General features: G+C 65.5%; 43 protein-coding genes, 3 tRNA genes and 2 pseudogenes. 36 read left to right on the top strand and 12 right to left on the bottom strand.

The features are described 5' to 3' along the window. Nucleotides 1-273: pseudogene (locus NFW30_RS18640) on the bottom strand (MarR family transcriptional regulator); the annotation flags it as partial. A gap of 259 nt (nucleotides 274-532) precedes the next feature. Here NFW30_RS18640 and NFW30_RS18635 point away from each other — a divergent pair. Then, a pseudogene (locus tag NFW30_RS18635) lies at nucleotides 533-1,336 on the top strand (reverse transcriptase domain-containing protein); the annotation flags it as partial. Nucleotides 1,337-1,397: 61 nt separating this feature from the next. Here NFW30_RS18635 and NFW30_RS18630 read toward each other — a convergent pair. Both NFW30_RS18630 and NFW30_RS18625 read right to left on the bottom strand, forming a co-directional pair. Beyond that, entirely contained in the window at nucleotides 1,398-2,300 is a 903-nt protein-coding gene (locus NFW30_RS18630) for a polysaccharide deacetylase family protein (RefSeq protein ID WP_295349575.1), read from the bottom strand. A 53-nt stretch (nucleotides 2,301-2,353) separates the two neighbouring features. Continuing rightward, nucleotides 2,354-2,725 carry an Mth938-like domain-containing protein gene (locus tag NFW30_RS18625; protein ID WP_295349576.1) on the bottom strand — a complete coding sequence of 124 codons (372 nt, stop codon included), beginning with the start codon at nucleotides 2,723-2,725 and terminating at the stop codon, nucleotides 2,354-2,356. Between the two features lie 147 nt (nucleotides 2,726-2,872). On the opposite strand from NFW30_RS18625, the gene alaC reads away from it, so the two are divergent. From alaC to tpiA, 9 genes are all read left to right on the top strand, one after another. Next, nucleotides 2,873-4,057 carry an alanine transaminase gene (gene alaC, locus NFW30_RS18620; protein ID WP_295349577.1) on the top strand — a complete coding sequence of 395 codons (1,185 nt, stop codon included), beginning with the start codon at nucleotides 2,873-2,875 and terminating at the stop codon, nucleotides 4,055-4,057. A 10-nt stretch (nucleotides 4,058-4,067) separates the two neighbouring features. Next, nucleotides 4,068-5,300 (top strand): pyridoxal phosphate-dependent aminotransferase, encoded by a 1,233-nt coding sequence (locus NFW30_RS18615; protein WP_295349578.1) that lies wholly within the window; start codon nucleotides 4,068-4,070, stop codon nucleotides 5,298-5,300. A 68-nt stretch (nucleotides 5,301-5,368) separates the two neighbouring features. After that, nucleotides 5,369-6,679 carry a homoserine dehydrogenase gene (locus NFW30_RS18610; RefSeq protein WP_295349579.1) on the top strand — a complete coding sequence of 437 codons (1,311 nt, stop codon included), beginning with the start codon at nucleotides 5,369-5,371 and terminating at the stop codon, nucleotides 6,677-6,679. A 102-nt stretch (nucleotides 6,680-6,781) separates the two neighbouring features. Next, nucleotides 6,782-7,654 carry a lipid A biosynthesis acyltransferase gene (locus tag NFW30_RS18605; protein ID WP_295349617.1) on the top strand — a complete coding sequence of 291 codons (873 nt, stop codon included), beginning with the start codon at nucleotides 6,782-6,784 and terminating at the stop codon, nucleotides 7,652-7,654. A 148-nt stretch (nucleotides 7,655-7,802) separates the two neighbouring features. Then, nucleotides 7,803-9,569 carry a carbamoyltransferase gene (locus tag NFW30_RS18600; protein WP_295349580.1) on the top strand — a complete coding sequence of 589 codons (1,767 nt, stop codon included), beginning with the start codon at nucleotides 7,803-7,805 and terminating at the stop codon, nucleotides 9,567-9,569. After that, complete coding sequence (locus tag NFW30_RS18595; protein ID WP_295349581.1) at nucleotides 9,566-11,068, top strand: endonuclease/exonuclease/phosphatase family protein; 1,503 nt, start codon at nucleotides 9,566-9,568, stop codon at nucleotides 11,066-11,068. Before NFW30_RS18600 ends, NFW30_RS18595 begins: the two co-directional genes overlap by 4 nt. A 77-nt stretch (nucleotides 11,069-11,145) precedes the next feature. After that, nucleotides 11,146-12,741 (top strand): phospholipase D-like domain-containing protein, encoded by a 1,596-nt coding sequence (locus NFW30_RS18590; protein ID WP_295349582.1) that lies wholly within the window; start codon nucleotides 11,146-11,148, stop codon nucleotides 12,739-12,741. A gap of 223 nt (nucleotides 12,742-12,964) precedes the next feature. Beyond that, the gene (gene pgk / locus NFW30_RS18585) at nucleotides 12,965-14,221 is read left to right on the top strand and encodes a phosphoglycerate kinase (RefSeq protein ID WP_295349583.1); all 1,257 of its coding nucleotides are present in this window, start codon (nucleotides 12,965-12,967) and stop codon (nucleotides 14,219-14,221) included. Between the two features lie 74 nt (nucleotides 14,222-14,295). Beyond that, a complete protein-coding gene (gene tpiA / locus NFW30_RS18580) occupies nucleotides 14,296-15,063 on the top strand; it encodes a triose-phosphate isomerase (RefSeq protein WP_295349584.1) in 768 nt (255 codons plus the stop codon). Between the two features lie 282 nt (nucleotides 15,064-15,345). On the opposite strand, the gene gpmI is transcribed toward tpiA, so the two are convergent. Continuing rightward, the gene (gene gpmI, locus NFW30_RS18575) at nucleotides 15,346-16,992 is read right to left on the bottom strand and encodes a 2,3-bisphosphoglycerate-independent phosphoglycerate mutase (protein WP_295349586.1); all 1,647 of its coding nucleotides are present in this window, start codon (nucleotides 16,990-16,992) and stop codon (nucleotides 15,346-15,348) included. A gap of 192 nt (nucleotides 16,993-17,184) precedes the next feature. Then, the gene (locus NFW30_RS18570; RefSeq protein ID WP_295349587.1) at nucleotides 17,185-18,051 is read right to left on the bottom strand and encodes a hypothetical protein; all 867 of its coding nucleotides are present in this window, start codon (nucleotides 18,049-18,051) and stop codon (nucleotides 17,185-17,187) included. A gap of 225 nt (nucleotides 18,052-18,276) precedes the next feature. On the opposite strand from NFW30_RS18570, the gene NFW30_RS18565 reads away from it, so the two are divergent. The 11 genes from NFW30_RS18565 (at nucleotide 18,277) to NFW30_RS18515 (ending at nucleotide 29,124) form a co-directional block, all read left to right on the top strand. Beyond that, nucleotides 18,277-20,949, top strand: a complete 2,673-nt coding sequence (locus tag NFW30_RS18565; protein WP_295349588.1) for an HAD-IC family P-type ATPase — start codon at nucleotides 18,277-18,279, stop codon at nucleotides 20,947-20,949. Nucleotides 20,950-21,069: 120 nt separating this feature from the next. Then, entirely contained in the window at nucleotides 21,070-21,573 is a 504-nt protein-coding gene (tpx, locus tag NFW30_RS18560; protein ID WP_295349589.1) for a thiol peroxidase, read from the top strand. A 1-nt stretch (nucleotide 21,574) separates the two neighbouring features. Beyond that, complete coding sequence (locus NFW30_RS18555; RefSeq protein WP_295349590.1) at nucleotides 21,575-22,465, top strand: IclR family transcriptional regulator; 891 nt, start codon at nucleotides 21,575-21,577, stop codon at nucleotides 22,463-22,465. Then, entirely contained in the window at nucleotides 22,446-22,715 is a 270-nt protein-coding gene (locus tag NFW30_RS18550; RefSeq protein WP_295349591.1) for a YkgJ family cysteine cluster protein, read from the top strand. The genes NFW30_RS18555 and NFW30_RS18550 overlap by 20 nt, the downstream gene beginning before the upstream one ends. Before the next feature lie 32 nt (nucleotides 22,716-22,747). Further along, nucleotides 22,748-23,572, top strand: coding sequence for an undecaprenyl-diphosphate phosphatase (locus NFW30_RS18545; RefSeq protein WP_295349593.1), 825 nt, complete (start codon nucleotides 22,748-22,750; stop codon nucleotides 23,570-23,572). 1 nt (nucleotide 23,573) lies between these two features. Then, the gene (locus tag NFW30_RS18540) at nucleotides 23,574-24,149 is read left to right on the top strand and encodes a YqiA/YcfP family alpha/beta fold hydrolase (RefSeq protein WP_295349594.1); all 576 of its coding nucleotides are present in this window, start codon (nucleotides 23,574-23,576) and stop codon (nucleotides 24,147-24,149) included. Nucleotides 24,150-24,157: 8 nt separating this feature from the next. Next, nucleotides 24,158-26,065: an RNB domain-containing ribonuclease gene (locus NFW30_RS18535; RefSeq protein ID WP_295349595.1), complete on the top strand. Its 1,908-nt coding sequence runs from the start codon at nucleotides 24,158-24,160 to the stop codon at nucleotides 26,063-26,065. A gap of 16 nt (nucleotides 26,066-26,081) precedes the next feature. Next, on the top strand, nucleotides 26,082-26,957 hold the full coding sequence (locus NFW30_RS18530; protein WP_295349596.1) for a TonB family protein: 876 nt from the start codon (nucleotides 26,082-26,084) through the stop codon (nucleotides 26,955-26,957). Beyond that, the gene (gene aroE, locus NFW30_RS18525; RefSeq protein WP_295349597.1) at nucleotides 26,954-27,790 is read left to right on the top strand and encodes a shikimate dehydrogenase; all 837 of its coding nucleotides are present in this window, start codon (nucleotides 26,954-26,956) and stop codon (nucleotides 27,788-27,790) included. Before NFW30_RS18530 ends, aroE begins: the two co-directional genes overlap by 4 nt. Continuing rightward, a complete protein-coding gene (gene mtgA / locus NFW30_RS18520) occupies nucleotides 27,787-28,479 on the top strand; it encodes a monofunctional biosynthetic peptidoglycan transglycosylase (RefSeq protein WP_295349598.1) in 693 nt (230 codons plus the stop codon). The genes aroE and mtgA overlap by 4 nt, the downstream gene beginning before the upstream one ends. A 129-nt stretch (nucleotides 28,480-28,608) precedes the next feature. Continuing rightward, entirely contained in the window at nucleotides 28,609-29,124 is a 516-nt protein-coding gene (locus NFW30_RS18515) for a LapA family protein (RefSeq protein WP_295349599.1), read from the top strand. 153 nt (nucleotides 29,125-29,277) lie between these two features. Here the strand turns inward: NFW30_RS18515 and NFW30_RS18510 are convergent, their stop codons facing one another. Further along, nucleotides 29,278-30,708, bottom strand: a complete 1,431-nt coding sequence (locus tag NFW30_RS18510) for a DEAD/DEAH box helicase (RefSeq protein ID WP_295349600.1) — start codon at nucleotides 30,706-30,708, stop codon at nucleotides 29,278-29,280. A gap of 651 nt (nucleotides 30,709-31,359) precedes the next feature. On the opposite strand from NFW30_RS18510, the gene NFW30_RS18505 reads away from it, so the two are divergent. The 4 genes from NFW30_RS18505 (at nucleotide 31,360) to NFW30_RS18490 (ending at nucleotide 34,554) form a co-directional block, all read left to right on the top strand. Continuing rightward, entirely contained in the window at nucleotides 31,360-32,778 is a 1,419-nt protein-coding gene (locus NFW30_RS18505; RefSeq protein ID WP_295349601.1) for a circularly permuted type 2 ATP-grasp protein, read from the top strand. An 18-nt stretch (nucleotides 32,779-32,796) separates the two neighbouring features. Next, nucleotides 32,797-33,732, top strand: coding sequence for an alpha-E domain-containing protein (locus NFW30_RS18500; RefSeq protein WP_295349602.1), 936 nt, complete (start codon nucleotides 32,797-32,799; stop codon nucleotides 33,730-33,732). 241 nt (nucleotides 33,733-33,973) lie between these two features. After that, nucleotides 33,974-34,048 (top strand) — tRNA-Val (locus NFW30_RS18495). A gap of 206 nt (nucleotides 34,049-34,254) precedes the next feature. Beyond that, on the top strand, nucleotides 34,255-34,554 hold the full coding sequence (locus NFW30_RS18490) for a DUF3579 domain-containing protein (protein ID WP_295349603.1): 300 nt from the start codon (nucleotides 34,255-34,257) through the stop codon (nucleotides 34,552-34,554). A gap of 137 nt (nucleotides 34,555-34,691) precedes the next feature. Here the strand turns inward: NFW30_RS18490 and ybiB are convergent, their stop codons facing one another. Continuing rightward, nucleotides 34,692-35,675, bottom strand: a complete 984-nt coding sequence (gene ybiB, locus NFW30_RS18485; RefSeq protein WP_295349604.1) for a DNA-binding protein YbiB — start codon at nucleotides 35,673-35,675, stop codon at nucleotides 34,692-34,694. A gap of 413 nt (nucleotides 35,676-36,088) precedes the next feature. Between ybiB and NFW30_RS18480 the strand changes: the two genes are divergently transcribed. The 3 genes from NFW30_RS18480 (at nucleotide 36,089) to NFW30_RS18470 (ending at nucleotide 39,421) form a co-directional block, all read left to right on the top strand. Beyond that, on the top strand, nucleotides 36,089-37,111 hold the full coding sequence (locus tag NFW30_RS18480) for a L,D-transpeptidase (RefSeq protein WP_295349605.1): 1,023 nt from the start codon (nucleotides 36,089-36,091) through the stop codon (nucleotides 37,109-37,111). 341 nt (nucleotides 37,112-37,452) lie between these two features. Next, nucleotides 37,453-38,844: a hypothetical protein gene (locus tag NFW30_RS18475; protein ID WP_295349606.1), complete on the top strand. Its 1,392-nt coding sequence runs from the start codon at nucleotides 37,453-37,455 to the stop codon at nucleotides 38,842-38,844. Between the two features lie 94 nt (nucleotides 38,845-38,938). After that, on the top strand, nucleotides 38,939-39,421 hold the full coding sequence (locus NFW30_RS18470; RefSeq protein ID WP_295349607.1) for a phasin family protein: 483 nt from the start codon (nucleotides 38,939-38,941) through the stop codon (nucleotides 39,419-39,421). A 120-nt stretch (nucleotides 39,422-39,541) separates the two neighbouring features. Here the strand turns inward: NFW30_RS18470 and NFW30_RS18465 are convergent, their stop codons facing one another. Further along, a complete protein-coding gene (locus NFW30_RS18465) occupies nucleotides 39,542-41,116 on the bottom strand; it encodes a gamma-glutamyltransferase (protein ID WP_295349608.1) in 1,575 nt (524 codons plus the stop codon). Between the two features lie 188 nt (nucleotides 41,117-41,304). Between NFW30_RS18465 and gltX the strand changes: the two genes are divergently transcribed. After that, on the top strand, nucleotides 41,305-42,726 hold the full coding sequence (gene gltX / locus NFW30_RS18460) for a glutamate--tRNA ligase (protein WP_295349609.1): 1,422 nt from the start codon (nucleotides 41,305-41,307) through the stop codon (nucleotides 42,724-42,726). A gap of 100 nt (nucleotides 42,727-42,826) precedes the next feature. Here the strand turns inward: gltX and NFW30_RS20135 are convergent, their stop codons facing one another. Continuing rightward, nucleotides 42,827-43,132, bottom strand: a complete 306-nt coding sequence (locus NFW30_RS20135; RefSeq protein ID WP_363322128.1) for an adenylyl-sulfate kinase — start codon at nucleotides 43,130-43,132, stop codon at nucleotides 42,827-42,829. A 221-nt stretch (nucleotides 43,133-43,353) separates the two neighbouring features. Between NFW30_RS20135 and NFW30_RS18450 the strand changes: the two genes are divergently transcribed. The 7 genes from NFW30_RS18450 (at nucleotide 43,354) to NFW30_RS18420 (ending at nucleotide 51,077) form a co-directional block, all read left to right on the top strand. Beyond that, nucleotides 43,354-43,429 (top strand) — tRNA-Ala (locus tag NFW30_RS18450). A 20-nt stretch (nucleotides 43,430-43,449) separates the two neighbouring features. Beyond that, a tRNA-Glu gene (locus NFW30_RS18445) sits at nucleotides 43,450-43,525 on the top strand. Nucleotides 43,526-44,429: 904 nt separating this feature from the next. Then, nucleotides 44,430-44,636 (top strand): helix-turn-helix domain-containing protein, encoded by a 207-nt coding sequence (locus NFW30_RS18440; RefSeq protein WP_363322127.1) that lies wholly within the window; start codon nucleotides 44,430-44,432, stop codon nucleotides 44,634-44,636. After that, a complete protein-coding gene (locus NFW30_RS18435; RefSeq protein ID WP_295349612.1) occupies nucleotides 44,636-48,133 on the top strand; it encodes a DUF3883 domain-containing protein in 3,498 nt (1,165 codons plus the stop codon). The genes NFW30_RS18440 and NFW30_RS18435 overlap by 1 nt, the downstream gene beginning before the upstream one ends. Before the next feature lies 1 nt (nucleotide 48,134). After that, nucleotides 48,135-49,448, top strand: coding sequence for an AAA family ATPase (locus NFW30_RS18430; protein WP_295372462.1), 1,314 nt, complete (start codon nucleotides 48,135-48,137; stop codon nucleotides 49,446-49,448). After that, nucleotides 49,441-50,028, top strand: coding sequence for a DUF4276 family protein (locus NFW30_RS18425; RefSeq protein ID WP_295349615.1), 588 nt, complete (start codon nucleotides 49,441-49,443; stop codon nucleotides 50,026-50,028). Before NFW30_RS18430 ends, NFW30_RS18425 begins: the two co-directional genes overlap by 8 nt. Beyond that, entirely contained in the window at nucleotides 50,025-51,077 is a 1,053-nt protein-coding gene (locus NFW30_RS18420; protein WP_363322126.1) for a DUF1156 domain-containing protein, read from the top strand. The genes NFW30_RS18425 and NFW30_RS18420 overlap by 4 nt, the downstream gene beginning before the upstream one ends. A gap of 14 nt (nucleotides 51,078-51,091) precedes the next feature. On the opposite strand, the gene NFW30_RS18415 is transcribed toward NFW30_RS18420, so the two are convergent. The 3 genes from NFW30_RS18415 to istA all read right to left on the bottom strand — a co-directional run. Then, nucleotides 51,092-51,334, bottom strand: a complete 243-nt coding sequence (locus NFW30_RS18415; protein WP_295372459.1) for a hypothetical protein — start codon at nucleotides 51,332-51,334, stop codon at nucleotides 51,092-51,094. After that, complete coding sequence (gene istB / locus NFW30_RS18410) at nucleotides 51,331-52,092, bottom strand: IS21-like element helper ATPase IstB (protein WP_295372456.1); 762 nt, start codon at nucleotides 52,090-52,092, stop codon at nucleotides 51,331-51,333. The genes NFW30_RS18415 and istB overlap by 4 nt, the downstream gene beginning before the upstream one ends. Next, nucleotides 52,079-53,292: IS21 family transposase (gene istA / locus NFW30_RS18405; protein ID WP_295372453.1), on the bottom strand; the 1,214-nt coding region annotated here is incomplete at its 5' end. The genes istB and istA, both read right to left, overlap by 14 nt.

Here is a 53,292-nt window from a genome sequence, read left to right as displayed (position 1 = left end):
ACCCCGGAATAGCTCGGGACGGAGAGGCTTGAATAGGGCGGGACGTAACACCTGCGCGGTCGCCAGAGCCTGTGCGGCTTCACGAATGCGATCGCGCAGCGGTTCGGCAAAGCGCGGGTAGTCAAAAATTCGAAGGTGTCGGGCATTGAGAAAACTCGTCATCCCCGCCGCGTAGCACGCGCCGGGCAACGTGCCCGTAATCACGATCCGGTCGTAGCAGGAGAGCGTTCCGGCAAGCCGCTCGTGATAGCGATCGGTCAGCATCTGTGTCATGGTCGCCTCCGCTTATCCCGTTTTGGCTATGACAGAAACCTCATCCTGTTTGGTTCCGGCTTCGCCGGCTTAGGGAGGCCAAGCGAGTCCCGTCACGGTCGGGTGTCTTGCCGGGAGTCTGGTCAGTGCCCCCCCAATCGGTCCCTTCTGCTGGAATGAGTGACCGGCTCTGGTCCGGCAGGATCAGCAGGAGATACGGGCCACTGGTTCGGCGCGTATAACTCAAAACCCGCAGGGCGCGACCCGCGAAAGGGTGGCCCGGGTCAACCACGACATTCTGATGGACAGGCTATCGAGGCGAATCGACGACAAGGCCGTGCTGCGGCTGATTCGCCGTTACCTTGTGGCCGGCATCATGGATGGCGGGGTGGTCATGCAGCGGTATGAGGGGACGCCGCAAGGCGGTCCGTTATCGCCGCTCCTGGCCAATGTGCTGCTCGACGAGGTGGACCGGGCCCTGGAAACGCGTGGGCATCGTTTCGTTCGCTATGCCGACGACTGCAATGTCTATGTGCGCAGTCGCCAGGCGGGCGAGCGGGTTCTCGATGGTCTGCGCCGCCTCTATGACCGACTTCACCTGAAGGTGAATGAAGCCAAAACGGCGGTTGCGTCGGCGATCGGTCGCAAGTTTCTGGGCTACGCGTTGTGGCGCAGTGCGGGCGACCGGATCAAATGCGCCGTGGCCAGAAAGGCTTTGGACACCTACAAGCAACGCATCCGACTATTGACGCGTCGCTCGGGCGGGCGCAGCCTGCCTGAGGTAGTAAAACGGCTCCGGACTTACCTGCCGGGCTGGAAGGGGTACTTTCAGCTTGCGCAGACGCCGAAAGTGTTTCGCGAACTCGACGAGTGGTTGCGTCACCGGTTGCGTGCTCTGCAACTCAAACACTGGCGTCGGGGTACGACGATGTATCGGGAATTACTGGCGTTGGGTGCCTCTGAGCAGGATGCCCAGCGGATCGCCGCAAACAGCCGTCGCTGGTGGCATAACAGCCGCTTCGCGCTGAATCGTGTGATGCCGATCGCCTACTTCGACCGACTCGGCGTGCCGCGTCTCTCATAACCTCAACCACTCGAACCGCCCGGTGCGGACCCGCATGCCGGGTGGTGTGGCAGGGGGACGGTCAGGTAATCTGGCCGCCCCTATGCCGATCCGCCGGCAGGAAAGCCTTTCCCTGCAGCATGCGCGGGCCGATGCGCCCCGGGATGCTGGCGAAGACCACTTCATGCCGCGGCAAGGTGACGATGTTGCGCGAACCGATCAGCTCGCGCAGCGTCGATGACTCATGCCCGCGAGCTTGCCACTCGCGGAGCAGGTGCTCGAACGCCGGGATGAAACACATTCCCTCGAGTTCGGCGCGCAGCGTGAAGACGTGGTCGCCGGCGACGCGCGATGGTTCTTCGACCAGCCGCTCGATCGCCTGCTCGAGCGACGTCGAGCCGGTCGCCAGCAGCTCGTCGATCGTCGGCAGTGTCGTCGGCAACTGTGGACAGAGGACGATTTCGCCGTCGATGACCGGTATGAACGGCGATGTCCCGCGGCAGTCGCTGGCGTATCCCATGCCAAGGCGCTGTGTCAGGCGCAGGGCATGGCGGTTCGTCCGCCAGCCGGGCGCTGCGCAGGCATGCGGCGGCTCACCGAAGATGTCACTGAAACGCCGGCAGGCCCGCGTCATCTCCGCTTCGATCCAGGTGTTTTCGGCGGCTGGCGAGCGGGCTTCCCAGCGCACACGGTCCCAGGCATGCACGGCGACCTCGAAGCCGGCATCGCGTGCCCGAAGCATACCGTCGACGCAGCGGACGCCGATTCGAGGGGCCGGCAGCAGCAGGCCATAGAGGCGTGTGAGGCGATCGTGGTACCTTGCCGGCGACAGCCGCCGCGACTCGCGTCCGCCGTGGTCGGGGCCGAACGTGAAGAAGAAGCTGGCAGCCGCCCGGTGCCGCTGCAACAGGTCGATCAGCGCCGGGACGCCGTGCAGCGTGCCGCGGCAGCTGCCGACGTCAATCTTGAAGGCGATGCGTGTCAAGGCTGGCGAAGGCTGGACCTGGCGGTGTGCAGCGAGCGGGGCGCGGCTTGCGCTCAGGCGAGGAGCAGGCCGGCGGCGACTCGACGCCCCTCGCCGACGAGGACGTTGTAAGTGCGGCAGGCGGCCGCCAGATCCATCACCTCGAGCCCCCGCTGCGCGCGTACCAGCGGTAGCAGCAGTTCGGGCCTGGGGAAGCGCAGCCGCTTGCCGGTACCGAGGAGGACGATGTCGGCGTCGAGCCCGGCGAGCAGCTCGAAGTCGGCGATGCTCAGCGTCTCGAAGCTGGCCAGCGTCCACTCGGGCAGCAGGCGGTCGGGCAGCACGGCGAGGTTGCAGGAGTGGCGGATGCCGTTCACGACGACATGGTCGTCGCCGTAGGCGGTGAAGGTGTTGAGGTTTTCAGTCCGGGTGTTCTGAAGCTTCATCGAAATTGCGGCACGGCAGTCGTTGAAGTAGGATTATAGCTTTTTTGCCTTCCCAGTCCGGCTTTGCCGTTTGCGGCCGATGTCGTCGGCGGTCCGTCGAACGAGCGGCACGCGCCGTTGGCGCCGATCACTTCCCGAGTCTCGACCATGAGAGAGTTCTCCCGCATCAACCGCCTGCCACCCTATGTCTTCAGTATCACCAGCGAGCTGAAGATGGCCGCCCGCCGGCGTGGCGAGGACATCATCGACATGAGCATGGGCAATCCCGACGGGCCGACGCCGCAGCACATCACGGACAAGCTGGTCGAAGCGGCGCTGCGCGAGAACACGCACGGCTACTCGGTTTCGAAGGGAATCCCGCGCCTGCGTCGGGCGATCTGTGACTGGTACCAGCGGCGCTACGCCGTCAGCCTGGATCCGGAGACCGAGGCGGTGGTGACGATCGGCTCGAAGGAAGGGCTGGCACACCTGATGCTGGCGACGCTCGATCGCGGCGACACCGTCCTCGTCCCCAATCCGTCGTACCCGATCCATATTTACGGCGCGATCATCGCCGGCGCGGATATCCGCTCGGTGCGGATGACGCCGGATGTCGATTTCATCGAAGAAGTGCAGCGGGCGATCCGCGAGTCGATCCCGAAGCCAAGAATGATGATCCTCGGCTTTCCGAGCAACCCGACGGCGCGCTGTGTCGACCTCGAGTTCTTCCAGCGCATCATCGCCCTCGCCAGGCAGCACGACATCCTGGTGGTGCATGACCTGGCGTACGCGGACATCGTCTTCGACGGTTACCAGGCGCCGTCGATCATGCAGGTCGACGGCGCGCGTGAGGTCGCGGTCGAGTTCTTCACCATGTCGAAGAGCTACAACATGGCCGGCTGGCGGGTCGGCTACATGGTGGGCAACCAGGAACTGTGTCACGCGCTGGTGCGGATCAAGAGTTATCATGACTACGGTACTTTCACGCCGATCCAGGTGGCGTCGGTGATTGCCCTCGATGGTCCGCAGCAATGTGTCGAGGAAGCACGCCAGCTCTACCAGGGGCGTCGCAACGTGCTCGCCAGGGGCCTGCACGAAGCCGGCTGGATGGTCGAAATACCGCGCGCCTCGATGTACATCTGGGCGCGCATCCCGGAAGCCTATCGCCAGATGGGGTCGCTGGAGTTTTCCAAGAAGCTGCTCGCCGAGGCGCGCGTCGCGGTGTCGCCGGGCGTCGGTTTCGGCGAGTACGGCGATGACCACGTGCGCTTCGCGCTGATCGAGAACGAGGAGCGGACGCGGCAGGCGGTGCGCGGCATCAAGGACATGTTCAGGAAGGATGGCCTGCTCTGAGGCCTGCACGATGAAACCGGTACTGAAATCGAACAAGCTTGACAACGTCTGCTACGACATCCGCGGCGCCGTGCTGCAGCGCGCGAAGCAGATGGAGGAAGACGGGCATCACATCATCAAGCTGAACATCGGCAACCTCGCCGCATTCGGCTTCGACGCGCCGGAGGAAATCCAGCTCGACATGATCCGCAACCTGCCGGGCGCCGCCGGCTACGCTGATTCGAAGGGGATCTTCTCGGCGCGCAAGGCGGTGATGCACTACACGCAGCAGAAGCACATCAAGGGTGTGACGCTCGAAGACATCTACATCGGCAATGGCGTCTCCGAACTGATCGTGATGGCGATGAACGCGCTGCTCAACATCGGCGACGAAGTCCTCGTGCCGGCGCCGGATTACCCGTTGTGGACGGCGGCGGTGAGCCTGTCGAGCGGCACGCCGCGACACTACCTCTGCGACGAGGCAAATGGCTGGTTGCCGGATCTCGATGATCTGCGGGCGAAGATCACGCCGCGGACGCGGGCGCTGGTGGTGATCAACCCGAACAACCCGACCGGCGCCCTCTACCCGGAGGAAGTCTTGCGCGAGTTGGTCGAGATTGCCCGGGTACACGGCCTGATCATCTACGCCGACGAGGTGTACGACAAGGTGCTGTACGACGGCGCGACGCATACGGCGATCGCGTCGCTGTCCGAGGACGTGCTGACCGTGAGCTTCAACGGTCTCTCCAAGAACTACCGCTCCTGCGGCTATCGGGCTGGCTGGATGGTCGTTTCCGGCGATCTGCGCGGCGCCCGCGACTACATCGAGGGGCTCGACATGCTCGCGTCGATGCGCCTGTGCGCCAACGTGCCGGCGCAGCACGCGATCCAGACCGCACTGGGCGGCTACCAGAGCATCGACGACCTGGTCGCTCCGGGAGGACGCATGTGCCGTCAGCGCGATCTCGCGCATGCTCTGATCACCGCCATTCCGGGCGTCAGTTGCGTCAAGCCGCAGGCGGCGCTGTACATGTTTCCCCGCCTCGACCCGGCGATCTATCCGATTGCCAACGACCAGGACTTCATCGCCGAGCTGCTCACCGAGGAGCGTGTCCTGCTCGTGCAGGGCAGCGGTTTCAACTGGCCGGCGCCCGACCACTTTCGCCTCGTCTTCCTGCCCTACGAAGACGATCTGCGCGACGCCATCGCCCGCATCGCCCGCTTTCTCGCCCACTATAGCAAGCGCGCAGCAACGGCGGCGTGACAGGCACCGCGGACGGTCGCCAAGGCGGCTGCCGCGTCTCCTCGACAACCCTCACTCCTGACTGCTCCATGAAAGCTATCAACGTTGGACTACTTGGCATCGGCACCGTCGGCGGCGGGACGTTCTCGGTCCTCAGCCGCAATGGCGAGGAGATCGCCCGCCGTGCTGGCCGACCGATTCGCATCAGCGTCGTCGCCGACCGCAACCCGGCGCGGGCGCAGGAGCTGACGGCTGGCGCCTGCCGCGTGACCGACGACGCCTTTGCCGTCGTCCGCGATCCGGAGGTGGATATCGTCGTCGAACTCATCGGCGGCTGCGATGTGGCCAGGGAACTCGTGCTGCAGGCCATCGACAACGGCAAGCATGTGGTGACGGCCAACAAGGCGCTGCTCGCCAAGCATGGCAACGAGATCTTCGCTGCCGCTCGTGAGAAGGGGGTGATGGTGGCCTTCGAGGCGGCGGTCGCCGGTGGCATCCCGATCATCAAGGCGCTGCGCGAAGGACTGACGGCGAACCGCATCGAATGGATCGCCGGCATCATCAACGGTACGACCAACTTCATCCTTTCCGAGATGCGCGACAAGGGGCTGCCGTTCGCCACGGTGCTCGCGGAGGCGCAGCGCCTCGGTTACGCCGAGGCTGATCCGACCTTCGATGTCGAGGGGGTGGATGCGGCGCACAAGCTCAGCATCATGTCGGCAATCGCCTTCGGCACCGCGATGAACTTCGACAAGGCACACATCGAGGGCATCAGCCGGCTCGATGCGGCCGACATCCGCTACGCCGAGCAACTCGGTTACCGCATCAAGCTGCTCGGCATCACCAAGCGGACCGCTGCGGGTGTCGAGCTGCGCGTGCATCCGACGCTGATCCCGTCGAAGCGACTGATCGCCAACGTCGAGGGGGCGATGAACGCGGTCCTGGTCAAGGGCGATGCGGTCGGTGCGACGCTCTACTACGGCAAGGGCGCCGGTGCCGAACCCACCGCTTCGGCAGTCATCGCCGATCTTGTAGACGTCACCCGCATGCACACCGCCGACCCCGAACATCGCGTGCCCCACCTGGCGTTCCAGCCCGACGCGATGGTCGACCTGGCGATCCTGCCGATCTCCGCCGTGGTGAGCAGCTACTACCTGCGCCTGCGGGTCGAGGACCGGCCGGGTGTGCTGGCGGACGTGACGCGGATTCTCGCCGACAACGGCATCTCGATCGTCGCCATGATCCAGCGCGAACCGGGCGAGGGCGAGGAGCAGACGGACATCATCATGCTGACCCACAAGACGCGCGAACGGGAGGTCGATATGGCGATTGCCGCCATCGAGTCGCTGGCGGCGGTGCGCGGGCGCATCATCCGGCTGCGCCTGGAGGAACTGCTCTAGCACCGTGACACACCGCAGTCCAGCCCGGGTCTGGCAGGGCAGTTGTCTCTTGACAGCAGGCCTGCAGGACCGTTGTCTGCAGGGTGTTGGCAAACCGGCATGCTGAGTCGGCTGGCGGTCGGGCTGCTCTGGCTGCTGCACTGGCTGCCGCTGCCCGTGCTGGCGCGTTGCGGCAGCGCGCTTGGCAGCCTTTCCTTCCACCTCGGCCGGCGGCGACGCCACATCGTCCTGGTGAACCTCCGCCTGTGTTTCCCGGATCTCTCCGACGAGCAGCGGTGGCAGCTGGCGCGGGACCATTTCCGGGTGCTCGGCCGCAGCATGCTCGAGCGCAGCCTGCTCTGGTGGGCGAGCACGGAGCGGCTGTCGCGCCTGCTCACCGTTGTCGGCGACGAGCACCTGCGGACCCTGGTCGCAGCGGGGCGGCCGGTGCTGATGCTGACGCCGCACTTCGTCGGACTCGATGCCGGTGGCGCGGCGATCGCCATGCGCTTCGATTGTGCGAGCATCTACGCCGTGCAGTCGAATCGCGTCTTCGATGACCTGTTGCTCCGTGGTCGTCAGCGTTTTGGCGACCAGTTGCTGCTGTCGCGCCAGGAGCCGGTGCGGACCAGCGTCCGGGCGATGAAGTCGGGACGCCCGCTGTACTACCTGCCTGACATGGACTTCGGGCGGCGGGATTCGATCTTCGTGCCCTTCTTCGGCGTTCCGGCGGCGACCGTTCCCGGTCTGTCACGACTGGCGCGACTGGCGGGCGCCACGGTCGTGCCCTGCCTGACGCGCATCCTGCCCGACGCCACAGGTTACCTGGTGACGGTCGGCGAGCCGTGGCAGGATTTTCCGAGTCGCGATGTCGTGGCGGACACGGCGCGAATGAATGCCTGGATCGAGCAGGCGATCCGCACCATGCCGGAGCAGTACTACTGGGTGCACCGCCGCTTCAAGACGCGGCCGGAAGGCGAACCGCGACCCTACTGAGGGTCTTTGCCGGCGCTTTTTGCGCCACGGCTGCGCGTCGGCGAACAGAACTGCGGCCGCGGCGGGTATACTGTCGCCGTATGCTGCGCCGCGCCGCAAGTCGCCTGGCTGCCGGGCGGAAAACCTGATCCTCTGAGAATTCCCTACCTTGGCACTGACCCTACTCGGATTGTCCGGCGCGCTGACGCACGACCCCTCGGCAGCTCTCTACTGCAATGGCAGGCTCGTCGCTGCCGCGGAGGAGGAGCGCTTCGTGCGTGACAAGCATGCCAAGAACCGGATGCCCTACGAGGCGGCGAAGTTCTGCCTCGATTTCGCCGGCATGCGGCCGTCCGATGTCGATGCGGTGGCCATTCCCTTTGCCCCGATCAGCCTGTTCGGACCGGCGCGCTGGCACTATGCGCGGCGCTACTGGTACGCTCCGGATCGTGCGCTGGACGCCATCCTGACCGGCAACCGCCGCTTCCATCGCTATCGCAGGCGGATCGAGTGGTGTCTGCAACAACTGGGTTTCGATCTGCGGAAGACCGAGATCGTACCCGTCGAGCACCACCTCGCGCATGCCGCGAGCGCCTACCACTGCGCCGGCTTCGAGGAAAAGACGGCGATTCTCGGCATCGACGGCAAGGGCGAGTATGCGACGACCTTCTTCGGCTACGGTGAGAACGGCCGGATCCACAAGATCAAGGAGTTCTACGATCCGGATTCGCTGGGTGGGTTGTACGGTGCGCTGACCGAGTACCTCGGCTTCGAGATGCTCGACGGCGAATACAAGGTGATGGGAATGGCGCCCTACGGCGATGCGGGACGCTACGACTTCGCCCGCCTCGCCCGCTTCGCGAACGGTGAGCTGACGGTCAATACGGGCTACGCGAACGTCATCGGCTTCCGCCGTTACAAGGAAGCGGGCAAGGGGTACTACTTCTCGCCGAAGCTGGTGGATTGGCTGGGTCCGAAGCGTGCGGGGGACGTTGCCGACGACCCCTACATCCATTACGCCGCGAGCATGCAGAAGCTGTTCGAGGATCTGTCGCTGCAGATGCTCGACCACTATCTGGGGGACATCCTGCGGGAGACTGGCCGCCTTGCCTTCTCCGGCGGCGGGGCACTCAACGTCAAGCTCAACCAGAAGATCATTGCCCGCCCGGATGTACGCGAACTCTTCGTCCAGCCGGCTTCCGGTGACGCTGGCACGGCGGTTGGTGCAGCTGCCTACGTCTCGGTGCAGCGTGGCGTGCCGGTCGAGAAGATGGAGCACGTCTATCTCGGCCCGGCATACAGCAACGAGGACATCATCGCCGCCTGCACCCGTCATCCGGCCCGGCCGGCGTGGCAACGGCTGACCGCCGTCCCGTTGCGCGTCGCCCGCCTGCTCGCAGCCGGCCATCCGGTGGCTTGGTTCCAGGGCAGGATGGAGTTCGGACCGCGCGCGCTCGGCGGGCGGTCGATCCTCGGCTGCCCGAGCGTTGCCGGGGTCGCCGACCGGATCAACGCGCAGATCAAGTTTCGCGAGCGCTGGCGGCCGTTCTGCCCGAGCATGCTCGATACAGTCGCACCGCAGATGCTCGGCAGCGCGCATCCGGCGCCGTTCATGACCTTCACTTTCGAGGTTGCCAACGGCTGGAAGGAACGGGTGCCCGAAGTCGTGCACGAAGATGGCACCTCGCGTGCGCAGGTTCTGCGGCGCGAGTTCAATCCGCGCTACTACGACCTGATGCGGGAACTCGAGAGACTCACCGGCAACGGTGTCGTGCTGAACACTTCCCTGAACCGCCGCGGCGAGCCGATGATCTGCTCGCCGACCGATGCACTCAACATGTTCTTCGGCTCCGACCTGCAGTACCTGGTGATGGAGGATGTCCTGGTGGTCAAGGACGGAGCCGAACGACAGCTGATCGACGCCCAGGACGAATGAACAAGATCAAACTGCTCTACGCAAGGAACATCATCAGCAGGAAATCGGCACAACAGGAGCTGTCGTTCATGCTGCTGGTGCACAACCTGGCTTTCGAGAAGACCGTCGAAGTGCACTGGGCGGGCGAGGACGGCATCTGGCACAGCTTGCCGGCGGCCTACCACGCAGCCGTCGACGCGGAGAAGGAGTACTGGCTGGCGACAATGGCGGTTGCCCTGGCCGAGGATCGACGACTGCCCGGCAACGTCGAGTTCGCCGTTCGCTACCGCGCCGGCGGCAGCGAGTACTGGGACAACAACGGCGGCGCGAACCACCGCATCCAGGCCGACTCGGGGATCATGCCGGGTGCCGGCTGCGCGCTGCTGAACGTCGGCTTCGAGCCCCGCCTGGCCGACCAGCAGCGACTGCTGCCGGTGGTCGTGGCGGTCGACAGCGGCCTCGACGTGCGCCGCGTCAGCATCGAATGGACCACCGACGACTGGCGAAGCACGCAGCAGTCGAACGCCCGCTGCCGGCGCAACTACTGGGACAGCGAGTTCCTCAGCAACGCACGCAACCCCAACCACTACGGCTGTCAGATCTGGCAGGCCGGGCTGCGGGTCGGTGACGCCTTCCGCGTGCGCTACCGCATCAGCTGTGAGACCAGGCAGCGGGGCGTGCTCCGTGACGATGCGTACGGTCACGAGTACGTCGTCGAGCGGCGGCCGCTGACGCTGATGATCCTCAACCTGCACTGTTGTCAGGAGGAGCAGCAGGATCGCAAGCTGTCACAGATCGCGCGGGCGATCGAAGAACTCGGGGTGGACATCGTCTGCCTGCAGGAGGTCGCCGAACTCTGGAATGAAGGCCGCGGCGACTGGCAGACGAACACGGCGAGGATCATCAACGAGCGGCTCGCAGCGCCATATCAACTGGTCACCGACTGGTCGCATCTCGGTTTCGACCGCTACCGGGAGGGGGTGGCGGTACTCAGCCGCTACCCGGTCGAGAGCCACCGGGCGCGCTACGTCTCGCGCAGCACGGACCCCTACAGCATCCATTCGCGCAAGGTCGTCATGGCGCGGGTGCGCGTGCCGCGCTTTGGACTGCTCAACGTCTTCTCGTCGCACCTGAGCTGGTGGGAGGACGGCTTTGCCGAGCAGTTCGGCAATCTCCGCCGCTGGGCAGCTGAGGAGGCGGGCGACGGGATCGCGGCCAGCATGCTCTGCGGCGACTTCAACATCAAGGCCGGCTCATTGGGCTACCAGTTGGTCGTCGAGTCGCGCGAGTATCGCGACCAGTACCTTGCCGCGACCTCCCCGCTGGTGTTCGGCAAGATTTTCGAAGCCGCGGAGTCCGGCTGGCCGCAGGACCTCGACGACGATCAGCGGATCGATTACGTGTTCCTGCGCCAGGGCAGCCGGTTGCGCATCACGTCAGCCCGCAGCGTTTTCACCGACCGCGATTACGGCAGGGTGTCCGACCATCTCGGCTATCTGATGACCTTCGAACCGACATGATCCGGCCCCATTCTCACGGCTTGCTCCGCTGCCCAGGCTAACGGACGGCCCTTACACGACAGGCAGTCACTTTCGACATGGACAAGGCAGAGAACTACGCAGTACCGGTGCACGCAAACCTCGGCGGTTCGTTCGTGCGCAGCAACGATTTCAACGAGAAGTTCTACCTGCGCTGGGGCAAGATCATCTTCGATGTCTCCTTCGGCGCCCAGCTCAACCTCAAGGTGATCCTGCGGGTCTATCGGGACTATGGCATCTGCGAAACCTACATCGTCGACACCGATCCCTACGACATCCAGTGGAACCACCACAAGCGGCGGACGCGCGACTTCTACATCCACCCCGAGTCGCGCAGCTTCGGCCGGGTGAACTGCGTCAAGTTCGCCTTCGTCGTCCACCGTGACGAACACTCGCTGCCTTCGCAGCTCGAGTACATCTTCATGGACTGGCAGCAGCTGCGCAGCGAGCAACCGCAGTACCGCAGGATCAGCTCCGAGTGGGCGACGCACAACGGCTACCGCACCCATGAATGCAACGCCTGGCAGTTGCAGAGTGACGTTGACTGGTACAACCACCACTTCGACTCGCTGCACCTGATCCCGAAGTTCACCAAGGGCCAACAGCACCATCCGTACCATCCGAAGCGCTTCATCCATGATCACATCGACAAGGTGATCCGCAGCAAGCACCGGGACCCGAACCGCTTCTGCACGATAAAGGTGAGTGTGGACTGCATCGATGACCACGACTTCACCCACCATCTGGTGCACGCCAGCGAGCAGGGCGTATGGGTCCAGTGCATCGTCGACTGGCGGAAGATGACGCTGACCAACAGTGACAACTACGCCCGCCTCAAGCGTGCCGGCGTCGAGCTGCTGGGCGTCTTCTGCACGCCGCACCACCACCTGATCGAAGTCGATCCGGACATGCATACCAAGTTCATCATCTTCAACGATGAGGACTGCATCCTGGGCTCGTTCAACATCACCTTCGACCGCTGGTGGGCGAACTGGGAGTCCGGCATGACCTTCCACTCGAAGGGAGTCTGCCGTCTGCTCGACAACGTCTTCCAGAGCGAACGCGGTGGCGTCAATCAGCGCTATGGCGTCGATCCACTGAGCCCGTTCAATCTGCTCTACACCTTTGGCCGGCAGGCGCTGCTCGACGGCAGGTATTACCGTCCGCACCATGCGATCCTGGCGGAAATCCACCGGGCGAAGCATTCGATCAAGCTGACGCTGTTCCTCATCGGCAACCTGCTCGGCGAGCACGGCGACAGCGTCGTCGATGCGCTGATCCATGCCAGGAACCGCGGCGTGCACGTGCACATCCTGCTCAATGGGCATCTGGCGCGGCAGGGTCGTGTCGGCATCGAGCGAACCATGGCCGAGGAGCTGAATCGCCCGCTGCTTCCCGCCGTACAGGGCCTGCGCACCGCCGGCATCGCGGTCGGCCTGGTGTACGGGCAGACCGATCACCCGGTGCCCTACTCGCCGATCCATTCCAAGTACTGCATCATCGACGAGGCGACCGTCATCGAGCGCAGCTTCAACTGGTACAACACCTCGGTCTTTTCGCACGACCTGCTCGTTCTCGCGACCCATCGCGAGGTGGCGAAGGCCTATCTGCACGAATTCGAGCAGATCCAGAGGCTGTTCAGGATCTACTACTGAGCGCCGGATCTGCCCGGCTGACGATAGACAATTGACTCCAGGAGCGGCGCCAAGGATACTTCGTCTGCGTGGTCGAAGCGCCTTGCCACCGGTTGCACTGGCGCAATGCGGTGGCCAAGAGACGGCGGTCAGTCAAGTCGTCCGACATCCATTACGGAGACACCATGCCTTTCGCGATCCTGATTCCAGCTTTTCTCAACACCAACTCACTCTCGAGGAAATCATGTCCAAACTGTTCATCGAAGATCTCGCGCTCGAAGGCAAGCGCGCCCTGATCCGCGTCGATTTCAACGTTCCCCAGGACAAGGTGACCGGTGCGATCACCAACACCAAACGCATCGAGGCCGCGCTGCCGACGATCAAACATGCCCTGGAGAAGGGGGCGGCCGTCATCCTGATGTCACATCTGGGCCGTCCGGACGGCAAGGCGAACCCCCAGTTCAGCCTGGCGCCGGTGGCCGTCGCCCTCGAGGGTCTGCTCGGGCGGCCGGTGAAGTTCCTGCCCGACTGCGTCGGCCCCGAAGTCGAGGCCGCCTGCGCCCAGATCAAGCCGGGCGAGGTCATACTGCTCGAGAACCTGCGCTTCCACATCGAGGAGGAGGGCAAGGCCAGCGTCACCAATGCCGACGGGACGGTCACCAAGCTGAAGGCCAGCCCGGACGACGTCAAGGCGTTTCGAGCTTCGCTCACCCGGCTCGCCGACGTCTATATCAACGATGCCTTCGGTACGGCGCACCGTGACCATTCGTCGATGACCGGCGTGCAACTTCCTGAACGCGCTTCCGGCTACCTGATGAACAAGGAACTGGCGGCGTTCTCGGCCGTTCTCGAGTCGCCGCAGCGGCCACTGCTGGCAATCCTCGGCGGCGCCAAGGTTGCCGACAAGATCCAGCTGATCAACAACCTGCTCGACAAGGCCGACCAGATCATCATCGGCGGCGGCATGGCCTTTACCTTCAAGAAGGTACTGTCGGGAATGCCGATCGGCAACTCGCTGTTTGACGAAGAAGGCGCCAAGCTGGTAACTGGCCTGATGGAGAAAGCGCGCGAGAAAGGCAAGGAGATCCTCCTGCCGGTCGATTTCGTCATCGGCGACAAGTTCGACGCCAATGCCAACACGGGCACGGCCAACGATGTCGACGGAATTCCGGACGGCTGGCTGGGGCTCGACTGCGGTCCCGAGTCGACGCGCATCTTCAGCGACGCCATCAGGAAGGCGAGGACGATCATCTGGAATGGTCCGGCGGGCGTCTTCGAGTTCGAGAAGTTCGAGGCCGGCACGCGCGCGATGGCGCAGGCGGTCGTCGAGGCGACCGCGGCGGGTGCGATCACCGTCATCGGCGGCGGTGACACGGCCACCGCGGCGAAGAAATACGGTGCCGACAAGAAGGTCACGCACAGCTCCACCGGCGGCGGCGCTTCGCTCGAGTATCTGGAAGGCAAGATCCTGCCCGGCGTTGCCGCGCTCTCCGAGAAGTGATGCCGACGGCCCCGGCAAGGCCGGGGCCGCTCGGCTTCGCCAGTCATCCCCGCCATACAACATCGAGGAATACCATGCGCAAAATCGTAATCGCCGGCAACTGGAAGATGAACAAGACCGTTGCCGAGTCCGTGAAGCTGGCTGCTGAAGTGGTCGCCGCCGCCAGGGACGTCAAGCAGGTGGTCGTCGCGATCGCCCCGACCCACCTCGCGTTGGCGAAGGTGGCCGAAGTGCTGCAGGGGAGCAACGTCAAGCTCGCCGCGCAGGATGTGCACTGGGAGAACCAGGGTGCCTTCACCGGCAAGGTCAGCGCCGACATGCTCAAGGAGATCGGTGTCGAGTACGTGATCATTGGCCACTCCGAGCAGCGCAGCTACTTCGGCGAGACCGACGAGACGGTCAACAAGAAGGTCCGGAAGGTCCTCTCGCTCGCCATGAAGCCGATCGTCTGCATCGGCGAGACGCTCGCCGAGCGCAAGGAAGGCCGCCTTGAAAGCGTTCTGACGACGCAGGTCAACGGCGCCTACGCCGGTCTCTCAGCCGAAGATGCCCTGTCCACGGTGATCGCCTACGAGCCGGTTTGGGCCATCGGCACCGGTGTCACCGCCAGCGACGACGAGGCGCAGGAAGCGCACGCCTTCGTCCGCGGCCTGCTGGCGAAGCTCTACGGCGACAGCGTTGCCCAGTCGATCAGCATTCAGTACGGCGGTTCGATGAAACCCGAGAACGCTGCCGGCCTGCTGGCACAGAAGGACATCGACGGCGGGTTGATCGGTGGTGCGGCACTGAAGGCGGACTCGTTCCTGGGTATCGTCCGTCCGGGCGAGGTTCTCGACAAGTAAGCACGGGCGCGGCGGCCCACATCGGCGCGCGGCAGCGCCGATGCGGCTGCCGCGCGCCGCCGGGGAGAACCGGCGGCTTCATCCTCGACGCGCGACTGTCTCCGATCCATCGGCCGGGAACCGCAGCGTTGAAGCCACGAACGCCCCGGGCGCACCGTTCGGCAGCGTCAGGCCGGATGACTTCGGCCAGCCGGGCAGGCTTCGTTTCGCAACATCTGCACGCGGGACTTCGGCCTCGAGCCGGAGTTGTGGCTGCTGGCGCGTCCCGCGCGCTTTCCTCCGCTAAACCTGCTTGACCGTCAGCAGGCTCTCGTCCCACTTGTCGTGCTTTTCGAAACCGAGCAGGTTGGCGATCGTCGCAGCGATGTTCGACAGGCCGGCGCCGGCGGTCTGAGTCAGGCCGAGCTTGCCGCCGCTCACGTTGTCGTAGAGGATCAGCGGCACCGGGTTCAAGGTGTGCGAGGTCTTGCTCTTGAACGACCCGTCCGCATTCCTGGCTGGTTGCCCGCTCTTCTTGTCGATCTCGTACATCTCGTCCGCGTTGCCATGATCGGCGGTGATCAGGGCCACACCACCCAGCGCGTCGATCACCGGCAGGATGCGTGCCAGTTGCAGGTCGACGGCTTCGATTGCCATCGTCGCCGCGCGGAAGTGCCCCGTGTGGCCGACCATGTCGCCGTTGGCGAAGTTGCAGCGCAGCGTCCGGTAATGGCCGCTCCTGAGGGCAGCGATCATCGCATCGGCGATTTCCGCGGCCTTCATCCACGGCCGTTGTTCGAAGGGGACGACGTCGCTGGGCACCTCTTCGTAGGTCTCGCCAGCGAACCTGTTCGAGCGGTTGCCGTTCCAGAAGTAGGTCACGTGGCCGAACTTCTGCGTTTCCGAGCAGGCGAACTGGGTGATTCCCGATTTGGCGAACCACTCGCCCATGGTGTCGAGGATCGCCGGTGGGTCGACCAGGAAGCGCTTCGGCAGCTTGAGGTCGCCGTCGTACTGCAACATTCCGGCATAGGTGACGCGCGGCAGGCGGACGCGGTCGAACTTGTCGAAGTCGGCCTCCTCGAAGGCACGTGTGATCTCGATCGCGCGGTCACCGCGGAAGTTGAAGAAGACGACCGAGTCACCGTCCTCGATGGCGCCGACCGGCTGGCCGTCGCTGGCGATCACGAACGGCGGCAGATCCTGGTCGATCGTTGCCGGCGAGCGCGCACGCAGCGACTCGATCGCCAGCGACGCGCTGGCGTGCTGCTCGCCCTCACCGAGGACGTGCGTATGCCAGCCACGCTCGACCATGTTCCAGTTCGCCTCGTAGCGGTCCATGGTGATGCTCATGCGGCCACCGCCGGAGGCGATGCGGGCGTCGAAGCCTGCTCCACTGACCTCCGCCAGGAAGGCTTCGAACGGCAGGACATAGTCGAGGGCACTGGTTTCGGGAACGTCGCGCCCATCGAGCAGGACATGGACGCGCACGCTTGGCACACCTTCCGCCTTCGCGCGCAGGACCATCGCCCGCAGGTGGTCGATGTGGCTGTGCACGTTGCCGTCGGAGAAGAGGCCGAGGAAGTGGATGACGCCGCGGCCTGCCTTGGCGCCGGCGACGATCTGCTGCCAGGCTGCGCCTTGCCAGATCGAGCCCGCGGCGATGGCGTCGGCGACCAGCGCGGCGCCCTGGCTGTAGACCTGGCCGGCACCGATGGCGTTGTGGCCGACTTCTGAGTTGCCCATGTCATCGTCGGAGGGCATTCCGACCGCGGTGCCATGGGCACGCAGGCTGACGTTCGGGCAACTGGCGAGGAGGCGGTCCAAGGTGGGCTTCCTGGCGGCAGCGATGGCGCTGCCGACATCCGTCCTGGCGATGCCGTAGCCATCCATGATGATCGTGACAATAGGGCCCTGAATTCCGGGGAAGGAGGCAGATTTCTGCAACATGATGGATTCCTGGGGAGGTTGAGTGTGGGCAAGCAGGCCGCCAAAGGTCGCTGTGCAGCGGCGTCAGTGCCAGTATAGCGCAAGCCGGCAGCCGTCGCCGAACAAAGAATCCCTTTTGAAAACGATCACTTGCGCGCAACCTGGTTGGTCGCATGCGGGCTCGAACGAAGGCCGACGAAGGCTTCGCGGCAACTAGCGGGGTTGCTGCAGGCCGACCACCGGCTGCCGTTGGCGGACACGGATGCGGACTCGCTTGCGGACCCGTTGTGGTGTTTCCTGTTGCCGAGTGACGGGACGCCTCCTGTGGCGGTGCTTGCGGCCACGCCGGGTGGCGACCAGCAGCGCGATCTTGCCGGCGAGCAGCAGGAAGGCGAGGACCCAGACCAGCGGATAGGCGAGCACCTCCCTGAGGAGTTCGATGAGGTGCAACGGCGGACTCGCATCGTGGCTGGCGGGAATCGTCGGCGCCGTGCGCCCCCCGGCATCCGGAGGGCGGCGGTCGCCGGACGTGTCGCTGACGGTCAGCGCGAGCCCGCCGTGTCCGATCTCGGCGTGGCCGTCGCGTGCGCTGTAATGGAAGCCCTCGATACCGGCGATGGAGAAACTCACCCGCCCTCCCGGGCCGATGCGTGCATCGGTGGTTTCGACGATGAGATCGGTTGCTGCTTGCTGCAGGTTGTTCAGGTCAGCGAGGATGTCCTCAATGCCGGGCAGCAGGCCTGCGGGCGGCGGGAGCGGCGAGCCGCCAGGCGTGGCAGCCGGGCCCCGAGACCCCTGTCGGCGCGTTCTCCCCGGTGGCAGTCGTGATGCCGGGGCAAAGGAATGAGCGGCTTCGTCGGCATCCAGCGCTGGCATCGCCGGCAGCGGCAAAGGCCCGTGCGACAGCCATGGTGGCGACGCCTCCTGCTCGTCGAGAGCGCCGCCAAGCCCGGGCGCAGCCGGCAGGTTCGTCTCGCTCGGTTCGGCCAGCGGTGCGGCCGCGGGCGCCAGGAGTGGCCTGACGTCATTGTCGGCGATGCTGTGGGCCAGCGCATCTCCGGTGAGCAGCACACACGCCATCACGAAAATCGGCGTTCGCCAGCCGCGCCACGGCCGCGTGTCAGCACGCGGTCGCGAGCACCCGCCGATCCCGCCGTTCAGAATGGCGATATCTGTCCCCAGGTTTCCTCCTCACGCCACGGTCAGCGCGGCTCGTTCCACTGCTGCGGCCGACCGTCGGGCACGGATGCTAGAATGATACAGCAACGTCGGCGCCGGGCGTTGCCCCTGGAGAAGACTCGTCCAATGAGCACCTCATCGCTGCAGGATGTCGCCTGGCACTCGCTGCCGGCAGAGGAAGCGGCGGCTCGCTTGGCTGCAAGCTTCGAGCAGGGCCTCGACGAGGCGGAAGTGAGCTGCCGCCGTTCGCGACACGGCGAGAACCGCCTGACACCAGCGCCGATCCGGGGACCGCTCCTGCGTTTCGCCCTGCAGTTCGTGCAGCCGCTGGTGCTGGTGCTGGTGCTGGCCGGACTCGTCACCGCCGTTCTCGGCGAATGGGTCGACGCCGCCGTGATCTTTGGTGTCACGCTGGTCAACGCGGTCATCGGCTTCATCCAGGAAGGTCGCGCCGAGAGCGCCCTGGCAGCGCTTGCCCGATCGGTCATCAGTGAGGTCACGGTTCTTCGGGGGGGTGGCAAGCAGCGCCTGTCATCGACCGAGCTCGTCCCTGGCGACGTCGTTCTGCTGGCGGCGGGCGACAAGGTGCCGGCCGACCTGCGGCTGTTCCGCAGCCGGGATCTGCAGGCGATCGAGGCGGCCCTGACCGGCGAGTCGACGGCCGTGGCCAAGAGCGACGATGCCTTGCCGGAAGACACCCTGCTTGCCGAACGTTGCAACATGGCCTACGCCGGGACCGTGATGATCAGCGGCCAGGGAGCTGGCATCGTCGTGGCGACCGGCGACCATACCGAAACCGGTCGCATCTCGCGGCTGATCGCCGAGGCGCCGGATCTGACGACGCCGCTGACCCGTCGCATGACGGCATTCAGCAACTGGCTGCTGCTTGCCATCGGGCTGCTCGCCGTGCTGACCTTCGTCGTCGGCATCTGGCGGGGCGAGTCGGCTTTTGCCATGTTCATGGCAGCGGTGGCGCTGGCGGTTGGCGCGATTCCAGAAGGGCTGCCGGCGGCGATGACGATCACCCTGGCCATCGGTGTGTCCCGCATGGCGCGGCGGCGGGCTATCATTCGCAAGCTGCCGGCGGTCGAGACTCTCGGCAGCACGACGGTGATCTGTTCGGACAAGACGGGGACCCTGACGGAGAACCAGATGACCGTGCGCGAAATCCACGCCGGTGGCGTCCGGACGGTGGTCAGCGGCAGTGGCTATTCGCCAAGCGGCAAGGTCGGCGATGGTGGCGACGTGGTCGGCGCCCTGCGTGAGTGCCTGGTCGCCGGGGCGCTGTGCAACGATGCCGGCCTGAACAGGAGCAACCGCCATTGGGAGATCGTCGGCGATCCGACCGAGGGGGCTCTGCTCGTCGTTGCGCGCAAGGCGGGGCTCGACGAGCGGACGCTGCAGAAGCTGTTTCCGCGTCTGGACGAAATTCCCTTCGATTCCGCACGGCAATACATGGCGACCCTGCATGACATCGACGGAGCCCGGGTCGCCTACTTCAAGGGGGCGCTCGAGCAGTTGCTGTCGCGTTCGCTGAGCATGCTCGACGGCAACGGGCGGAGCGTCGCGCTGCGCCGCGGGGAAATCGAGAGCGCTGCTGCGACGATGGCGGCGGCCGGTCTGCGGGTGCTGGCGGTGGCTCGCCTCGCCGCTGGCTCCGCCGGCTCGCTGACTGCCAGCAGTGTCGACGCCGGCCTGGAGTTCGTCGGACTGGTGGGCATGGTCGATCCACCACGACCAAAGGCGATCGCCGCGGTCAGGACCTGTCACGCAGCCGGCATCACGGTCAAGATGATCACCGGCGATCACGCCGCCACGGCCCTTTCGATTGCCCGCCAGATGGGGATCGCCCGCGCCGGTGAGACGGCGATCGGCGGCCGCGAGCTGGCGGCGCTCGATGACCAGGCGTTGTGCGAAGCGGTGCGCCGGGTCAACGTCTTCGCGCGCGTCGAGCCGGCGCAGAAGCTGCGTCTGGTGCGGGCGCTGCAGGCGAATGGCGAGGTGGTGGCGATGACCGGTGACGGGGTCAACGACGCGCCAGCCCTGAAGCAGGCCGACATCGGCATCGCCATGGGCCTCGGCGGGACCGAAGTGGCCAAGGACGCCGCCGAGATGGTCCTCACCGACGACGATTTCGCTGCCATCGAGGCCGCCGTCGAGGAGGGCAGGGGGGTTTACGACAACCTGGTGAAGTTCATCACCTGGACCTTGCCGACCAACTTCGGCGAGGGCCTGGTGATCGTCGCAGCGATCCTTGCCGGGGCGACCCTGCCGATCACGCCGCTGCAGATTCTCTGGATCAACATGACGACGGCGGTCTTTCTCGGCCTCATGCTGGCCTTCGAGCCGATCGAGCACGCGGTCATGCGCCGTCCGCCGCGAGCGCCGGGAACGCCGATTCTCGACGCAGCGCTGGTCTGGCGCATCGTTCTCGTCAGCCTGCTGTTGCTTGCCGGTTCCTTTGGGCTCTTCCTGCGCGAGCTGGGGCAGGGCCATTCGCTCGCCGAGGCGCGCACGGTCGCGGTCAACGTCTTTGTCGTCGTCGAGGGCATGTATCTTTTCAACTGCCGCTCGCTGAAAGTTTCGGCCCTGCGGCTGGGGCTATTCTCCAATCCGGCGATCTGGTACGGCATCCTGATGATGGCCCTGCTGCAGGCTGCTCTGACCTACCTGCCGCTGATGAACCGCCTGTTTGCAACGGCCCCGATCGGCGGGCGGGAATGGCTCGAGATCGGCGCCGTTGGCGTGCTCGCCTACCTCGTGGTCGGCGTCGAGAAGCAAGTGCGCGCGCGTCGCTGACTCGCCTGCACGTCGTCGGCGCTGAACTCCGCTCATGCCATAATGACTAAGGGGCTCCGGGGCAGCTGGCAAGCGGCCTTCTCCGGTCCCTCAAACCCCCACTACCGACCAGGACCCGACATGACAAGCACAGTGACTCTGGGTGGCAAGCCCTTTCAGCTCAGTGGCAGTTTCCCGCAGCCAGGCCAGGCGGCACCGGCCTTCTCGCTGGTTGGCAAGAACCTTGCAGACGTCACGCTGAGCAGCTTTGCTGGCCAGCGCAAGATTCTCAACATCTTTCCCAGCATCGACACCCCGACCTGCGCCACCTCGGTACGCAGGTTCAACGAGCAGGCGAGCGCGCTCTCGGGAGTCGTCGTGCTCTGCATCTCTGCCGATCTGCCCTTCGCGCAAAGCCGCTTCTGTGGCGCCGAAGGACTCGACAGGGTGGTGACGCTGTCGACCATGCGCGGCCGGGAGTTTCTCACCGATTACGGGGTCGCGCTGAGCGAGGGGCCATTGGCCGGCCTCGCAGCACGCGCGGTGCTCGTTCTCGACGCCGACGATCGCGTGCTGCACAGTCAGCTCGTCGCCGAGATCAAGGACGAGCCGGACTACGCCGCGGCCCTGCAGGCGCTGGCCTGAGGTGATCGCCGGCGCGGTGCCCGAAGGCGAGGTCAGCGATCCCGCCGGGCAGCGTCAGGGGATCCAGTCGGTCGAGATTGGCACCCGGCTGCTGCAGGCACTGGCGAGCAGTGGTCGCTCTCTGCTGCTGCGCGACCTGTCGCGCAGCGCCGGCATGCCGGCAGCGAAGGCGCGTCGCTATCTGGTCAGCCTGATCCGCATGGGGCTGGTCGAACAGGATGCGAACACCGGACGCTACGACCTCGGCGGCTTTGCCCTCGAACTTGGGCTGGCCAGCCTGGCGAGGCTCGATCCCGTGCGTCTGGCCGGCCCGGTACTCGATGATCTCTGCGAGCGCACCGGCGAGACCGTCGCCCTCGCCATGTGGGGCAACCGCGGTGCGACCTGCGTTCGCTGGCTCGAGGCGGGCGGTCCGGTCACCGTGACCCTGCGTACCGGCGTCGTTCTGCCGCTGCTCTCGTCGGCCACCGGACAGGCCTTTGCTGCCTTCTTCCGTTCGCCCTATCTGCGCCGGATGCTCGATGCCGAGATCGAGGCGGCTGCGGCGGCGAGGCAGGCGACGCCGGCAGCATTGCGCGCGGCGCTGACGGTGCAGCTCGACGAGGTCCGGCGGCACGGCATCGCCCGTGCCGCCGGCAGCGTCACGCCCGGGGTCAACGGCTTCAGTGCGCCGGTCTTCAACCACGCCGGTCGCATGGTGGCAGCGCTGACCCTGCTCGGCATCATAGGCAGCTTCGACCTCGACTGGGACAGCCCGACGGCACGGTTGACGAAGGAAGCCGCGGCGACCCTGTCGCGCCGGCTCGGATACGGTGGTGGCGAGGCAGCGGAGGTCGCAGCATCGGCGGGCCACTGCGAGGCGGCGCCAGGCCGTGGTGACAGGCGGGCCTGACTGTCGCGCGGGCTGTGGCGCCTGTTGCATCGCGCCCTCGATCAGCACGCCGATGCCCGGTCACCCGCATGGCAAGGCGGCCGGGGAGCCTTGCGCCAGCCTGGCTGCGGATCATCGATGTCTTCTCTGGGGCAGGGCAGAACGTCCTGCGTGCTGTGCCGGGCTGCAGCCCTCGCACGAGATGTGCGGCGCCGATCGGTATCAGGCGCTCGTCTGGCTGACGGCGCTCGAACGGGCAACCCGGCCCTGAGTGCTAGAATGGCGGCTTTTTGAAAGTCTGCTGTGGATCTCCTGCTGCTGCTCAAAGCCCTGATTCTCGGTATCGTCGAAGGAATCACCGAGTTCCTGCCGGTGTCTTCGACCGGCCACCTGATCCTTGCCGGCGATCTGCTCGATTTCAACGACGAGCGCGGCAAGCTGTTCGAAATCGTCATCCAGTCCGGCGCCATGCTCGCTGTCTGCTGGGAGTACCGGACGAAGATTGGCAGCGTCGTCCGCGGACTGCCGAGCGAGCCCGCCGCGCAGCGCTTCGCGCTCAACATTCTGGTCGCCTTCCTGCCGCTGGCGGTCATCGGCCTGTTCTTCGGCAAGGCGATCAAGGCGCACCTGTTCAACGCGCCGGTGGTGGCAGCGGCCTTCATCATCGGTGGCCTGGTCATTCTCTGGGCCGAGCGTCGTGAGCATCGCATCCGCATCGAATCGATTGACGATCTGTCGCTTGCCGATGCCTTCAAGCTTGGTCTGGCGCAGGCGCTGGCGCTGATTCCAGGCACCTCCCGCTCAGGGGCGACGATCATCGGCGGCCTTTTCTTCGGCCTGTCACGACGGGCGGCGACCGAGTTTTCCTTCTTCCTGGCGATGCCGACGCTGATCGGCGCCAGCATCTACCAGCTCTACAAGGAACGTGCGCTGCTCTCCTTCGACGACCTGGGCATGTGGGTGGTGGGTTTCGTCGCCTCGTTCATCTCGGCGTTCTGGGCGGTGCGTGGCCTGCTGCGCTACATCAGCACGCACGATTTTTCGATCTTCGCCTGGTACCGCATCGCTTTCGGCATCGTCGTCCTGCTCACCTGGCACTACGAGCTGATCGCGTGGACCGCTGGCTGAGATGGCGGCCGGACCACGCGTTCTCTACCTGCACGGCTTCTGTTCGTCGCCGGCATCATGGAAGGCGCGGCTGCTCGGCGATTTCATGGTGGCACGCGGCCTCGGTGATCGTTTCAGCTGTCCTGCGCTGCCACCCGCCCCGTTGGCCGCCATCGCCAGCGCCGAGGCGATGCTGTCTGGCGCCGCGGGCGAGACGACGCTGGTGGGCAGTTCGCTGGGAGGTTACTACGCGAGCTGGCTGGCGGAGAAGCACGACCTGCGCGCGGTCCTGATCAATCCGGCAGTGATGGCACCGGAACTTCTCGCTGGTCTGGTCGGCAGGCACAGCAATTTCCATAGCGGCGAAAGCTTCGACTTCACCGACGAGCATGTTGCCGAGCTACGCCTGCTCGAAGCACCGCAGGTGAGCGCGCAGCGCTACCTGCTCCTGGTCGAGACCGGCGACGAGGTCCTCGACTATCGCCAGGCGCTGGCCTGCTATGCCGGGAGCCAGCAGATCGTCATCGAGGGTGGCGATCACAGCTTCCTCAGCTTTCCCCGAATGCTGCCGCAAATCATTGAATTCTGCGGTTTATAATGGCCCCGATGCACGTACTGTTCGAAGAGGAAGGCGCCTTTCGGGCGGCCACCATTCTGACCGACAACGACAGCTCGTTGCAGGTCGAAACCGCATCGGGCAAGCGCAGCAAGATCAAGGCGGCCAGTGTTCTGTTGCGTTACGGCGATCCGGCGCCGGCCGTTCTGCTCGAGCAGGCCGAATCGCTGTTGCCGGGTATCGAAGCGGACTTTCTCTGGGAGTGTGTCGCTGATGGAGAATTCCATTTCGCCGACGTCGCCAACGAATACTTCGGGCACGCCGCGACTGCGGCCGAAGCAGCGGCGCTGCTGCTGGCGCTGCACGCAGCGCCGATCTATTTCCACCGCAAGGGTCGCGGCCGCTTCCGCAAGGCGCCGCCGGAAATCCTGCAGGCCGCTCTCGCCGGTCTCGAGAGGAAACGTCAGCAGGCGCTGACGATCGAGCGCATGGTGGCGCAACTGACGTCGTTCACCCTGCCGGCAGAGTTTCCGCCGCTGCTCGCGCAACTGCTGTACAAGCCGGATCGCAGTCGCGCCGAGAGCAAGGCTCTGGAAGCCGCGTGCAGCGAGACGGGCCTCTCGGCTACCCACCTCCTGTACCGCTGTGGCGCCATCCGTTCGCCGTACGACTATCATCTGCAGCGCTTTCTGCTGGAGCAGTTCCCGCGCGGGACGGCGTTCCCCGCCGTCGAGCTGCCGTCGCTGCCGGCTGGGCTGCCGCATGCTGGCGTGCCGGCCTTTTCGATCGATGACGCGACGACGACAGAGATCGACGACGCGTTTTCAGTGCAGTCGCTGCCCGGTGTCGGCTGGCGGGTCGGCATCCACATTGCTGCCCCGGGGCTCGGCATCGCTCCCGGCTCGGCGCTCGACGGAATCGCGCGTGCCCGGCTGTCGACCGTCTACATGCCCGGAAGCAAGTTGACGATGCTGCCGGACGCGGTGGTCGAGCACTACACTCTCGCGAGTGGGCGAGCGATTCCGGCCGTCTCGCTCTATCTCACGGTGACACCGGAGATGGAGATCATCGGCGACGAGTCACGGCTCGAGATCGTTCCGGTCGTGGCGAACCTGCGTCACCACGACATCGAGCCGTTGTTCAACGAGCGGACTCTGGCCGCCGGACTGGCGGATTTCCCCTTCCGCGACGAGCTGCTGACGCTCTGGCAACTGGCCAACGCCTGTGAGGGCCGGCGCGGCAAGCCGTCGGCGACGCCGGACAACAAGGACTTCAACTTCCGTATCGAGGGCGACCTCGCCGACGCTGAGGGCTGTCGCGTCGAGATTTCCGCGCGCCGTCGCGGCAGCCCGCTCGACAAGCTGGTGGCCGAACTGATGATCGTTGCCAACAGTACCTGGGGCGCCCTGCTGGCCAGTCGAGGGGTGGCGGCGATCTACCGCGTGCAGGGTGGCGGCAAGGTGCGCATGAGCACGGCGCCGCAGGCTCACGAGGGCCTCGGCGTGAAGCAGTATGCCTGGCTTTCGTCACCGCTGCGGCGCTACGTCGACCTGCTCAACCAGTGGCAGCTGCTTGCCTGCCTGCAGTCCGCGACGCCTCCTTTTGCGGCCCGCTCGGATGCCCTCTTCGCCGCCCTGCGCGACTTCGAACTGACCTATGCAGCTTATGCCGAATTTCAGCGCGGCATGGAGCGTTACTGGTGCCTGCGCTGGTTGCGGCAGCAGGGAATCGAGCGCATTGCGGCGACCATCGGCCGCGAGAACCTGGCGCGGCTCGACGACCTGCCGTTGGTACAGCGTGTGCCCTCGGCGCCGGAGCTCAAGCCGGGGCAACGAATCCTGCTGCAGGTCGAATCGGTGGACTACCTGACCCTGGGCCTCGTCTGTCGCTACGTCGAGACCCTGTCGTCGTCGACGGAAGATGAGGTGGTGGTCACCCTGCCGGAGGCTGTCGATTGAGGTGAGGCAGCGATCGGTGCATCGGTTCGAGCGATGGTCGGCCAACCACCGGTTGGCGCTGGCGGTCGGCTTTTCACTGCTGCTGCATGGCTTGCTGCTGTCGCTGCATTTTCGCTTCCCGGAAGCCTCGCGTGCCGCCCGCGAGCGGGCGCTCGACGTCGTCCTCGTCAATCGCCGTTCGGCGCGTGCACCGGAGGAAGCGACGGTGCAGGCCCAGGCCAACCTCGACAATGGCGGCAATACCGAGCACGAGCGCCGGGCGAAGACGCCGATGCCTGCCGCGCCGCGGCAGCAGCAAGGTGACGAGCTCGAGCACTCGCAGAAGAGGGTGCAGGCGCTCGAGGCGCATCAGCAGCGGCTGGCGACGCAGGCACGAAGCCACGATTCGGTGCCCGCGACCGCCGCCCGCGAGGCGCAGCCGGATCCGGTGGCGAACCTCAGTGGCCGGGACCTGGCCCAGAGTGCGCTGGCGATGGCGCGTCTCGAAGGCGAGATCGCCAAGGAACTCGATGAATACAGCAAGCGGCCGCGCAAGCAGTTCATCGGCAGCAGCGCGATGGAATACCGTTTCGCCCAGTACTTCGAGGAGTGGCGGCAGAAGGTCGAGCGGGTCGGCACGCTCAACTACCCGGCCGAGGCGCGGGGCAAGCTTTACGGCAGCCTCGTCCTGACGGTGACGCTGCGGAGCGACGGTACGGTCGACGCCGTCGAGATCAACCGTTCGTCGGGCCACCGCATCCTCGACGACGCGGCTCGCCGGATCGTCGTCATGGCTTCGCCCTTTGCCGCCTTCCCGCCGGCCATCCGGCACGATACCGACACCCTGGTGATCACGCGCACGTGGAACTTCACCCAGCGCGACAGCCTGGAGACCAGGGCAGCGAAGCGATGAGCGACCGCTACGGCGTCTTCGGCAATCCGGTGGGGCACAGCAGGTCGCCCGCGATCCACGCTGCCTTCGCTGCCGCGTGCCACCAGGATCTGGTCTACGAGGCGATCCTCGCGCCGCTGGATGGCTTTGCCGCGAGCGTGCGCGCCTTCGTCGAGGCTGGTGGTTGCGGTGCCAACGTCACCCTGCCGTTCAAGCCGGAAGCCTGCCGGCTGGCAACGCGGCTGACGTCGCGGGCACGGCTCGCGGGGGCGGTCAACACGCTGTCCTTCGATGGTCAGGAGTGGCTCGGTGACAATACCGACGGTGCCGGCCTGTTGCGTGACCTGGCGCACAATCTCGGATGTCCGATTGCCGGCATGCGTGTCTTGCTGCTCGGTGCCGGTGGCGCGGCGCGCGGCGTGCTTGGTCCTCTGCTCGAGGCAGGACCGCGCCGACTGGTGATCGCCAACCGGACCGAAGCCCGTGCGCATGAACTGGCGGCGCGGATGGCCAGCGCCGGCGAGGTGAGCGGCTGTTCCCATGCGCAACTCGCCGGGCAGAGCTTCGATCTGCTGATCAACGCCACGTCGGCCAGCCTTGCCGGAGCGCCGTTGCCCTTGCCGGACGGTCTCTTCGCTTCCGGCAGCCTGGCCTATGACATGATGTATGGCGACGGGCAGACGCCGTTCCTGCGCCTCGCCGGCCGTTGCGGTGCGGCAAGGTTGGCAGACGGCCTCGGCATGCTGGTCGAGCAGGCGGCCGAGGCTTTCTGCCTCTGGCGCGGCGTCCGGCCGGCCACGGCGCCGGTGCTGGCGATGCTGCGCTCGGCCGGCCGCGACACCGGGGGACAATGAAGATCCTGCTCTGGGCGAAGCGCCTGCTTCTCGCCGGCATCGCCCTGCTGCTCCTGCTGCAGTGCTGGTTGTTCGGCTGGGTTCTCTGGTGGAACCGGGAGAACCCGGACGTCACCCGCTTCATGGCCATCCGCCTCGAGGAACTCCGTCGGCAGCAACCGGAAGCGGAACTGCACAGGCAATGGGTGCCCTACGAGCGCATCTCGCTCCACCTCAAGCGTGCGATCATCGCTGCCGAGGACGCCCGCTTCGTCGATCACGAGGGTTTCGACTGGGACGGCATCCAGCAGGCGATCGAGAAGAACCAGAAGAAGGGGCGCGTCGTTGCCGGCGGCTCGACCATCTCGCAGCAACTGGCCAAGAACCTTTTCCTGACACCGGCGCGGACGCCATGGCGCAAGGCTGAAGAAGCAGTCATCACGCTGATGCTCGAGGCGGTGTGGAGCAAGCAGAGAATTCTCGAGGTTTACCTCAACGTCATCGAATGGGGCAATGGCGTCTTCGGCGCCGAAGCGGCTGCCCGTCACTACTACGGTGTCGCGGCGGCACGGCTTTCGCCGGAACAGGCTGCGCGGCTGGCGGGGATGGTTCCCAATCCGCGCTTCTACGACCGCAATCGCAATGCGCCGGGGCTGGCAAGAAAAACTGCGATCATTCTCGCGCGCATGCCGTCTGCCGAGCTTCCCTGAAGGGGCATCGGGCGATGCCGGTCAGTACCCGTTTGCGCAGTGGCCGGTGGTCGGCAAGCCTGCGATACTATCCGCCTGTCGCAGCGGCAACGGCCGCCGCTTGGCAACATCTCAAGGAGTCATCCGCTCATGAAGCTGCGTACCGTCTTTCTCTTGCTCGTCCTGCTTCTCGTCGGCGCCTTCTCGGCGCTCAACTGGCAGGCCTTCACGACGCCGACGCCGCTGTCGCTCGGCGTGGCGCAGGTGGAGGCGCCGCTCGGCGTGATCATGCTCGGCGCAATCGCCTTCCTGACCGCGGTCTTCCTCGTCTTCGTCGTCTATGTGCAGGCTTCGGCGCTGTTCGATTCGCGTCGCCATGCGCAGGAGCTGCAGCTCAACCGCGAACTTGCGGACAAGGCCGAGGCTTCGCGCTTCACCGAGCTGCGTTCCTTCCTCGAAGGGGAACTGCAGCAGCTGTCCGGTCGCGGCGCGACTCCGGCGGCGACTGATGCGGCCATCCTCGAGCGGCTCGACCGGCTCGAGAAGCAAGTCCTTACGGCGCTGGAGCAATCGGCAAACAGCGTCGCCGCATGCGTCGGAGAACTCGAGGACCGACTCGAAACGAAAGGCAATGTGTTGCCGGCGCGGCGGCCGGGCGGCACCTGAGCCTATCGGCCTGGGCGGTCGCCGGCGTGAGGCGTCGTCGGTATGGCTGCCGGCAACGTCCCACCCCGGGCACTCACGCCAGGCTGCCCCGGCGGGTCGCCTGGCGGTAGGGCAAGGACCGGCGGCGGACCCTGCCGAGCGCCGCCGCCGCGGTCAGCGGCCTCTGGCCGAGGCCCGGAGGCCGGCGGTGCCGCCGCCGTGCTTGCCATTTGGCGAGTCACGACGATCCGTTCGCGGCAGCCCGTCGCGCCCGTGCGCCGGGGGCTTGCCGGGGCGCCTGTCGCCGTGTCCGGCGGGCGCCCCGGCATTGCGCTTGTCGGCCGCCTGCCATGGCCTGCCGTCCGCCCGCGGCTTGGCCGCCAGCGGACGGCGGGTCGGCTCGTGGCCGGCGACGACTTCGACCGGGATGCTTTGCCGCGTGAAACGCTCGATTCGCCTGACGTTGAATTGCTCGGCGTGATGAACCAGCGAGACCGCGAGGCCGCTGCGGCCGGCGCGCCCAGTGCGGCCGATGCGGTGTACGTAGTCCTCGGCAGCCTTCGGCAGGTCGTAGTTGAAGACATGCGTGATCGTCGGCACGTCGAGGCCGCGCGCGGCGACGTCGGTGGCGACCAGGATTCGCACCTGGCCACGGCGCATCGCGGCGAGCGTACGGTTGCGCGCACCCTGGTGCATGTCGCCGTGCAGCGCTGCCGCATTCAGGCCGGCGATGTTGAGCCGATCGCTGACGCTGTCCGCATCGCGCCTGGTCGCCGTGAAGACGAGCGCCTGGTCGATCGACGCATCGCGCAGCAGGTGGTCGAGCAGGCGGTTCTTGTGCGCCAGATCGTCGACGAAGTGCATCCGCTGCTCGATGTTCCCGTGTCTGGAGGAAGGAGCGTCGACCTCGATGCACAGCGCGTTGTGGGTGATGCGCTGAGCCATCGCGCCGACGGTGCCGTCGAGTGTCGCCGAGAAGAGCATCGTCTGACGTGATGCGGGCGTTGCCTCGACGATCCGCTCGATGTCGTCGATGAATCCCATGTCCAGCATGCGGTCGGCTTCGTCGAGAACCAGCATCTGCAGCTGCGCGAAGTCGATCCGGCCCGAGCTCATATGGTCGATCAGGCGGCCTGGTGTGGCCACCAGGATCTCCGGGTTGCGAGCGAGCAATTCCAGCTGCTTCGGATAGGGCATGCCGCCGAGAATGGCGACGGCCCGCACCAGGTGCAGGCGGCGAGCGTACTTCTCGCTGGCGGCAGTGACCTGCAGGGCGAGTTCGCGCGTCGGCGTGAGGACCAGCATGCGTGGCCGCGCGGGCTGCCAGCGCTGCTGCTCACGGCCACGCGGCGGCGGCCGGCCGCCCTGGCGTCCGGCCGCCTTGGGCGTCACCGTCGCCGGCCGCTCCTGCAGGGAGAGGCGGTGCAGGGCAGGCAGCATGAAGGCCGCGGTCTTGCCGGAACCGGTCTGCGCGCAGGTGATGAGGTCCCTGCCCGCGATGGCGGCGGGAATGGCTTGCGCCTGTACCGGGGTCGGCAGGGTGTAGCCGGAATCGGCGAGTGTTGCGAGGAGGGCGGGGTTGAGCCCGAGTTCAGCAAAGGTCATGTCGTCTTTCGTGTCGATGCGCAGCCCCTCGCCAGCAGGCGGGCGCGGGATGCGGATGAAGCAGGAGAGGCAACGCCAACCAACGAAAGGCTGCGAGACAGACTCTGTCGGATCAACAGGAGCCGGCGCCCGTCGGCATTTTGGCTTCTTGCCGGGAGGGCGGGGCTGTGATCGACACCGGAGGACGGGGGCTTGAGACTTACGGCCAGGTTCGCGATGCTTGGAGCGCTCGCCAGTTTCACTGCCGAGTGCGGCGCGCAGTATAGCACTGCCGGCCGCGCCATGGCGGTTTGCGAACGGGCATCGCCGCGCGTGCACGGCAACGAGTGGTGGCCAGGCGGCGAACGCCGGTCGTCGCTGCTGGCCGCAGGGGTCAGTTCCCGGTGGCCTGCCGGCGGCCCTGGCGGCGACACGGGCGGACGCGTCGCCGCCGTTCCTGCGCGGGCGTCGCCGCGGCTGCCGATTGGCGAGATCATGGCCGGCACGGCCCCTGCCGTGATGCACCGAAAGCGTGCGCCGTGCCGCATTGGCGCACCATCCGCTTGCGTCGGCGGCCGGCTGGCGGCACGCCGGTGTCGGCTGGTATGGGCTGATCCAGTCTGGCACATTTCCTGCTTGAAGTCGTCGAGTCCAATTGTCGCGGTGAGCCTCATGAGCACAGCGTTCTACAACGAGATGTACGATTCCGATGCCGGCCTGCGGCCGCACTATCGCGCCTTTGCCGAATGGCTGGACGCCATGCCGGCCGAGCGGCTCGAGCGCAAGCGGGCCGAGGCGGACACGGCTTTCCATCGCGTCGGCATCACCTTTGCCGTATACGGGGAGGAAGCGGGGACCGAACGGCTGATTCCCTTCGACATCATTCCGCGCATCATCCCGGCGGCCGAGTGGGCGCAACTCGAGGCTGGCCTGCGGCAGCGGGTGCAGGCGCTGAACGCCTTCCTGCACGACATCTATCACGAGCAGGCGATTCTCAAGGCCGGCTGCGTTCCCGCGGAGCAGGTGCTGAACAACGCACAGTTCCGCCGCGAGATGATCGGAGTGGACGTTCCCTCCGGGATCTATGCGCACATCGCCGGTGTCGACATCGTCCGCGCCGGTGCCGGTGAATCCTACGTTCTGGAAGACAATCTGCGGGTGCCCTCGGGTGTGTCGTACATGATCGAGGACCGCAAGATGATGATGCGGCTCTTCCCCGAACTCTTTTCCCGACACATGATTGCGCCGGTGCAGCACTACCCGGACCTGCTGCTCGACAACCTGCGCACGGTGGCGCCGACGGGCGTCGCCAATCCAACAGTCGTCCTGTTGACGCCAGGCGCCTACAACAGCGCGTACTTCGAGCACACCTTCCTGGCGCAGCAGATGGGAATCGAACTCGTCGAGGGGCGCGATCTGTTCGTACGCGACGAGACGGTATTCATGCGCACGACGCAAGGGCCGCAGAGGGTCGATGTGATCTATCGACGCCTCGACGACGACTTTCTCGATCCACTCGTGTTCAACAAGGACTCGATGCTCGGCGTGCCAGGCCTGCTGTCGGCCTACCGCGCCGGTCACGTCACCCTGGCGAACGCCATCGGCACCGGGGTTGCCGACGACAAGTCGGTCTATCCCTATGTTCCCGACATGATCCGCTTCTATCTCGGCGAGGAGCCGCAGCTGAACAACGTGCCGACCTGGATGCTGCGCAAGCCGGAAGACCTGCGCTACGTTCTGGCACACCTGCCGGAACTGGTGGTCAAGGAGGTGCATGGCGCCGGCGGCTACGGCATGCTCGTCGGGCCGGCGGCGAGCCGCTCGGAGATCGAGGCCTTTCGTGCCCGCATCATCGCCGCTCCCGAGAAGTACATCGCGCAGCCGACGCTGGCGCTGTCGAACTGCCCGACCTTCGTCGACTCCGGCATTGCGCCGCGCCATCTCGACCTGCGCCCCTTCGTCCTTTCCGGCAAGCGTGGTGGCGGCATGGTGCCGGGCGGCCTGACCCGGGTGGCGCTGCGCGCGGGTTCGCTGGTGGTCAACTCGTCGCAGGGTGGGGGAACCAAGGACACCTGGGTGCTGGAGAACTGAGATGGACGGAGGATCGAGATGCTGAGTCGCACGGCGGATCACCTGTACTGGCTGGCGCGCTACACCGAGAGGGCGGAGAATCTGGCACGACTGCTCGACGTCTCGTACCAGATGTCGCTGGTTCCGCAGTCGATCGCTGCGCAGAACGAGAACTGGCGCGCGATTCTTGCGCTGAACAGCCTCGAGTCCGCTTTCGCCGAGAGCTACAGTGGGGTCAATGTCGATAACGTGTTGCGATTCATGGTCGCCGACGCGTCGAATCCGTCGTCGATCTACAGTTGCCTGCGCGCCGCACGCGAGAACGCGCATGCCGTGCGCGGGACGCTGACGGCCGAAATGTGGGAGAGCATCAACGCCACCTGGATCGAGGTGCGCCAGCAGACCTTCGAGCAGATCCTCGCGCGCGGCATCAGTGAGTTCTTCGACTGGGTCAAGCTGCGCTCGGCGGTGACGCGCGGCGTCACGTTCGGCACCATGCTCAAGGACGATGCGCTGCACTTCATCCGTCTCGGCGGCCTGCTCGAGCGCGGGGACAACACGGCACGGATTCTCGACATGCAGTACCACGTCCTTCGCCAGAGCGACGACGAAGGGGCCAGCGACTTCTATCGCTGGGGTGCGCTCTTGCGCTCGCTGTCGGCATTCCAGGTGTATCGCAAGGTGTACCGCGATGCGATCACGCCCGCCCGTGTCGCCGAGTTGCTGATCCTGCGCATGGATCTGCCGCGCTCGCTGCACGCCTGCGCCGACGGGATCGTCCGCATGCTGCAGCTGATAGCCAACGACGCTTCGGCCGAGACGCAGCGCCAGGCGGGCGTGCTGCATGCCCGGCTCCATTTCGCCCGCATCGACGATGTGCTTGCAGGCGGTCTGCACGAATACCTGACCGACTTCATGGACCGCATCTACGAACTCGGTGACGGTATCAACCGCGACTTCCTGATTGCTGCCTGAGCGCGTGCCTGGTGATGCCACGACACCGGCTGCGGTCGGCAGCGGCCTTGCCGCTTGCATCCGCCCCATGGTTCTGCTCCTCCGGGCTGCCTGCCGCGTGCAGCTGCATTGACCGGCAAGGTGACTTGTGCTCTAATCGCGCCTCCGTCGCCGGCGGAGTGCCGCAGAGCCTGCGCGCAGGTCGCGGGCAGACAGCAGCCGAGCGGCGATGTCTCGCCAAGCAGATGGGCTGCAGGCGGTTGGGCGATTAACTCAGCGGTAGAGTGCCACCTTCACACGGTGGAAGTCAGTGGTTCGAACCCACTATCGCCCACCATTCGCAGGCGGCTTGCACGGCGCGACGGACGCGGCCCGTGGGAAGGGCGCGGTGATGGTGGCGTTGCTGGCGCGGTGCTCCGGTCAGCGCATGAGCCGGCAGAGCGCCATTCTTTCTGTTAGAATCGGTGCCACAGCCGCACGGGCAGGCGGGCAACGAGCTTCAGGAGCATTCCCCGGTCCTCTTCGCCACGACATCACCGAGACATGAGCACGACGCCGCATCCCTCCTTCATCATCGTCGGTCTGACCACTGGCGGCAGGAAGTTCCGTCCGAGCGACTGGGCCGAAAGGCTGTGTGGCGTCCTCTCGGTCTTTGGCGCCGAGAAGAGGATGCGCTATTCGCCCTACGTCGGTCCGCAGACCTACAGAGGAGAAAAGGCGGTTCATGTCGATGGGCGATTGTACGAAATCGAGCCGATGGCTTACCGTTTCGTTCTCCATTTCGCCGAGGACAACGATCTGCAGCTGATCCGAGAGGTCGCAGCGCCTGACACGCCGGGCTAGCTGGCGCGGGTGGTCGCCGGTTTCTCGCCGGCCCTGGTGGGGTGACCGTGGTGAAGGGGTCGATGCATGCGGGTCAGGGTCGCGATGCCATGGCGGCGACGTGGCGCAAACATCGCCGGCAACTGGCCGAGGATCGCTCAGACCAGCGACAGCCGGTTGCCATCGACGGCCACCATCGCCTTCGCCTGATTGAGGTCGGTGGCGCGACCGCAGGCGTAGAGGCAACAGGCCAGCTGGTTGGCGATCGGCAGCGGCAGCGGCAGCTCGCCAACAAGGACGCGGCGCATCCAGTCGACCGTTTCCCGCGCCGCCGGACTGACCGGCAGCTGCGGCAGGTTTCGCAGGCTGTCGTGTTCCGCCTCGAAGAGGATCGCGCTCTCCCCATCATGGACATGCTCGATCGCCGGCCGACGTTTCGGATTGGCGAACGGCTCACCCTCGGTGCCACGCAGCAGCAGCGCGTTGGCGCCGACCGCGCGGAGCACGGCGCGCATGCTGTCGATGTAATCGGGGTGGGTCGCTGCGGCCAGGAGCAGTGAGTCGCCATGAAAGGGGTCCAGCATCTTGACCAGGCTGTGGGCGCTGTTGCGCAGGCCGAGCCGATCGCGCAGGGCCAACTGCGATGCCAGACCAGGGGCCAGCTGCGGCAGCGGCAGGTAGGCGAGACCGTTTTCGTCGATACGTTGCTGCGCTTCGCGCAAGCTGTCACACGGCGCCAGTCCGTACTCACAGAACACCTGCTCGCTGGTGACGCGTCCGTAGTCCTGGCTCAGACCGTGCACCAGGACCGGCACACCATGACGGCGCAGGAGCAGCGCTACCAGCGGCGTCAGGTTGGCGCCTCGACGGGCACCGTTGTAGCTCGCGATGACGACCGGCCGGGCGCGGCCGCGCGGCCGCTGCAGCGCCGGCAGGCGCTCACTGGCGGCGGTGAGAAAGCCGACCATCTCGTCGACCGACTCGGTCTTCATGCGCAGCGCGATGGCGATCGCACCGAGTTCGAGATCGGCAACCATGCCGTCGAGCATCGCCCCATATAGCTGCCGTGCCTCGCTGCCGGACAGGTCGCGCGCGCCCGTCGCGCCGCGGCCGATTTCCCTGATCAAGAGCGCCAAGTCCATTCTCCCACCTCCCGTTGTCGTCACCGCATGCCGCCGTTGTGCATCCGATTCTGCGGCACCAGCGGCCGCAAACGCCCAGCCCTGTTGCGATTGGCAACCTCCACCCTGCGCCGTCCGCCAGCCGCCGCGCCAGCCAGCATCGTACCGCACGGCCGACGGCAGCACTCGCCGGGCTTGCCGTCGGCACCCCACCCTTCCCTCGGGCCAGAGCAAAAACCATGCCATCAATCCAGAAATGGTAGCGGTCCGGGGCGACGGCAGGCAGAAGCACCCGCGACGCGCGATCCCGCCGTCGCAGGCAGCCATACGGGTCGCGGTTGTTGATCACCGGCCGACTGCCAATGTACAGTTGCCGCCTCCGGTCGCCGTGCCCGGCAGCGCACAGCTTCAACACATGAAGGATTCGAAACCAGATGACGAGAATCTACACGATCGCGGTCGCCCTGTTCTTCGGCCTGGTCGGCAGCATCCAGGCCGAGCGCGCACCTTTCTGGGGCGCCAGGGAGCCCGTGCCGTTCGAGACACCAGCCGACCAGTTGCGCAACGGGGAATTCACCTGGGCGCCGCAACTCGCACCGGCTGGTCCGATCCTGGTGCTGGTCAGTCTCGAAGAGCAGCGCGCCTACACCTATCGCAATGGCCTGCTCATCGGCACCGCCTCGGTCAGTACCGGCAAGCCCGGCTACGAGACTCCGAGCGGTGTCTTCCAGACGTTCCTCAAGGACAAGGATCACCATTCGTCGAAGTTCCACAACGCCGCCATGCCCTACACGCAGAAGTTCACCCAGGATGGCGTGGCGCTGCACGCCGGTGGCGTCCCCGGCTATCCGGAGTCGCACGGTTGCGTGCATCTGCCGAGCGAGTTTGCTCGCCTGCTGTTCGACGCCGCACCGAAGGGGATGACGGTGGTGATCGCGAAGGCCGGCTCGGCGCCGGCGGAGTTCCGGCATCCGGCATTCCTCAGCCCGGTCAACGATGACGGTGGCCGGGCCGAGCATCGCCGCCTGCCGGTCGCCAGCGGCCATCGCTGGGAGCCGGAGAAGTCGCCGTCGGGCCCGCTGTCGATCCTCCTGAGCCGCTACGACGAGCGCGTCCTGGTGTTGCGCAACGGCGTCGAGATCGGCCGCGCCAGGGCGGCATTCCGCAAGCCGCAGCAGCCCGTTGGCAGCCACGTCTTCGTCGCCAGGGAAGGTGCGCAATCCGGCGGGCTGTTGGAGCATCAGTGGACTGGCGTCGGTCTGGTCGGGCACATGGGTGATGCCGACACACGGCCGGACCCGAAGGTGGTGGACGAGATCACGATTCCGGCCGATTTCCAGGCGCTTCTGGCAGCCGAGATTCGCCCCGGAACGACGCTGCTGGTGACCGATGCACCGGTGCTCGAGCACACGACCGGGCTCGACATGGCCGTCCTGAGTTCCTTCCCCGATCACTGACGCGACCACAGCGGCGGTGCCTGCGCCCGCCGCTGCAGGCGACTGCCGTGCTCGACGGCAGTTTGTTCGCCACGCGCCGCAACTGCTGCCGACGTTCGGTGCCGGTTGTCCGTTTTCCGATCGCGACCGACTCGCAGCTTGACTTCAGGTATCCGCCGCCTATCCTGAATAGTGCACTGCATCATGACCCTGCTCTAACAGAACTCATGGCGCCAAGGCAGTGTGCCGCACTCAGTCCGGGCGTGCTTCGCGGGGATCCGGCGAGCGCCGTGGCCTTCGCGCAGGGCCTGAGGCAGGATCAGGCGTCATCGGTTTTCGAGGCGAAGACGAACGGGAGGAACATGATGTCACGGTACTCGATCAACAAGAGCAGGCCGCACTTTCTGACGACTGCTGCCGCAGCCATGCTGGCCGTCGTGCAGGGCGCGGCTGCTGCACCATCGCTGGATGACGTCGTGGCCGGCGTCAATATCGACCCGGCCCAGATCTCGGTGTCCGGCATCTCGTCGGGTGGTTTCATGGCGCACCAGTTTCATGTGGCCCATTCGGAGCACATCATGGGGGTTGGTGTCGTCGCCGGCGGTCCTTACCATTGCGCGGCGGGCAGCATCATTGACGCGGTAACGAAGTGCAGCCAGTTCGTCATGCTCGAGTGTCGCCAGCTCGGGCTCGACGCGAAGTGGTGCGGCAAGACTGATCGGGCCCCGAAGAGCGGGCAGGAAGCCCGGCGCGTGGCCGCAGCATCGTTCGCCGAGGCGAAGACGCAGGAAGCGGCTGGCCGCATCAGCAAGCTTGCGGGACTCCAGGGCGACCAAGTGTACCTGATCAGCGCCGAGTACGACGCCATCGTTCCGCACGGCGTGATGGATGCCGTCTTCCACTTCTATGCCGATGCCGACAAGGCTGCCATCGAGGCGGGCCATATCGCTTACAACCGGAGCTTCCCGGCCCGTCACACGATGGTCCGCGATACCTTCAACAAGCCTGCTGGCGGTGTGGTGGGCAACTGCCCGCTGCCGCCGGTGCCACCACCACCGGTCGATGGCGACGCGTTTATCGACGATTGCGAGGCCGTCGCCAGGCAACGTCAGTTGCGCGAGCGCTGCGTCTGTCCGCCGGCTGCCAGAGCGGGCGCGGCGGCGCCCTGCCCGCCGCCCGGCAAGCAGGCGGTATGCAAGGACCTGCAGGACGTCGATCTGGCGGGTGCCATCCTCCGACGCATCTATGGTGCGCAAGCGCTCCAGGGTGGTCGGGTGGAGGTTGCGGAAAGCGACGTCAAGGCTTTCGACCAGAGATTGGTCTTCGGCAAGTTCTCCGACATCCCCTACAACGAGCTGCAGAACGCTTCGATGGCCAGGGAGGGCTACGTGTTCGTGCCCCCGGCGTGCCGGGATGGCCGCCAGTGCCGCTTGCACGTCGCCTTCCATGGTTGCCGGCAAGGCGGTCTCACCGACCGCAGGCCGGGTCAGTCTGGCAACCTCTTCGCCAAGTTCGCCGGCTACAACGAGTGGGCGCAGGCCAACGACATCGTCGTCGTCTATCCACAGGTGCAGGTGCGCAACGGGACAGTGGCGACTCCGCCGGTCAACCCGCGAGGATGCTGGGACTGGTGGGGACAGTACTACACGCACACGGGGTATCATACTCAGGCCGGCAAGCAGATCCGGGCGGTGGCCCAGATGATCAACATCCTTGCCGGCGGGCGCGAGCTGCTGCCGGTGCCGGTCAGGTGAGGGTGGTGCGCAGGCAGTCATGCGACGCCAGCGGCGGCTGCCGGAGGTCGATGGCAGCCAATCTTCGGATGGTCACCTGAGTGGGAGAACGAGCATGATCGACATGTCAAAACAAATGGGCGAATGGCTGCAGGGTCTGGGCAGCCTGGACCCGAGCAAGGCCAGCGAGCAGTTGCTGAACGCCCTCGCACGGATCCAGGTTCCGGGCGTCAACATGGACGCGCTGCTGGCGAGCCAGCGCGACAATCTCGAGGCACTGAACGCCGCCAACCGCGCCGCGATGGAAGGGATCAAGGCGGTCGGCGAGTGGCAGTTGAAGATCCTGCAGGAGACCGTCCAGGGAATGACGACGGCGGTCGGTGGCCTCGCCAGGGCGGGCTCGCCGCAGCAACTCATGGCAGCCGAAACCGAGCTGGCGAAGAAGGCCTTCGAGACGGCAGTCAGCAAGATGCGCGAACTGGCAGAGATCGTCGCCAAGGCCAATCAGCAGGCCACCGATGCGATCGTCAATCGCGTCCCCGCCAGCCTCGACGAGATCCGTGACGTCCTGAAGCTGCCGCCACCGCCCGGCGCCTGAGCCGGCACACGGCGCGGCGCCGGCGGCCTGGTGTCGGCCGTCCTCCTCTCCCCGCTGCAGCGTCGCCGGCCAGCAGCGGGGGGGCGAGCGAGCGGCGCGCGGCTGCCGCGCTTTCCGGCATCAGTCCGGCAGGGCTGCCGCAGAGCCTTCGTCGGCGAACATGACGATGCCGCCACGCCGCTGGTCGCCGGCGCCGGCGAGTCGTCCGTCGATGCTGGCGACGCAGTTCACGCCGCCAAAGAACATGCTGGCCGACGCGAAGCGGGTCGCGCCGGGCCAGCGTGCCTGCAGGGCGTCGGCGGTGCCAGCGGTCAGGCCGGCGGTCTCGAACCACAGCTGCCGGCCTTCGATGTGCTGGCGCGCGGCATTCACCGCTTCGTCGAGCGGGCGTCCATAGGCCAGCACGTTGAGCAGGGTCTGCAGGATGGCGCTGCGAATGCGGTTCGATCCGCCGCTGCCGAGCGCGAGGTGGGGCCGCTCGCCGGCGAGGACGATCGTCGGCGACATCATCGTGCTCATCCGGCTGCCTGCCACCAGGCGGTGGAAGCCGGCCGGGTTGATGTCGTCCTCACCGAGGAAGTTGTTGACGTGGATGCCCAGCCCCGGCAGGGCATGCCCGCAGCCCTCGCCGTTGCTGGTCGTCATCGCCGCCGCCATGCCGTCGGCGTCGATCACCGAAATGTGCGTCGTCGCGCCCAGGGTGTTCTCTCGACAAAGGGCGCGTGCGTGCCGGGCCCACTGCGGCAGGCTGCAGCCGGCGACGAGCTGCCGGATCGCTTCCGGGTCGGCGTGCAGGCGGCGGTCGTAGCCGGCACCGCGCACTTCCGAGACCGTCGCCAGGACCGCTGCGACAGCCAGTTGATGCGCCGGCGAGAGGAATTCCTCGCCGCCGAGGCCGAGTTCCTCGGCGATGCGCAGGCCGGCGCCGATCAGGCCGCCACCGGCCGACGGTGGTGGGTTGGTCAGGACCATGTGGTCCCCGAAGGGAATGCGCAGCGGCGGGCGCGTCGCCGGCGCGTAGGCGGCGACATCTTCGGCGGTGATCAGCCCGCCGTGTTCCGGACCGAAATGCTCGACGAGCGCGGAGCGGTAGGTGGCGACCTGCGCATCCGCGCTGCCATCGCCCAGTGCCTGCAGGAAATCTCCGAGATCCGGGTTGGCCAGCCGATCGCCCGCCCGTGGTAGACGCCCCACCGGCTGGAAGATGCGGCGCACCGTGGCCGAGTTGCTGGCAATCGGCGCGATCAGGCCGGCAATCATGGCGATCTGCGGGCTGACGCGGAAACCGTCGCGCGCCCACGTCACTGCCGGCGCGACCACCTCGCGCAGCGGCAAACGGCCGGCGCGCCGGTGCAGGGCGAGCAGGCCGACGAGTTCTCCGGGCACCGCAGCCGCTCCCTTGCCGATGTGGAAGACCTGGCTGGTCTCGCCGAAGTCGACGGTGATCGGTGCGAAGTCGAGGATCGGCCAGCTGGCCAGTCCGAGTCCCGGCGCGGCGCCGAAGAAGTCGAGCACCTCGTAGCCGTCGCGTGCGTCACCCCAGATGCAGGCGCCACCGCCTCCTAGTGAAGTCAGCGGCAGTTCGGTGACCGTCGCCGTGAGCTTGGCGGCGACGATCGCGTCGACCGCGTTGCCGCCGCGCTGCAGCACCCGGACACCAGCGGCCGCCGTGTGCGGTTCCGATGCAGCGATCACGCCACGAATTCCCATCGGCCAAGGATACGCCATGCCGGCGCCGGCGGAAAGACGGCGGCGGTTGCCGACTGTGGCGACTGGCAACCATGGCCGGCGGCGGGTGCGGCGACGCGGCGATGGCGATGGCGCAGCCCGTCGGGACCGCGCTTCAACTAGAATGAACGCTTTACCTACTGCGACCGGCGATCATGATCCGCACCCGCTTTGCTCCCTCGCCAACCGGTTTCCTGCACGTCGGCGGTGCGCGCACCGCGCTCTTTTCGTGGGCCTACGCGCGGCGCCACGGTGGCCGCTTCATCCTGCGCGTCGAGGACACCGATCTCGCCCGCTCGACCCCCGAGGCCGTGCAGGCGATTTTCGACGGCATGCGCTGGCTTGGCCTCGCGCACGATGAGGGCCCGTTCTACCAGACGCAGCGCATGCCGCGTTATCGCGAGGTGATCGCCGAGATGCTCGCCGCCGGTACCGCCTACCATTGCTACATGCAGCCCGACGAACTCGACCGCCTGCGCGCCGAGCAGCGCGAACAGGGCCGCAAGCCGCGCTACGACGGCCGCTGGCGGCCCCAGCCGGACAAGCACCTGCCGGCGCCGCCGGCCGGGATCGAGCCGGTGGTCCGTTTCCGCAATCCGGCGGACGGCGTCGTCGCCTGGGAAGACCTCGTCAAGGGCCGCATCGAATTCGCCAACAGCGAGCTCGACGACCTGGTGATCGCCCGCGCCGACGGTTCGCCGACCTACAACTTCTGCGTCGTCGTCGATGACTGGGACATGGGCATCACGCACGTCATCCGCGGCGACGACCACGTCAACAACACGCCGCGGCAGATCAACATCCTGCAGGCGCTCGGTGCCCAGGTGCCGCTCTACGCCCACCTGTCGATGATCCTCGGCGACGACGGGCAGAAACTGTCGAAACGCCATGGCGCGGTGAGTGTCATGCAGTACGACGATGCGGGCTACCTGCCCGAGGCGGTGCTCAACTACCTCGCCCGTCTCGGCTGGTCGCACGGCGACGACGAGATCTTCTCGCTGCAGCAGTTCTGTGAGTGGTTCGATCTCGACCACATCACCCCGTCGGCAGCCCAGTTCAACAGCGAGAAACTCAACTGGCTGAACGCGCATTACCTGCGCCGCTGCGACGCCGGCCGGCTGGCTGACCTGGTTCGCCCGCGGCTGGCAGCGCGCGACGTCGTCGTCGGCGAGACGCCGTCGCTGGCGGCGATCATCGAGCTGCACAGGGATCGCGTCGGCAACCTCAACGAACTGGCCGATGTCGCCGAGCCGTTCTATATCGACCTGCAGCCGAGGAGCGAACTGCTGGCCCGCCACCTGACGCCCGAGACGCTGCCGCTGCTCGACGACTTCGCCGCCCGGCTCGGCGAAGTGCCCTGGCAGGCGGCGGCAATCGCCGCGCTGATCAAGGAGTGCGTCGCCCGCCACGGTCTCAAGATGCCGAAGCTGGCGATGCCGGTGCGCGTCCTCCTGACCGGCCTCGAGCAGACGCCTTCGGTCGACGCGCTGATCGCGCTCTTTCCGCGCGCCACCGCCCTCGAACGGCTGGCGCGTGCCGGTCGCCTGGCGAGCCCGGCGACCGATGCGGCGGCGTGATGCCGCAGGGCGGCGTGGGACGCCGGCGCGGCCGGCCATCCTCGCGCCGGGCACGCGCCCCGGGCAACGCCGGCGAGCGCCTGCGATGGTGCGCCGGCCCTCATCGCAGACCATTTCGACGCCGCGACCCTCGCTCGCCGGTACGACTTCGCCGTGAAAGTCGCTCGGCGGTTCTCGCACCTCGCTTGACTCGACGACCCGTGTCGCCCGCGCGTGGGTCGGGCGCCACTCCGGCCGCAGCAGGGTCATGATGACCGATGCGTCCGACGAACTGCGCCACCTCCTCCTGCAGGGCGAGTCGCCACAGGTCGAGCGTCAGATCGGCCGCCAGTGGCGCCTCGTACGGCGACGAGACGCCGGTGAACTCGGCGAGCTGACCGCGCCGCGCCCGGGCGCATCGCCCGATGCCCTTGTCGAGCGCCGCGACGACCGCCTGCGGACCACGATGGATCCTTCCCCGGGTCAGCTGCGTGGCGTGGCAACGAAGCGGCGGTCGCCACGGCGCAGCCGCTCGCGCCGGAAGACGGCAGGTCGTGCCGTAGGCACCGAGTGGCGGTTGCCGTTCGCGTCGCGATTCGCGCTTTACAGTGGCGAATCGACTGCCTATAATCGCGGCTTCTTTCGGGCGGGGGTATAGCTCAGCTGGGAGAGCGCTTGCATGGCATGCAAGAGGTCCGCGGTTCGATCCCGCGTACCTCCACCACAAGCCGAAAGAGGTTCCGGGTCCCCATCGTCTAGAGGCCCAGGACACTACCCTTTCACGGTAGGTACCGGGGTTCGAATCCCCGTGGGGACGCCAGCCTGAACCCGCTCTTATACCGGGGTCGATGCGGTAAGTGATTGACGCACCAAATGTTTTTGGGTCGAGTATGACCCCGTTCGAGACTTGACGTAGCGTGTCCCGGAGCGATTCCGGGCGCTGGATTCAAGTCTTCCGCCAGACCAGCCAACATCCGTTTGACGTCCTGAACGCCAACAGCCCTCATGGCTCGTGCCATTGTTGCGTCTGAAGTCAGTCCATTCATCGATTCGATCGCCGTCTCACGCTCGGCCTCCAAGGCCTCGATCTGTCGCAACAGGGCCTCGGGCGCAGATGTCTCCGACAGCAGCATCGTCAGCCTGCCGATGCGTTTCTCTATATCGACAATCCTCCGGCGCATCGTGGCAACTTCGCGCCCAGCGTCCTTGGCGGGTTCAGACAGCTTCCGGTAGTAGTCGGCAATTTCCTGAGCGAGTTCGCCGCTGGAGAACCTCGCAACCACCTGCTCGACATCGGCACGGTCGACCGACTCGGCCGCAGTCCGCGGACCCTTGGGGATTCGATAGAAGCCGCTATCACCGTTCCACATGACGCCATCAGGCGCGGTCAGGATGCCGGAGAGCAGATAGATACGGGCGTTCGGTTTGCCTGCTCTGCGTTTGCCGGTGTCAACAGCTGCCAGGATGGATTCGGCCTCGTCGTCGAAAATCAACGCCTCATGCGTATCAAGCTGAATTGCCCATTCGGTACGAGGCCGCATCTTGGTACCGCCGATATAGCCACCACCCTCGCGCTCGGCATGGCGGTTCCATAGGGTGTGCCCGGCGTAGGTCAGTGCGTTCCGGTCGCAACATATTCCTGGGTTGGGTTGAGCCTGAAGCAGCTATCAACGTATCATTGCGCAATAGTTGCCAATTTTTCCACCTCAAACTACCCATTTCAAATGGCCAGGCCACAACCTGAAATCATGACCCTCCCGGAGGCCGCTAACTACCTCAAGGTGGCCGAGCGCACCCTTTATCGGCTCGCTGCATCCAAGAAAGTCCCTGCATTCAAGGTCGGCGGGGCGTGGCGATTCACCAAGTCCGACATCGAGGCCTGGATCCGTTCCCAGGTCGCGGGTAGATCCACCGCCAACAAAGAACACTGATGCTGGCCGAAGAACTCAAGCCCAATATCACGGTCAGCGGCGCGCTGTTTCCCGAGCCTGTCGAGATTCTCACCCTGATGCCCATGGGGAACGCCGTCAAGCTGGCGGCGCGCGGCATTCGATCCAACACGGTCTTTCAGCCCATTCTCACAGCGGATCAACTCGCATTGCTGACCGCATCGCCGGCGCAGGAACCGTTCGACGGCGACGCCGGCAAGTTCCGGCTCGGTATCGAAGCCATGCGCCTCGGACTGGCCTATGAATACGACCCGTATTTTTCTTTGTCGATCGCCCGTGTTGACCCGCTCCCGCATCAACTCGAAGCGGTTTACGACTATTTCCTGAAACTGCCACGTATCCGTTTCCTGCTGGCCGATGACCCGGGCGCCGGCAAGACGATCATGGCTGGCCTGTTGATCAAGGAATTGAAGATACGCGGCCTGGTCAAGCGCGTATTGATCATCACCCCCGCCAACCTGACATTCCAGTGGCAACGCGAAATGAAGGACAAGTTCCGCGAGAGCTTCGAGGTCATTCGCAGCGATGTCCTGCGCGCCAACTACGGTTCCAACCCGTGGCAGGAAAAGGATCAGGTCGTCACGTCGGTGTCCTGGGTATCGCGGATCGAGGATGCGAAGGGCAGCCTTCTGCGTAGTCGCTGGGATCTGATCATCGTCGATGAGGCCCACAAGATGTCGGCCTACAGCAGCGACAAGAAAACCCTCGCCTATCAGCTGGGCGAGGCTCTGTCGGAAATGACCGACCACTACCTGCTGATGACCGCGACCCCGCACAAGGGCGATCCGGAGAATTTCTGCCTCTTCCTCGAGCTGCTTGATCGTGACGTCTACGGCGACATCAGCAGCCTCGAAGAAGCCATGGCACGTCACGAAGCGCCGTTTTACCTCAGGCGCGTCAAGGAAGCGCTGGTCACGTTCCCGGCACCGGAAACCGGACACGTCAAAGCACTGTTCACCCAGCGCATCGTCACTACCTCGGAATTCAAGATCTCCGACGAGGAATACGACTTCTATCACCAGCTGACCACATACGTAGAGGATCAATCCGTCAAGGCGGCGCAGGACGACTCCGCGCGCGGCCGGGCATTGGCATTCACCATGGCCATGCTCCAGCGCCGCTTTGCATCGAGCCTGTACGCGGTGCGGCGCAGCCTGGAGCGCATGCGCGACAAGCGCGAGCGCATCCTGAAGGATCCCGAGGGCTACCGCCGCGAACTGATGAACAAGAAGCTGCCGGATGATTTCGAGGACTTGTCCGACGAGGAGCAGCAGGAAATCATCGCCCGGCTGGAGGATGCGGTCGCCAACATCGACCCTGCCGCCCTGCGCGAGGAAATCGCCGAGCTGACCAAGCTCATCAACCAGGCGCGCGATCTCGAAAAGAAGGAGATCGAGACCAAGCTCGTATCCCTCAAGGAACTGCTGAAGCAACAGGGGGTATTCGCCGACCCGAAAATGAAGCTGCTCATCTTCACCGAGCACAAGGACACCCTGGGCTTCCTTGCTGGCGACGGCCACGACGGACGCCCTCTCGGCAAGCTGCGCGAGTGGGGGCTGACGCTGACGCAGATTCACGGCGGCATGAAGATCGGCGATCGTGACACGCCGGGCACCCGCATTTTTGCCGAGCGCGAATTCCGCGAATCCGCCCAGGTGCTGGTCGCCACCGAGGCTGCCGGCGAGGGCATCAACCTGCAATTCTGCTGGCTGATGATCAACTACGACATCCCCTGGAACCCGGTGCGGCTGGAACAGCGCATGGGCCGCATCCACCGCTACGGCCAGGAAAAGGATTGCCTGATCTTCAATTTTGTCAGCAGCAACACCCGCGAGGGCCGTGTGCTGCAAAAGCTCTTTGAGCGGATCGAAGCCATCCAGGACGACCTCGATCCCAAGCGCACCGGCAAGATCTTCAATGTCCTGGGCGACGTCTTCCCGGCCAACCAGCTCGAAAAGATGTTGCGCGACATGTACGCGCAGAACCAGATGACCGAGGATCTCATCAAGGCGCGCATCATCGAGCAGGTCGACCGCTCCCGCTTCGAGAACATCACCAACTCAACCCTGGAAGGCCTCGCAAAACGCGAGTTGAACCTTTCGGCCATCGTCGGCAAGTCAGCCGAAGCCAAGGAACGCCGCCTGGTGCCGGAAGTGATCGAGGACTTCTTCCTCGGCTCGGCCGGCGTGACCGGGATCGCTGCGAAGCCCGTCAAGGCCGGAGCCCGCACCTACAAGGTCGGTCGCGTGCCGCGCAACCTCTGGCCGACGGGCGAACGCCTTGAATCCCGATTCGGCAAGCTTGGCCGCGAATACGGCAACATTGTTTTCGACAAGGAACTGCTCAAGCAGGATGCCACCCTGGAGTGGGTGACTCCCGGCCATCCCCTCTTTGAAACGGTGCGCGACGAAGTGCTCACGCAGGTGCAGGACCACCTCAAGCGGGGCACGGTGTTCTTCGACCTGCACAGCGCGCAACCGTATCGGCTGGACGTGTTCAGCGCCTCGATCCGTGATGGCCGGGGCAATACCCTCCACAAGCGCCTGTTCGTGGTCCAGACCGGCACGGATGGCAACCTGGCCATCAAGCAGCCCACCCTGTTCCTCGACCTGACCGCCAGTACCAGGCCGCAGGCTGTCCCCGCCGACGATGCCTTGCCAGGCCGCACCCAGCTCGAAATGACACTGCTGGAGCGCGCGCTGAATCCGTTGCTCGACGAAGTGCAGAAAGAGCGCGCCCGCGAGACCGCTACGATTTCCCGCCACATCGAACTCTCGCTCAACACCATCATCGACCGCGAGCAACGCATCCAGGCCGGACTCATCGAGCAGAGGGAATCCGGCAGTCAGGAATCCGGTCTGGACGGGCGCATCAGGATTTCCGAGGACAAGCTGCTGGAACTCGACCACCGCCTGCAACGCCGGCGTGGCGAACTGGAGCAGGAAAAGCAGTGTTCGGTTGGCGACATCCAGCACATCGGCCGCGTGTGGGTGTTGCCACACCCCGAACGAACCGCGCCCGGCATCGCGCCCATGGTCAGCGACCCGGAAATCGAGCGGATCGCCGTCAAGGCGGTGATCGCCCACGAGGAGGCGCAAGGCCGCGTCGTCGAGAGCGTCGAGGCCGACAATCGCGGGTTCGACCTGATCTCGCGCATGCCACATCCGGAAGACCCGAAGACTGCCATCGATGTGCGTTTCATCGAGGTCAAGGGACGCGCCCATGCCGGCGAGGTGGCCCTGACGTCCAATGAATACCGCACCGCCCAGCGTCTCGCCAACGATTACTGGTTGTATGTTGTGTTCCACTGCGCAGCCGAGACGCCCAACATTAACATTCTGCGCAACCCGGCGACATTGGAATGGCAGCCGGTGGTGAAGGTCGACCATTACAGGCTGAACGTCAGTTCGATCCGATCGCCAGTCGAACTCAACCAGGACCGGGCTGAATACATTGTCAATCCGAACGAGGTGAAATGACATGCTGACACGCGTCAAGATCGATGGCTACAAGTCGCTGAAGCACCTCGACCTTCGACTCGCCGACCTGTCGATTCTTTTCGGCCCCAATGCAGCGGGAAAAAGCAACTTCCTCGACTGTCTGCAATTATTGTCGAAGCTTACGACGGAAAGAACGATCAAGGAGGCGTTCGCTCCCCCTTACCGTGGCAAGCCGCTCGAATCATTCTCATTCGGAGAAAAAGGCATCGAAGGCTTGCTGGAGAAGGATAGCCTGTCATTTTCCATCGAGGTCGACGTACGGCTTTCCAATGCCGTCGTCGATGCCGTCAATCGTCAGATCTGGGAAATGCGCCGTTCAGGAGAACTCGAAGCGGATGGCATCTCAGCCAGGACCATCGCTGCCGTCAAGGCAAGAAACCTGCGTTACCGAATCGAGATTGAAATGAGACCGAAGTCAGGGGTGCTCCGCGTTGCGGACGAATATCTCGCCGCATTGACGGACAAGGGCGAGCCGATCGGCAAGCGCAGACCCTTCCTGTCGCGCGAAGGTAATCGACTGCACCTGCGCCTTGAGGGCCAGGCGCACCCGACTTATTACGAACGCCATCTGGATCACAGCATTCTCTCCCTGCCGCACTACCCCCCGCATTACCCGCATCTGGTCGCGATGCGCAAGGAGTTGGAAAGCTGGTTGTTTTTTTACTTCGAACCGCGTGAGCGCATGCGCACCTCCAATCCGGTCAAGGAGGTTCGACACATCGGACAGATGGGCGAAGAACTGGCCTCCTTCCTCAACACGTTGAAGGCGCTCGATCCGCGCCAATTCACGGCCGTGGAAAAAGCCATGCGTACCCTCATGCCCAACGTGCAAGGTATCGATGTGGATGTCAGCAAGCTCGGCGAGGTCGAACTCAAGCTGAGGGAGCACGGCATTTCGGTACCTGCGCGCATCCTGTCTGAAGGCACATTGCGCATCCTTGGGCTTTTGTCGCTGGCAGGTGCGCAAGAACAGCCATCGTTGATCGGTTTCGAGGAACCCGAGAACGGCATCCATCCGCGCCGCATCCAGTTGGTGGCCGAACTGCTCAAAACCCGGGCGTCGTTCGGAGAAACCCAATACATCGTGACAACGCATTCGCCACTATTGCCTGATCTGGTGGAAGAGGAATCGCTGTTTGCCTGCAAGCGCGTCGATGGCGAAACGCGGATCGAGCCCTTTGCGGCCTGGGGGGCGTTGGCAAAGCGAGGCGACGTCGACCAGGCGCTCATGGATGAGAACGAGGATGAACTCACCGTCTCCGAGCGAATGCTGCGGGGAGATTTCGATGCGTGACATCGCGCTCTTTGTCGAGGACCAGGCTCACAAGGAGTTTCTTGCCGCATTGCTGCAACGGCTGGCTGCGGAGTCTGGCATCCAGGTTCACATGGACTGGCGCAACGCGCGCCGTGGACATGGTGCGGTCGTGACTGAGCTCAAGCACTTCTTGCGGGACCTGATGCGCGGGCGTGACAACCTGCCGGATTTGCTAGTGGTTGCCACCGATGCCAATTGCAGAGGCTTGGTGGAACGTCTGCGCCAGATCAACGCCGAGACCGGAAAGATTGCTGTCCCGACTGTATGTGCCGTGCCCGATCCGCATATCGAGCGCTGGCTGCTGGCGGACTCGGCGGCCTTCAAGGCGCTTTTCGGTCGCGGCTGCGATGCGCCGGACACGAAATGCGAGCGCGCGCGCTACAAGAAAGTGCTGATAGACGCCATTCGGGCCAGTGGCATTGTGCCCAGTCTTGGCGGAATCGAGTTTGCCGACGACATCGTGAATGCGATGGATCTATCCCGCGTGGCGGGAACCGACGCGTCGCTGGGGCGCTTTGTTGAGGAGATGCGCGCCGTCTTCAAGGGATGGCGCGCATGAACTATCCGAAACGCCTCATCGAGGTGGATCTCCCGATCAAGCGGATTTCCGCGCATGCACGGCGCGAGAAAGGCATCCGCCACGGGCACATCTCGACCCTGCACATCTGGTGGGCACGCCGCCCGCTGGCCGCATGCCGGGCAGTCATCCTCGCATCCCTCTGGCCCGACCCCGCCGACCCCGCTTGCCCGGTCGACTTTCTCAATGCCGCGCGGCAGGCGATGCAGGCATGGACGACGCACGAGCAGCAAATCCTGCTCTCCCCGGAAAGTCGGCGCCGGTTCGACGGCGCACGCAAGAACCCGGCGCTGTTCGATGACCCGGTGGAGCTACGCGGCGCCTTGCTCGACTTCATCGCGGATTTCTCGAACTGGGACAACTCGAGGGACAGCACTTACCTTGCCACCAGTCGCGGGCTGACACAGGTCGCCCATGAGTCGCTCGGCGGCGTTCCCGGTACCCGACCGTTGGTGCTTGATCCGTTTGCTGGAGGAGGATCGCTACCCTTGGAGGCTCTGCGTGTAGGGGCCGATGCTTTCGCCAGCGATCTGAATCCAATCCCGGTGTTACTGAATAAGGTGGTGCTGGAATACATCCCGAAGTTTGGGCAGCGCCTGGCCGATGAGGCCAATAAATGGGGGACGTGGTTAAAGCAAGAGGCGACTAAGAAGTGCGCAGAGTTCTACCCGGCTGACCCAGATGGAGCTAAACCGATTGCATACCTATGGGCAAGGACTATTCAATGCGAAGGGCCTGGATGTGGGGCGGTAATACCACTGATGAATCAGACACTGATTTCTCGCCGCCGAGGGGTCGGAGTAAAGCTAATAGTCAAGGACCGTTCAATAGCCGTCGATGTGCGCACTGCGCTCCCGGTCTCAGAATTCGGGCCTGGTACGGTAAGAAACGGGAAGGTAACTTGCCCTGTATGTCAGTTCATGTTAGTGGCTGCGAAGAAGCGCGGATATCTGGCGCGCAAAGATGGCGGAGAATGGTTGAGTGGTGGAGTCGACATAAAAAGGGGCCGACGGAGGCCCCTTGAAGTCTGAGCGATCGACGATGTTCAGAACGGGGGTTCGTCAGGCCAGTGGTCGGCTGTGCTGTGGTCGCCAGGAAGTGGTTCGCGCGGACCGTCGCGTTCCTGTCGCAGCAAGTCGAAGAGCGCCAACTCGTAGTGAGCCCAGATGCGGTCACGCAGATCTTCGAGCAGTTCGACGACGGCCAGCGCCTGCTCCGGGGTCCAGTCGGCACAGATCAGGAAATCGAGCCCACCGCCCAGCCCGGAAGGCAGGTGATAAGGCTTCATGTGGCAGCCCCGGCTGCGGATCGGCGTTTCCGGGCTCGCTGCTCGGTGCGTTCCTGCGCCTCCTTGCGCCGATAGGATTCCCCCTTGATGGCGACGATCTCGGCGTGATGAACGAGACGATCGATCAGGGCGACAGTACAGGCTGCATTGGGGAAGACCTCCGGCCACTCGGAGAACGAACGGTTGGTCGTGATCAGCGTGCTGCGGCACTCGTGGCGACGGTTGATCAGCTCGAAGAGCAGATCGGCGTGGCGGTTCGAATACGACAGATAGCCGACCTCGTCGATCACCAGCAGCGCCGGCGCCGCATAGTGACGCAATCGCCGGCGCAGAGCCGAATCGCTGTCGATCGCTGCCAGATCGCCGAGGAGCTGACCGGCGGTGGCAAACAACACCGTATGCCCCGACAGGACGGCCCGGTGCGCGATGTTGCGGGCGATCGTCGACTTGCCCAGCCCACTTGCCCCGACCAGAATGGCATTGCTCGCGCTCTTCAGGAACTCCAGGCTCATCAACTCGCTGATCGCGGTCCGATCGCACTGCTGGGGCCAGTCCCAATCGAAATCCGCGAGCGGCTTGAAGCGGCCGATGTGCGCATCGGCCAGACGGCGCTCCAGACTGCGCCGGGCCCGTTCGGTCTCCTCCCAGGTCAGCAAGGGCTCGACCCAGGCGCACTCGGCCAGCTCCGACCAATGGGCCAGCAAGCCATGCAGATTCAAGGCTTGTGCCCGTTTGCGCAAGGCCTCACTCGGGATCATCGCTCGCCTCCGTCAGTCGGTCGTAGGGTTCCAGCCGATGCGGCCGGACGGGCGTATCGCGGCGCTGCAGGTGCTCGGGCAAGGAGATCTCGACCGGTGGCGGCCGGTCGGTGGTCTCGCGCCGACGCTCCAGTGCCAGGCGCACCGCGTTCGGGTGCGGCACCTGACGGGCCAGAGCCTCCTCGATGCCTGCCTGCAACTCGCTCGCCCCATAGCGATCGAGCAAACGCAGCAGCGCCGCCGTGATTGCCCCCAGATTCGCCCCCCGGCCGGCCGCCTGGACGAGCAACTCCCGGCTCTCCGGCACCGCCCGGGTCAGCCGGTCGGTCCCCCGGTGCAAACTGGCCTGGTGCTTCTGCTCGACCAGGGTCGCGAGATGCGCCGGCTCCTCGATGCACTGCCCCCGGTCGTAGCTGCGCCGGTGTGTCGCCAGCACCGTCTGGCCATCGACGATACGCACCCGCAGTGGGTCGGCGACCACCGTCAGCGTCTGCTGCACCTGCTCCGGAGGCACCGAATAGTCATTCAGGTCGAAGCGCACATAGGGCGTCTTGCCGACCTTCACCGCCACCTGCTCATCGGTCGGATACGGATGGTCCGGCAACGCCAGCAGATGAGCCGCTTCCAGCGCGAAGGCTTCGCGTACACTCAGCGCAGGGTCCTCGGGGCAACGCCGGTCCGCCGCTTCTCCCGTACACCAGGCCTCGGCCTGCGCATTGAGGCCCGCCAGATCCAGGAAGCTGCGACCGGCGAAGAAGGCTTCGCGCGCATAGCGAATGGCCCTTTCCACGCGCCCCTTCTCATTCCCCCGCGCGATCGCCACCGGGCGAGGCTCGTAGCGATAATGACCGGCGAACTGCAGCAAGGTGGGATTGAAGCGGATCGCCTGCCCTTGTCGCTCGAGGACGGCGCTCTTCAGATTGTCGTACAGCAGCACTCTCGGTAGGCCCCCCCAGGCGCCAAACGCGCCGACATGGCCGCGCAGAAAGTTCTCCATGCGCGCATCGAGGAAGAAGCGCAGGTAGATCATGCGCGACCACGCCAGTACCATCACGAACGCCATCAGGGCCCGGCGGGCGCGGCCGATTTCCAGATGGCCGAAGTGCGCCCAATCGACTTGGGCCTGTTCGCCCGGCAGCGTGCGTAGCCGCAGGTAGGCTTCCGCCTTCGGTCGCGGACGGTGCAAGGCGACCAGATGAC

Source organism: Accumulibacter sp. (assembly GCF_023806635.1).
Taxonomy (GTDB): domain Bacteria; phylum Pseudomonadota; class Gammaproteobacteria; order Burkholderiales; family Rhodocyclaceae; genus Accumulibacter.
This window is presented reverse-complemented; position numbering and strand designations above follow the sequence as displayed.

What these genes read in the sequence shown, in the direction of transcription:
- NFW30_RS18625 (WP_295349576.1), bottom strand. Translation starts at nt 2,725, where the DNA reads ATGAAGCTTCAGAACACCCGGACTGAAAACCTCAACACCTTCACCGCC.
- alaC (WP_295349577.1), top strand. Translation starts at nt 2,873, where the DNA reads ATGAGAGAGTTCTCCCGCATCAACCGCCTGCCACCCTATGTCTTCAGT.
- NFW30_RS18615 (WP_295349578.1), top strand. Translation starts at nt 4,068, where the DNA reads ATGAAACCGGTACTGAAATCGAACAAGCTTGACAACGTCTGCTACGAC.
- NFW30_RS18610 (WP_295349579.1), top strand. Translation starts at nt 5,369, where the DNA reads ATGAAAGCTATCAACGTTGGACTACTTGGCATCGGCACCGTCGGCGGC.
- NFW30_RS18595 (WP_295349581.1), top strand. Translation starts at nt 9,566, where the DNA reads ATGAACAAGATCAAACTGCTCTACGCAAGGAACATCATCAGCAGGAAA.
- NFW30_RS18590 (WP_295349582.1), top strand. Translation starts at nt 11,146, where the DNA reads ATGGACAAGGCAGAGAACTACGCAGTACCGGTGCACGCAAACCTCGGC.
- pgk (WP_295349583.1), top strand. Translation starts at nt 12,965, where the DNA reads ATGTCCAAACTGTTCATCGAAGATCTCGCGCTCGAAGGCAAGCGCGCC.
- tpiA (WP_295349584.1), top strand. Translation starts at nt 14,296, where the DNA reads ATGCGCAAAATCGTAATCGCCGGCAACTGGAAGATGAACAAGACCGTT.
- gpmI (WP_295349586.1), bottom strand. Translation starts at nt 16,992, where the DNA reads ATGTTGCAGAAATCTGCCTCCTTCCCCGGAATTCAGGGCCCTATTGTC.
- NFW30_RS18570 (WP_295349587.1), bottom strand. Translation starts at nt 18,051, where the DNA reads ATGGCGTGTGTGCTGCTCACCGGAGATGCGCTGGCCCACAGCATCGCC.
- NFW30_RS18565 (WP_295349588.1), top strand. Translation starts at nt 18,277, where the DNA reads ATGAGCACCTCATCGCTGCAGGATGTCGCCTGGCACTCGCTGCCGGCA.
- tpx (WP_295349589.1), top strand. Translation starts at nt 21,070, where the DNA reads ATGACAAGCACAGTGACTCTGGGTGGCAAGCCCTTTCAGCTCAGTGGC.
- NFW30_RS18540 (WP_295349594.1), top strand. Translation starts at nt 23,574, where the DNA reads ATGGCGGCCGGACCACGCGTTCTCTACCTGCACGGCTTCTGTTCGTCG.
- NFW30_RS18535 (WP_295349595.1), top strand. Translation starts at nt 24,158, where the DNA reads ATGCACGTACTGTTCGAAGAGGAAGGCGCCTTTCGGGCGGCCACCATT.
- aroE (WP_295349597.1), top strand. Translation starts at nt 26,954, where the DNA reads ATGAGCGACCGCTACGGCGTCTTCGGCAATCCGGTGGGGCACAGCAGG.
- mtgA (WP_295349598.1), top strand. Translation starts at nt 27,787, where the DNA reads ATGAAGATCCTGCTCTGGGCGAAGCGCCTGCTTCTCGCCGGCATCGCC.
- NFW30_RS18515 (WP_295349599.1), top strand. Translation starts at nt 28,609, where the DNA reads ATGAAGCTGCGTACCGTCTTTCTCTTGCTCGTCCTGCTTCTCGTCGGC.
- NFW30_RS18510 (WP_295349600.1), bottom strand. Translation starts at nt 30,708, where the DNA reads ATGACCTTTGCTGAACTCGGGCTCAACCCCGCCCTCCTCGCAACACTC.
- NFW30_RS18505 (WP_295349601.1), top strand. Translation starts at nt 31,360, where the DNA reads ATGAGCACAGCGTTCTACAACGAGATGTACGATTCCGATGCCGGCCTG.
- NFW30_RS18500 (WP_295349602.1), top strand. Translation starts at nt 32,797, where the DNA reads ATGCTGAGTCGCACGGCGGATCACCTGTACTGGCTGGCGCGCTACACC.
- NFW30_RS18490 (WP_295349603.1), top strand. Translation starts at nt 34,255, where the DNA reads ATGAGCACGACGCCGCATCCCTCCTTCATCATCGTCGGTCTGACCACT.
- ybiB (WP_295349604.1), bottom strand. Translation starts at nt 35,675, where the DNA reads ATGGACTTGGCGCTCTTGATCAGGGAAATCGGCCGCGGCGCGACGGGC.
- NFW30_RS18480 (WP_295349605.1), top strand. Translation starts at nt 36,089, where the DNA reads ATGACGAGAATCTACACGATCGCGGTCGCCCTGTTCTTCGGCCTGGTC.
- NFW30_RS18475 (WP_295349606.1), top strand. Translation starts at nt 37,453, where the DNA reads ATGATGTCACGGTACTCGATCAACAAGAGCAGGCCGCACTTTCTGACG.
- NFW30_RS18470 (WP_295349607.1), top strand. Translation starts at nt 38,939, where the DNA reads ATGATCGACATGTCAAAACAAATGGGCGAATGGCTGCAGGGTCTGGGC.
- gltX (WP_295349609.1), top strand. Translation starts at nt 41,305, where the DNA reads ATGATCCGCACCCGCTTTGCTCCCTCGCCAACCGGTTTCCTGCACGTC.
- NFW30_RS18440 (WP_363322127.1), top strand. Translation starts at nt 44,430, where the DNA reads ATGGCCAGGCCACAACCTGAAATCATGACCCTCCCGGAGGCCGCTAAC.
- NFW30_RS18435 (WP_295349612.1), top strand. Translation starts at nt 44,636, where the DNA reads ATGCTGGCCGAAGAACTCAAGCCCAATATCACGGTCAGCGGCGCGCTG.
- NFW30_RS18430 (WP_295372462.1), top strand. Translation starts at nt 48,135, where the DNA reads ATGCTGACACGCGTCAAGATCGATGGCTACAAGTCGCTGAAGCACCTC.
- NFW30_RS18425 (WP_295349615.1), top strand. Translation starts at nt 49,441, where the DNA reads ATGCGTGACATCGCGCTCTTTGTCGAGGACCAGGCTCACAAGGAGTTT.
- NFW30_RS18420 (WP_363322126.1), top strand. Translation starts at nt 50,025, where the DNA reads ATGAACTATCCGAAACGCCTCATCGAGGTGGATCTCCCGATCAAGCGG.
- NFW30_RS18415 (WP_295372459.1), bottom strand. Translation starts at nt 51,334, where the DNA reads ATGAAGCCTTATCACCTGCCTTCCGGGCTGGGCGGTGGGCTCGATTTC.
- istB (WP_295372456.1), bottom strand. Translation starts at nt 52,092, where the DNA reads ATGATCCCGAGTGAGGCCTTGCGCAAACGGGCACAAGCCTTGAATCTG.